The sequence below is a fragment of the Mucilaginibacter endophyticus genome (assembly GCF_003351025.1).
In the GTDB taxonomy this organism is placed as follows: Bacteria; Bacteroidota; Bacteroidia; order Sphingobacteriales; family Sphingobacteriaceae; genus Mucilaginibacter; species Mucilaginibacter endophyticus.
Genome location: NZ_QPCG01000003.1, coordinates 748,283 through 805,953, shown reverse-complemented (window position 1 = coordinate 805,953; position 57,671 = coordinate 748,283). Strand labels below are relative to the sequence as shown.

General features: G+C 43.3%; 31 protein-coding genes (1 of these 31 cut by a window edge). 27 read left to right on the top strand and 4 right to left on the bottom strand.

Translation table 11 applies throughout. The features are described 5' to 3' along the window. The 8 genes from DUL71_RS16590 to DUL71_RS16555 all read left to right on the top strand — a co-directional run. Nucleotides 1-2,426, top strand: the 3' portion of a protein-coding gene (locus tag DUL71_RS16590; protein WP_114939137.1) for an ABC transporter permease. The gene continues 112 nt to the left of window position 1, outside the view; only the last 2,426 of its 2,538 coding nucleotides appear in the window; the start codon falls outside the window, past its left edge; it ends in the stop codon at nucleotides 2,424-2,426. A 134-nt stretch (nucleotides 2,427-2,560) separates the two neighbouring features. Further along, entirely contained in the window at nucleotides 2,561-6,241 is a 3,681-nt protein-coding gene (locus DUL71_RS16585; protein WP_114939136.1) for an ABC transporter permease, read from the top strand. 542 nt (nucleotides 6,242-6,783) lie between these two features. After that, nucleotides 6,784-7,104, top strand: a complete 321-nt coding sequence (locus DUL71_RS16580) for a BlaI/MecI/CopY family transcriptional regulator (protein ID WP_425270979.1) — start codon at nucleotides 6,784-6,786, stop codon at nucleotides 7,102-7,104. Then, the gene (locus tag DUL71_RS16575; RefSeq protein ID WP_114939134.1) at nucleotides 7,101-9,302 is read left to right on the top strand and encodes a M56 family metallopeptidase; all 2,202 of its coding nucleotides are present in this window, start codon (nucleotides 7,101-7,103) and stop codon (nucleotides 9,300-9,302) included. Before DUL71_RS16580 ends, DUL71_RS16575 begins: the two co-directional genes overlap by 4 nt. A 136-nt stretch (nucleotides 9,303-9,438) precedes the next feature. Next, on the top strand, nucleotides 9,439-9,717 hold the full coding sequence (locus DUL71_RS16570; protein WP_114939133.1) for a 2Fe-2S iron-sulfur cluster-binding protein: 279 nt from the start codon (nucleotides 9,439-9,441) through the stop codon (nucleotides 9,715-9,717). Nucleotides 9,718-9,862: 145 nt separating this feature from the next. Next, the gene (locus tag DUL71_RS16565) at nucleotides 9,863-10,246 is read left to right on the top strand and encodes a BlaI/MecI/CopY family transcriptional regulator (protein ID WP_114939132.1); all 384 of its coding nucleotides are present in this window, start codon (nucleotides 9,863-9,865) and stop codon (nucleotides 10,244-10,246) included. 24 nt (nucleotides 10,247-10,270) lie between these two features. Continuing rightward, nucleotides 10,271-12,205, top strand: a complete 1,935-nt coding sequence (locus DUL71_RS16560) for a M56 family metallopeptidase (protein WP_114939131.1) — start codon at nucleotides 10,271-10,273, stop codon at nucleotides 12,203-12,205. Between the two features lie 107 nt (nucleotides 12,206-12,312). Then, entirely contained in the window at nucleotides 12,313-14,754 is a 2,442-nt protein-coding gene (locus DUL71_RS16555) for a TonB-dependent receptor (protein ID WP_114939130.1), read from the top strand. A 167-nt stretch (nucleotides 14,755-14,921) separates the two neighbouring features. On the opposite strand, the gene DUL71_RS16550 is transcribed toward DUL71_RS16555, so the two are convergent. Then, nucleotides 14,922-15,509 carry a sigma-70 family RNA polymerase sigma factor gene (locus DUL71_RS16550; protein WP_161964454.1) on the bottom strand — a complete coding sequence of 196 codons (588 nt, stop codon included), beginning with the start codon at nucleotides 15,507-15,509 and terminating at the stop codon, nucleotides 14,922-14,924. Nucleotides 15,510-15,660: 151 nt separating this feature from the next. On the opposite strand from DUL71_RS16550, the gene DUL71_RS16545 reads away from it, so the two are divergent. The 12 genes from DUL71_RS16545 to DUL71_RS16485 all read left to right on the top strand — a co-directional run bounded on the left by DUL71_RS16545 (nucleotide 15,661) and on the right by DUL71_RS16485 (nucleotide 37,943). Beyond that, nucleotides 15,661-16,821 (top strand): FecR family protein, encoded by a 1,161-nt coding sequence (locus tag DUL71_RS16545; protein WP_114939128.1) that lies wholly within the window; start codon nucleotides 15,661-15,663, stop codon nucleotides 16,819-16,821. Nucleotides 16,822-17,025: 204 nt separating this feature from the next. Then, nucleotides 17,026-20,316 carry a TonB-dependent receptor gene (locus tag DUL71_RS16540; protein WP_161964453.1) on the top strand — a complete coding sequence of 1,097 codons (3,291 nt, stop codon included), beginning with the start codon at nucleotides 17,026-17,028 and terminating at the stop codon, nucleotides 20,314-20,316. Nucleotides 20,317-20,343: 27 nt separating this feature from the next. Further along, the gene (locus DUL71_RS16535) at nucleotides 20,344-21,810 is read left to right on the top strand and encodes a RagB/SusD family nutrient uptake outer membrane protein (RefSeq protein WP_161964452.1); all 1,467 of its coding nucleotides are present in this window, start codon (nucleotides 20,344-20,346) and stop codon (nucleotides 21,808-21,810) included. Between the two features lie 399 nt (nucleotides 21,811-22,209). Beyond that, nucleotides 22,210-25,155: a discoidin domain-containing protein gene (locus tag DUL71_RS16525; RefSeq protein ID WP_114939124.1), complete on the top strand. Its 2,946-nt coding sequence runs from the start codon at nucleotides 22,210-22,212 to the stop codon at nucleotides 25,153-25,155. A 27-nt stretch (nucleotides 25,156-25,182) separates the two neighbouring features. Continuing rightward, the gene (locus tag DUL71_RS16520) at nucleotides 25,183-26,079 is read left to right on the top strand and encodes an AraC family transcriptional regulator (RefSeq protein WP_114939123.1); all 897 of its coding nucleotides are present in this window, start codon (nucleotides 25,183-25,185) and stop codon (nucleotides 26,077-26,079) included. Nucleotides 26,080-26,092: 13 nt separating this feature from the next. Further along, complete coding sequence (locus tag DUL71_RS16515) at nucleotides 26,093-27,676, top strand: glycoside hydrolase family 43 protein (protein ID WP_208645575.1); 1,584 nt, start codon at nucleotides 26,093-26,095, stop codon at nucleotides 27,674-27,676. 225 nt (nucleotides 27,677-27,901) lie between these two features. Next, nucleotides 27,902-28,492, top strand: coding sequence for an RNA polymerase sigma-70 factor (locus tag DUL71_RS16510; protein WP_114939122.1), 591 nt, complete (start codon nucleotides 27,902-27,904; stop codon nucleotides 28,490-28,492). A 134-nt stretch (nucleotides 28,493-28,626) separates the two neighbouring features. After that, nucleotides 28,627-29,781 carry a FecR family protein gene (locus DUL71_RS16505; protein ID WP_114939121.1) on the top strand — a complete coding sequence of 385 codons (1,155 nt, stop codon included), beginning with the start codon at nucleotides 28,627-28,629 and terminating at the stop codon, nucleotides 29,779-29,781. 189 nt (nucleotides 29,782-29,970) lie between these two features. Continuing rightward, a complete protein-coding gene (locus tag DUL71_RS16500) occupies nucleotides 29,971-33,486 on the top strand; it encodes a TonB-dependent receptor (RefSeq protein ID WP_244228778.1) in 3,516 nt (1,171 codons plus the stop codon). Then, on the top strand, nucleotides 33,473-35,416 hold the full coding sequence (locus DUL71_RS16495) for a RagB/SusD family nutrient uptake outer membrane protein (RefSeq protein ID WP_244228777.1): 1,944 nt from the start codon (nucleotides 33,473-33,475) through the stop codon (nucleotides 35,414-35,416). Before DUL71_RS16500 ends, DUL71_RS16495 begins: the two co-directional genes overlap by 14 nt. A gap of 46 nt (nucleotides 35,417-35,462) precedes the next feature. Beyond that, nucleotides 35,463-36,695, top strand: a complete 1,233-nt coding sequence (locus tag DUL71_RS16490) for a DUF4959 domain-containing protein (protein WP_114939120.1) — start codon at nucleotides 35,463-35,465, stop codon at nucleotides 36,693-36,695. A gap of 18 nt (nucleotides 36,696-36,713) precedes the next feature. Beyond that, entirely contained in the window at nucleotides 36,714-37,943 is a 1,230-nt protein-coding gene (locus DUL71_RS16485; RefSeq protein ID WP_114939119.1) for a DUF4998 domain-containing protein, read from the top strand. A gap of 138 nt (nucleotides 37,944-38,081) precedes the next feature. On the opposite strand, the gene DUL71_RS16480 is transcribed toward DUL71_RS16485, so the two are convergent. Beyond that, entirely contained in the window at nucleotides 38,082-40,853 is a 2,772-nt protein-coding gene (locus tag DUL71_RS16480) for a substrate-binding domain-containing protein (protein ID WP_114939118.1), read from the bottom strand. 327 nt (nucleotides 40,854-41,180) lie between these two features. On the opposite strand from DUL71_RS16480, the gene DUL71_RS16475 reads away from it, so the two are divergent. The 6 genes from DUL71_RS16475 to DUL71_RS16450 all read left to right on the top strand — a co-directional run bounded on the left by DUL71_RS16475 (nucleotide 41,181) and on the right by DUL71_RS16450 (nucleotide 51,508). Then, a complete protein-coding gene (locus DUL71_RS16475) occupies nucleotides 41,181-42,506 on the top strand; it encodes a sugar porter family MFS transporter (protein ID WP_114939117.1) in 1,326 nt (441 codons plus the stop codon). An 11-nt stretch (nucleotides 42,507-42,517) separates the two neighbouring features. Continuing rightward, a complete protein-coding gene (locus tag DUL71_RS16470) occupies nucleotides 42,518-43,417 on the top strand; it encodes a carbohydrate kinase family protein (protein ID WP_114939116.1) in 900 nt (299 codons plus the stop codon). 24 nt (nucleotides 43,418-43,441) lie between these two features. Beyond that, nucleotides 43,442-46,561 carry a SusC/RagA family TonB-linked outer membrane protein gene (locus tag DUL71_RS16465; protein ID WP_114939115.1) on the top strand — a complete coding sequence of 1,040 codons (3,120 nt, stop codon included), beginning with the start codon at nucleotides 43,442-43,444 and terminating at the stop codon, nucleotides 46,559-46,561. Nucleotides 46,562-46,572: 11 nt separating this feature from the next. Further along, the gene (locus tag DUL71_RS16460) at nucleotides 46,573-48,294 is read left to right on the top strand and encodes a RagB/SusD family nutrient uptake outer membrane protein (protein ID WP_114939114.1); all 1,722 of its coding nucleotides are present in this window, start codon (nucleotides 46,573-46,575) and stop codon (nucleotides 48,292-48,294) included. A gap of 69 nt (nucleotides 48,295-48,363) precedes the next feature. Then, complete coding sequence (locus DUL71_RS16455; RefSeq protein WP_114939113.1) at nucleotides 48,364-49,965, top strand: glycoside hydrolase family 172 protein; 1,602 nt, start codon at nucleotides 48,364-48,366, stop codon at nucleotides 49,963-49,965. Between the two features lie 19 nt (nucleotides 49,966-49,984). After that, a complete protein-coding gene (locus DUL71_RS16450) occupies nucleotides 49,985-51,508 on the top strand; it encodes a glycoside hydrolase family 32 protein (RefSeq protein ID WP_114939112.1) in 1,524 nt (507 codons plus the stop codon). Nucleotides 51,509-51,576: 68 nt separating this feature from the next. On the opposite strand, the gene DUL71_RS16445 is transcribed toward DUL71_RS16450, so the two are convergent. Next, nucleotides 51,577-52,143 (bottom strand): dihydrofolate reductase family protein, encoded by a 567-nt coding sequence (locus DUL71_RS16445; protein WP_114939213.1) that lies wholly within the window; start codon nucleotides 52,141-52,143, stop codon nucleotides 51,577-51,579. Nucleotides 52,144-52,424: 281 nt separating this feature from the next. Between DUL71_RS16445 and DUL71_RS16440 the strand changes: the two genes are divergently transcribed. Continuing rightward, nucleotides 52,425-53,090 (top strand): hypothetical protein, encoded by a 666-nt coding sequence (locus DUL71_RS16440; RefSeq protein WP_154402412.1) that lies wholly within the window; start codon nucleotides 52,425-52,427, stop codon nucleotides 53,088-53,090. A 6-nt stretch (nucleotides 53,091-53,096) separates the two neighbouring features. On the opposite strand, the gene DUL71_RS16435 is transcribed toward DUL71_RS16440, so the two are convergent. Then, entirely contained in the window at nucleotides 53,097-57,425 is a 4,329-nt protein-coding gene (locus tag DUL71_RS16435) for a cache domain-containing protein (protein ID WP_114939110.1), read from the bottom strand. Between the last annotated feature and the right edge of the window lie 246 nt (nucleotides 57,426-57,671).

Sequence of the window (57,671 nt, the reverse complement as noted above, 5' to 3'; positions counted from 1 at the left end):
CGTTGCGCAATTTTTGGATGCATCGTATCGTCACTTTGATTAACATGCTCGGCCTGTCGATAGGTGTCAGCGCTGCCTTGGCAATCTATATCATCGTAAGTTTCGATCTAAGTTTTGACAAATTTCATGCAGATAGCGACAGGATTTATCGGGTGGTAACAGATTTCTCATTCATGGATAAAGTGGTGGCAAGGCTTGGAAAAGTGAACGGCCCGCTCCCTGCGGCTATTAAAGCCGAAGTTACTGGTGTAAAAACTGCCGCTCCCTTTTTAGAGATGAAGGAAACCAATGTTTTGATCCCCAATCAAACATCGGTTCCTGCTAAATTCACTCATGAGAGTAATATTGTGATTGCCGATAGAGCATACTTTGAGCTGTTTAATTATAGTTGGCTGGCTGGTTCAGCACGCACTGCGCTTCAAAAACCATATGAGGTAGTACTTACTTCTGATCAGGCCAGGAAATATTTTCCAAATGTTCCTTACAACGAACTGCTGGGGAAAACTGTTATTTATGATAGTATTAAAACAACAGTTGCGGGCGTAGTTCAAACGCCTGTCCAAAATACGGATCTCTATTTTAAAGATTTCATCTCTTATGCCACGTGTCTCAGTAATACTGATATGAGGAATATGGCCCGGCTAACAGAGTGGCCGGGTGTAGCGTGGCAATTATTTATCAAGACTGATGAACATGCCAATGTCGCCGATATAGAAGCGCGTATTAATGGGGCCGTGAAAAAGTTTAGCAAGGATTTCAGGCCAGGAGATGAGCAGATTGAACATTTACAACCACTTAGGGACTTACATTTCGATCCCGTGTACGCCAATTTCGAAAAGGGGAGGCGCGCAAGTAGAGCAACGATATATAGCCTGCTTGTTGTTGCCGGATTTTTGTTATTGCTGGGATGTATCAATTTTATAAACCTTTCTACAGCGCAAGCTTCAAAACGAGCTAAGGAAATTGGCATTCGCAAAACAATGGGCAGCAGTAGGTGGCAGCTCATTACCCAGTTTTTAAGCGAAACTTGTATAATTACATTCTTTTCCATCTGTATAGCCATCATATTAACGCCATTCATTCTGAATTTCTTTTCAGATTTTATCCCTCCGGGCGTGTCTTTTAACTACCTGGATATTAAAGTCTGGTTGTTTTTATTCGCATTGCTTATTGTCGTAACCTTATCAGCAGGTTTGTATCCTGCAATTATTCTCTCTGGTTATCGACCTACGTCGGTATTGAGTGGTTTTTCTGACAAGGCGGGCGGGAATAGTCGTGGCATTTTGCTTCGAAGGTCGTTGTCCGTTATGCAATTTGTTATCGCGCAGTTTTTTATCATGGTAACCTTATTGGTTAATAAACAGGTTTTTTATGCACTACATAAGGATATGGGGTTCAGAAAGGCGGGAATCATCAATATAAGTACACCGCTTAACTTGAGGAACACCAATAAACAGCAGCTATTTAAAGATAAAATAAGCAACATACCTCAAATTGAGCTAATGAGCACAGGAAGTGAGCCACCGGCAGACGAAAATATAGGGACATGGGAGGTTACTTATAACGATGGGAAAAAGCAAGTTAAAACAACGGTGCAACAGCGAAATGGGGATGAAAACTATCTTAAAGTCTATAACATAAAACTTTTAGCCGGACGTAACCTACTCCCGGCCGATTCGATGACAGCAGTGCTGGTAAACGAAACCTATATACATGCCATTGGTTTTAGAAACCCAGCTGATGCTGTTGGAGCGTCTTTTGATTATGAAGGTAATAAGAGAATGATAGTTGGTGTAGTTGCCGATTTTCATCAAAAATCACTTCGTGACCCGGTTGCGCCGGTTTCTATACAAGCACCGCATTACCGTTTCAATGATCGTTTTTTCCATATCCTGTTAAAACCACAAGTTGCCGGGAGTAATGATTGGAGCGATGCAATCAGTAGTATGAAAAAGGCTTGGGCGGAAGTTTACCCGGATGTTGAATTTGATTATCATTTCTTTGACGAAGAAGTGGCCCGTTTTTACGAGAGTGACCGGCGTACTTCTAAACTTTTAAGCTGGGCAACTGGGTTTTCGATATTAATTAGTTGCCTTGGGTTACTTGGCTTTACCGTTTTTAATATTGGCAGACGCACAAAGGAAATTGGTATAAGGAAAGTATTGGGTGCATCGGTAGTACAATTAGTAGGTTTGTTGGTATCTGAAATAGCATGGATAATTATCTTGTCTTTTGTTTTAGTTATTCCTTTTGCCTGGGTTGCGATGAATAAATGGTTACAGAATTTTGCCGAACACACTACAATAAGTTGGTGGATATTTATTTTAAGTGGAATAGGGATGTTGTTTGCGGCGATATTAACATCCGGGTTTCAAACGGCCAAAGCCGCAATTGCAAACCCTACGAAGAGTTTAAGAAAAGACTGAATTTATCGCAATGTGTGGAAACACTTACAACTAAATGTTGCTAATTGCACCCACTTCGCGGCTTCAACAAAGTATTCTTGAATTTGTAACGGCATTTTGGTAGGTTTGAGAAAGCCACAAGCGCCTAAACTTATTTGATACCATTTACAATCCATATCACCTTTTATGACATCGCGTTTTTTGGTGCTGTATTTATCAGCCTGACATTATCGCTATTCCTATGGATCGCCCCTAAAGAACACCAGTCTGCGAACCGTTGGTTGGCTACGTTATTGACCGTTGTTGCTTTGTGGATGATCCGGATTCTGTCGGCCGATATTGATCTGGCAAAATACATTCCATTGTGGAGCAGTTTGCCATTGCGGTTTTCATTGGCAGTTGGCCCTTTGATCTATTTTTATGTGCGTCAGATAACTCAGCCAAAGTATATCTTCCGTCGCAAGGAGCTGCTGCACTTTATACCCGTACTGCCTGAAATAAGTTTTCAGGTATTTGCTGCAATACAAAATATAAATACAGGCGATGCTATTTACAGCAAATGTAACACCGCGTTGCAGCTACTCGCATTCCTGTCCGTTGCTATTTATTTGTATTTGTGCCATGCAGAGATTGACCGTTTTTACCAGAATAGAAAATTTAGCGGGGGCGACCGTTACCGGAACGAGTTGCTTTGGTTAGAACGCTCGGTCATCGGACTCGGCCTGCTATGGTTATTATGGATACCGTTTACCGCAGTTGATTATTTTTATTACCGCAATGGATTAAACATACAGCATTATTATCCCTTGTACCTTCTTTTGCTATCCATGATCATTTGGATTGCGGCAAAAAGCCATCTAAAAGCAGAATCTATTGAAAAGACCGATGTAGCTGTAAAAACATTATTACCGGCAGATCTGAAGCAAAAAGGCTCCTGGTTAAAAATGGAGATAAAAGAAAAAGGTTATTACCGTGATGCAGAATTAAGCTTGAACTCACTTGCAGAAAAGCTCGGTTTACATACGCATGAATTATCCAGGATCATTAATACAGTTTTCAAAAAAAGCTTCAACGATTTTATTAATGAATACCGTGTGCGTGAGGTTGCGCTAAAAATGCAGGATACCTCTTATGATCATATTACATTGCTTGGACTTGCCTACGAATCGGGCTTTAATTCACAAAGCAGCTTCCACCGTATTTTTAAGCAGTTTACAGGCAAAACCCCGCTGGAATATAAAAATCACCTTCAAAAGGTTCTCCCATCTTATAACTTGAGAGGTTTTACCCAACCTATGCCGCTAATATTGAACCATGTAAGCCCTCAGGGGTGGACGCATGAAACATTAACCGGCAGTCATATGATAAAAAACTATTTTAAAATTGCATTCCGCGGATTTTGGAGGCATAAGCTATTTACACTGATAAACATTATCGGTTTATCTATCGGTATAAGCGCTTTCCTTGCCATTTACTTTATTGTACATTACGATTTTACATTTGATAAGTTTCATAAGGACAGCGACCGGATTTACCGCGTTGTTATGAACATATCATTTCAGGGACATAAAAACTATTCAAGTGGCGTATTTGGCCCGCTGGCCGGGGCGATTAAAAGCCAAGCTACAGGAATAGAGGAGATTACGCCGCTATATGCACTGTCGTCTCATTTTGTCTATATCGACAAAGATAAAAATGCACAAAAGCGGTTTAAAGACGTGGACAAGATAGCACTTGTCGATCAGCAATATTTAAAAATTTTTAATTATGTATGGCTTGCCGGCTCATCGCAACACGCGCTTGATGCGCCCGGTCAGGTAGTATTAACATCCCAGCAAGCCAGGCTTTACTTCCCCTCGTTATCTTATAATGAAATGATTGGTAAAGTAGTTACCTATGATACCCTAAAGATAACCGTTAGCGGCATAGTTGAAACGTTTACCCAAAATAGCGACTTTACCTTTCATGATTTTATTTCCTTCGGCACCGCTAAAACTAATAAACAGTTAGCTGATGATCTGCAGATAAACAATTGGGGCAGGATCTCTTCTGCATCGGAGATTTTTATAAAGCTGGCGCCTGGCGTTCCTGCACCAGGGGTTATCAAACAGATCAATACCATTCTCAAAAAAAATAATCTGCTTCGTGGCGAACAAAAAATGCCTGCGCCCATTATAAACCTGGCCTTACAGCCATTGGACGATATCCATTTCAATCCCGACTACAATATTTTTAATTTCTCATCGCCAGCCAGCAAAACAACGCTTTACGGATTATTGGCCAGCGCTATCTTTTTGTTGTTGCTCGCATGTATCAATTATGTGAATTTAACTACGGCCCAGGCCGCACAAAGAGCAAAAGAAATCGGGATACTCAAAACATTGGGTAGTAGCCGGATACAATTAATAATTCAGTTTTTAGGCGAAACATTTTTTATGACATCCTTTGCAGTTTGCATATCGATTTTGCTTGCGCCAGTTATTCTAAAAATGTTTGCGGACGTTATATCCCCGGATATTCATGCAAATATTCTGCAGCCGGATATCATACTCTTCCTACTGATTTTAACTATTGTGATAAGTATTTTGTCGGGTTTTTATCCCGCAATGGTGTTATCAGGTTTCAAGCCGGTAACGGTGCTAAAAAACCAGGTTCGGGGTAATAGCAATAAAACACGGAACTCGCGGCTCCGTAAGTCGCTTACCGTTTCGCAGTTTGTTGTTGCCCAGTTTTTTATAATGGCTACAATTTTGGTAAATCAACAAATTTATTACGCATTACATAAAAATCTCGGGTTTAAAAAAGATGCCATCCTGATTATAAATACACCCTGGGAAACCAGTAAGGCCAGCACCAACCAGGTATTGCTGAACGAATTCAGATCGATGCCGCAGGTCGCCCTTGTGGGTTTAGGTAATGACCCACCTTCTGCTGATGCATTTAACAGGACGCGCATGACTTATGACGATGGAAAAAAGCAAATTACAACAGAAGAAATAGTAGTTAAGTCAGGTGATGAAAACTACATCAAAGTATACCAGATTAAGTTGCTTGCCGGCAGAAACATAACCGAAGCCGACACCGGGAAAGCCATCATTATTAACAATACCTACGCTAAATTATTAGGGTTTACTAACCCCCACGAAGCTGTCGGGAAGCAGTTGGATTGGTTTGGTGGCCGAAAAGTTAGTATTATCGGCGTAGTTGCTGATTTTAATCAACGGTCGCTGCATTCCACCATTTATCCGTCTATCATAACATCGGGCAGTCCAATCCCCCGGCCAATGATGACGTTACATGTTAGTTTGAAACCAGAAACCGCAGGCGGTAATGAGTGGAAAACCGCCATTACAAATATGGGAAAGGCATGGAAGAAGGCTTATCCCGATGATGATTTTGATTGCCATTTTTACGACGAAACGATAGCCTGGTTTTACGACAAAGAGCAACACACTTCAACGCTGCTCACCTGGGCTACAGGTATCTCGATATTAATCAGTTGCCTCGGACTGTTAGGACTTGCCGTTTACACCACCAACCAACGGACAAAGGAAATAGGCATACGCAAAGTATTCGGCGCCAGTGTCGCACAAATAGTTATTCTGCTGTCAACCGAACTGATATCGCTTATTTTACTGGCTTTTGTTATAGTAACGCCAGTTGCATGGTACGCCGTAAATAAATGGATGGAAAGCTTTGCTGACCATGTAGCTATTAGCTGGTGGGTATTCGTGATCAGCGGCGCAGGGATGCTGCTGACCGGATTATTCACCCTGAGTTTCCGAACCATTAGGGCCGGTATGGCAAATCCCGTGAAGAGTTTGCGCAACGAATAAATTGATATGGCAAGCAAATGCTTCTAAAAGCATTTGCTAAGGGTTCATTAAAAACATATTAATCTGTTTAAAGGAAGCATTTTCTCCGGGAAATGCTTTCAATTCTACTCTGTTAACAGTAATAGCCCACCGTTAAACATAATCGTGAAAATCATAGCGCATATCGACTCACCCCGACATCGCTGCGCTCGCCACCCCTCTCTCCGCAAGCGTAAAGAGGGGATTTTAATTTGTTTTTTCTTACCCTCTTTATCCGAAGGATAGAGAGGGTGATCCAGTGTAGCGTAGACCGGGTGAGTCAACTATATAGCCTGCCATCTTTCGGCATAGTCTAATGATGGGCTATTACCTTGTTAAGGATATATACTTAAGTAAAATTCCCGCCCAAACACCTCTTATGTTTTTTTAATTAAAAATAACTATGAAAATAGTTTTGAAACTATGAAAATAGTTGTAAGTTTGTTTAACTAAATTATTAGTTTGATATGGTGGCTAAAGAACTTACAAGAGCGGAAGAACAGGTAATGCAAATATTGTGGCAATTGAATGAGGCAATGGTAAAGGAAATAATTGAGCAAATGCCCGATCCTAAACCTGCATATAATACAGTGTCAACTGTTGTGCGGGTAATGGAAGGCAAAGGTTTCGTTAACCATAAAGCATATGGAAATACACATGTTTATTTTCCGCTCATCAGTGAAGCGCAATACAAGAAATTCACTTTCGATAAGATGATGAATAACTACTTCAGCAATTCTTATAAAAGCCTGGTTTCTTTTATCGCTAATGAAAAAAAGCTGGATATCAGGCAGCTGGATGAACTAAGTGACTTATTGGAAGACCTTAAAAACAAAAAGAAATGAACTGGCTACACTACCTTGCGGAAGCGAACATTTATCTCTCAATTTTTTACATGGTTCAATGGTTGTTAATGAGGGGAGATACGCATTACCAGTTAAAGCGATTTTATATACTGTTCGGCTGTGTAGTGGCATACATACTACCTGTTTTGCAAGTTGGTGCACTAAGGCCTGCTCAGGAACTTCCGGTTACTAATTATATGGTTTATACCATACCAACTGAACCCGCAAAAATTCAACAGCCGCCAGTCTCAGTTTCATTCAAGGAGATCGCGATTCCTGCCAAAACTGGGCACATAATCGAAGAACCATTCACTTTTGAAGATGGAATTTGGTACGCCTATTTGGGTGGCGTTGGCATCGCTCTGGTCTTATTCCTGTTAAAAATGTTTACGTTGTTCAGGTTGGCCCGGAACAAACCGTACTCAAAAAACAGAAAATATAAAATAGTTTATTTGCCTGGCAGCGATGAAGCTTTTTCTTTCTTTAACTATCTTTTTATCGGAACCACTGCATCAGCATCCCAAATAATCATCAGGCATGAACTGGTACATATCAGGCAAAAACATTCGGCCGATATTATGTTGCTGGAGTTTTTTAAAATAATTAATTGGTTCAACCCCTTTTTGTACCTGCTGCAAAGCAGCCTGCGAACTTTACATGAGTATATAGCCGATGAACAAACCGCGTCTGAAACAACAGATAGGTTTGCGTACGCTACTTTTTTGCTAAATAATGCCTACGGCACCGGCGGACCGTCAATTACGCAATCGTTTTTCACCAATAACCTATTAAAAAAGAGGCTCATTATGCTAAACAAACAACGTTCAGGTAAATTAGCAAGGCTGAAGTACCTGGTCACTATCCCGGTGTGTTTATTGTTATTATGCTCATCAACACTTGTTTTTAGTAAAAACTATGGCTGGTTTGATCTTCATCCGGCAAAGAAAAAGATGACCGGGAGATATAATTCCAATCATCTTAACCATGGTGAACAAAAATTGCTGAAAGTAACACAAAATGGCGTAACTACCATAACTAATCAGCTTACTGTGAACCAGGCAAATGGACAAGTGCTTTATACTGCCAACTCAATTACAGAAGAAGAGAAATTATCGCTATCTAAAAAACAGCACATGAAAGTAGAGGTTGTTGAAGATAGCATAGTATTTACAACAACTGATGGTAGGCTGATGCTCCCGGTAGTAGGCGTAGACGGATACTATCAGATGGATCACTTTTTACACAAGCATATTAACTTCAATGCATCAAAAGACGAAAGGGGAGGCTTGGTTGAAGTTGGATTTGGACTTGATAATAACCGCCATATAACCGACGCAAAAATTGTTAAAAGTGGCGGCGCTAAATTGGATGCACTTGCTTTGGATGGATTTAAGTCATATAAAGGAATTGTGAATGATGACCCGGGGCGTAACTATAAAATAGTCGTTTATTTTTTTACGCACGATTATTCAATTTTTCAAACAGACTCGTTGAGTAATGATCCTGAATTTGCCGGAGAACTGATTATAACAAACTATAAATATCCTATTAGTATAACTAGCAAAGGATATGAGTACGATGAAAGCCCCGCCGGGCCTGGATATATTGTAAACGGTAAACCGCAGGGGAGGGTGATCATTTATGACAAAGATGGCGAGGGGCAATGGTATTATCAGAACAAATGTACTGCTGATGATTTCAGCCTGCTAAAAAATAAATATGGCTATACTTTTCCTTCGGCATCAACTTCTGTTATTCAATTTATGCATCCGGAAAATGTAAAGAAGAGCAAGCTTGCCTATATTTATGATGCTACATCTTATTTAGCAACGCCCTATTCCGGGCAATTTTATAATCATGTGATTGATAGTGTCGTTTATCCGGAGCAAGCTAAAAAAGCACTTAAAGGCGGCGTGGTTATTTTAGGTTTTAACTTAAATGGCAGCGGGATGATCAGTGATATTAAAGTTGAACAGGGTGGGGGTAATGGCTTTGACGAAGCGGCCGTAAATGCCCTCCAATCTTATAAATTGCCGGTTGCCGATGAGGCAGGCAGGCACAGCATAGCCATAGTGTTTTGTGTAGCCGAGAAGAAATATCGCCCATCGCTCAATGGATACCTGATGGCCGGAAAGTATGTTGGCGAACTGGCGGTACCCGATATGAAGCCGATGTTCAAGTTTGGGCGGAGTAATTAAGCACCACAGCCTCAGGCACAAAAAGGAAACGTTAATTGCAAGCGTTTCCTTTTTTTTATGCCTGTAATTTTGGGGTGATAGCATGGTTATATTGATACTGTAAACGGCTCGATATTGTTCCCTATATTGCATAATCATGGCAAATAACACTATCATGCTGACACTTTATCACCTGGGCGAAAGTCAAATGATCCAGATTGCTCCCGGGCGATATCACAGCCTGATGTCGTTGATAGCGGATCAGCTGGCAATTCCGGGGTTTGGGTTATGTTGTGGGATGGGAAGTTGCGGTACCTGTGTGGTGCAAATTACCTCTGCCGGGTCAAACATTAAGAGAAGCGTTTTGGCCTGCGGCATATTGGTGAACGATGAACTGGCAAATATGATAGTTTTAATACCCGATAAAATTTATTGAAATGGGAATGCACTGCAATATTAAAACTACCTCAATGTGGTTGATCCTCAGGTTTCTTGTATCTTAAATTTAAAACCTACGAAAAAATTCCTAACTAATATTTGTTTCGTACGAAAAGTTTTCTACCTTTGTTTGGGAGATAGATATGAACGCACCAAACAAACCGATAGAACCTACTAAATCTGAGCTCGAAATACTGCAGGTATTATGGGAGAAAGGCCCATTAACTGTACGTTCGGTAAATGATGAGTTGTTGAAACAAAAGGATGTAAACTATACCACAACCTTAAAGCTCATGCAGATCATGGCCGATAAAGGAATCCTAAAACGCGATGAAAGCCAGATGAAGCACATTTACAGCGTAGTGGAGGAGGAGCAGCAAACCAAGGCACACCTGCTGGATAAGTTTGTGGATACCATGTATAAAGGCTCGGCCGGTAAATTGGTGATGCAGCTATTGGGGAACAAGAAAACTTCGCAGGAGGAATTGCAGGAGATCAAAGATCTGCTCAAAAAACTGGAAGAATAGTTAAATTCAATAAACCAAACCGTTATGGATGTTACCATTGTAAAAGCATTGCCCGATTACCTGGTTAAAGCACTTTGCAGTACGCTGATCCAATCCTTGTGGCAGGGCGTGTTACTTGCGGCGTTAGCAGGTATCATTATAGTTTGCACCCGCCGCTCAAGCCCGGCCAGCAGGTATAATCTATTAATGGCAGGGCTGGCGGTTTTTGCCTGCACTGTAGCATTCACTTTTGTATACGAGATAAACCACGCAAAGGCGGTTCAGACTGTGATAACCGGTCAGCAGATCACAATCCATTCAAATGTTGCTGCGCAGCCTCAGGCCAGTCCCAAAGTAAGCGATTATAAAGCAGTCTCCGGCTTTTTAAATGGGCATTCCAATAGCATTGTTTTTATCTGGTTTTTGGTGGTGATGGCGCGCACCCTGCAGTTGATGACTGGTTTACAGAGCCTTTATTACCTGCGTCGCCGTCAAATACTGGCTGTAAGTCAGGACTGGGAAAGCCGGGTAAAACAGCTGGCTTTACAATTAGGTATTAAACGCCTGGTGGGTATTGCCGAATCCGGAATGGCTAAAGTGCCTATGGTGATAGGCCACCTAAAGCCGCTGATCTTGATTCCGGCAGGGCTGATGACTGCCATGCCCCCGGCAGAGATCGAAGCTATACTGGTGCACGAGTTGGCGCATATTCGCCGCCGCGATTATATCATGAACCTGCTGGTAAGTATGATGGAGGTTGTTTTCTTTTTTAACCCTGCTGTACTTTGGATAGCATCGCTCATCCGTGCCGAACGTGAAAACTGCTGCGATGATATGGTGGTTAGCCACACCGGTAATAAAGTCAATTATATTAAAGCGCTGGTAGCTTGCCAGGAATACCAGTTGGCCACGCCGGCTTACGCGATGGCGCTTAGTGGTGGCAAAAATCAACTGATGGGTCGTGTAAAGCGGATGCTTTCTGATAATAATCAATCGTTAAACGTAATGGAGCGGTCAATGTTGGCTGTTGCCCTGGTTGCTACAATCCTGCTCACTACGGCTTTTTCACATAAAGAAAACATAGATCAGCTGGTTAATAAGATGGTGCATGCCGGTAAAACGGCGCTGGTACCTCACAAGCTAACCAAACAGCCGGCAAACCCTGCAAAGTCCAAAACCATTGAAAAAAATTTACACGCAGTTTCACAGGTGGCAAGGGATACGTCCTATAAAACAGAGCTGGATACCTCACGGTTCAGGATCTACCGCCCCGATGAGGTAGGCGACCACACCTCCCTAACATTACCTAATGGCGGTGTGCAAACCCGGTTGCTCAAGATGGATGGTGTATTATACCAGGTAAACACGCTGAACGGTCGCGTTACATCCATGCAGGTTAATGGCAAAACTATCCGGCCGAATGAATATGCGCCTTATTTGCTTGTTGTTGATAAGGAAATGCAACACAAGCCGGTAGTTGTACCAGTGGCACAAGCAGCACAGGCCGCGCAGGTAGCACGACAGCCTGACCCTATAACCCCAATAAATACCAATGGGGCGGCCAGCAGTACAAACGGTCAGGTGGGCTTAAAAAAACTGAATGGAAACCTTGGCAGTCTTAAATCAACATTGGGTGCCTATGATGCAAGCAGTAAAGCTTATAATGCCACCGCCGCAAATTATAGTGCTGTCAATCCTTATCCGGCCAATTATAAAGCTTATCATGATGATTCCAACCGGGCAAAGCTGACCGACGATCTCATCACCGAAGGTATTATTCGTAGCAGCGATGAACTGACTTCATTTAAATTAAGCGACACAGAGTTTATTGTTAACGGTAAGAGAATGCCCGACAATATTTACCAGAAATTTAAGAAAGCATACGTAAAGCAACCCGAAAAAGGCAAGCAGGGAAGCTGGAGCTGGATGTTCAACTATACTGAACAAACAGAATCAGACACCGGCGACCATTCGCAATAATCAACAAATTTAATATCAACTTAATTGATTGTGCCCAAAAGCATGAACAGGATAGCTATTGCCATAAACGAACAAATGATCGGCATTTAAACTTAACCATATACCTTATGATGAAAATAAAAATTGCGGCTTTTTTAGTCGCCTGGATAACTATTGTCCCAACTTTTGCATCGGCTCAAAATATCGCCGTTAACCTTAGCGGTAAAGTAACGGGCGCGGATAATAAGCCTTTGGATGGCGCGGCGATTTACCTGCTCAATGGCCGGGATTCGGCATTGGTTAAAACCGCGCTTGCCGATGCTTCAGGAGCTTACAGTTTTAAAGTAAAGCCAGGGGTTTATAAGTTATCGGTTACCATGATGGGGTATAAACGATATCAATCGGGCATATTGCAATTGGAACAGGATAAGGCAATGGAGCCAATTATTTTGCAGATGGCTGGTACAGCGCTTAAAGAGGTGAGTGTAAGCGCGCAAAGGCCTTTTGTGCAGCAAAAGATAGACCGGACAATCATCAGCCCGGAAGCATTGATCAGCAACAGCGGCAGCACCGCGCTTGAGGTATTGGAAAAAGCGCCCGGCGTTATCGTTGATCAAAATGCTGCTATAAGCTTACAAGGTAAGGGCGTGACCATTTTCATAGATGATAAGCCCACCTATCTGTCAGGACAAGACCTGGAAAATTATCTCAGATCGTTAACTGCTGCTGCTATCGACCAGATTGAGCTCATGCCTAATCCACCTGCAAAATATGATGCCTCCGGTAATGGCGGGGTGATTAACATCCGCACCAGGAAAAATAAGGTTAAAGGCTTTAATGGCAGCTTAAACCTCAATTATACGCAGGGGCGCTACGCTAAAACCAACAACAGTCTTAATTTTAATTACCGTAATAACCGGGTAAACATATTCGGTAATTTGAGCTACAATAAAGGCAACGGTTTCAGCGATCTGAATATCAACCGTCACTTTGAAAATGCACAGGGGGATATTACCTCTAACTTTCTCCAAAACTCCTTCATCAGACGTAAGAGCGATAATTATTTCGCTAAGATAGGCGTGGATTATTATATCTCGGATAAAAGCACATTCGGTATTAACCTTACCGGAATTTACAATCCATACAATACCAAAACCCCGGTAACCAGTCAGTTTTCAAATGCGGCTAATCAGCCCGACTCTACCATTATCGCCCATAACCAGGAACACGGTACCTTTAGAAATGGAGGTGCTAACCTAAACTACCGCCACCAGTTTGATAAAAACGGACATGAGTTTTCTGCAGATCTTGATTATCTCGATTACTACACCAACAATAACCAATTATTTAACAACAGCAGCTTTCTGCCCGATGGCACGCTTGTTGGCAACGAGATCCTGACAGGGATGCTGCCTGCGCATATCCACATCTATTCGGCCAAGACTGATTACGATCACCCGTTAAAAAATGGTCTGAAGCTTTCAACCGGTTTAAAGTCAAGCTATACCCATACCGATAACATTGCCGATTACTTTTATTCTACAGGGGGCAGCATGACTCCGGATTACGGGAAAACCAATCATTTTATCTACAAAGAAAATATCAACGCGGCTTATATCAATGCAACCAAGGATTATAAGCAACTGTCGGTACAGGCAGGCCTCCGTTTAGAAAATACCATATCAAACGGGCATCAATTAGGCAATGCGCAAAAGCCGGATTCGGCCTTTAAACGTAATTATACGAACCTGTTCCCCACTATTTATCTGCAATACAAGCTGGATACCGCCAACCGGAATCAATTGAGCCTGAACTATGGCCGCCGTATAGATCGTCCTTATTACCAGGATCTCAATCCATTTCTTTCACCGCTTGATAAGTTTACCTACTATACAGGTAACCCTTTTTTAAGGCCCACATTTACCGATAATTTTGAGTTGTCGCATACCTATAAAAGCAAGTTCACTACTACCTTAAGCTACAGCCGATCAAGGGATGATGTAGAAGAAACCATTGAAATTGTCGATGGCATTTACTACAGCCGTCCCGGTAACATTGGCACCTATACGGTCAAAACACTGTCTTTTGATGGCACATTTGATCCTGCCAAATGGTTTAACTTCCACATTAGCGGAAGGGTATCTCAAATCCATTCGGTAAGTAATTTTTATACCGGTTTGCTGGATAGCAAGGGCACTTATTTCTTCGTCAGGCCCATTCTTACCTTTAAATTGCCTGAGGATTGGACTGCCCAACTTGATGGCGGTTACCAAAGCAAGGTAACCAGCGCCCAGTTTGTAAGTGGCAGCAGGGGTAAGGTAAATGCGGCTGTATCCAAAAAACTTTCGCCTAAAACAACGCTTAAACTGGTGGTAAATGATATTTTTTACACATTTAAAAACACCGGCGTAATCAATAACTTAAATCAAACCCAGGCCAACTGGCGTAACCTGAATGACACCCGCACCGGGGTACTATCACTTAGCTACCGTTTTGGGAAAGCTATATCCGGCCAGCGGCAACATGACGCCAATGGGGCGGAAAGTGAGCAGAACAGGGTGAAAAATTAGTTTTTTTATGGCTAACAAGAGCTTTGAACCTGTTTGTAAGCGCGTTGTAATTCGTCCGGAATTTTCAATTATTTTATCAATTGGTTTGAAGCAGTCCCCCGTCTCTACTTAATGTGTTTGGGCGGATGCTTTCCCGGAGGCTTTATTGCGATTATCAATTCGTTTTCTCAGCGCAGGAAAAACGACAGGGCTATCATCACTATGGATGCTATATTTTTGAATGCCAGCCTTAGATGCCTCAATGCAATAGTGAGTTGATTTTCGACGGTTTTTTTGGAGATGCCTAAACGATCGGCGATGTCCTGGTTTGATAAATGTTCAATACGGCTTAAGTTGAAGATCTCGTGGCAGCGCTCGGGTAATTGATTAAGGTATTTATCCAGTTCGTTTTTTAACTCAAAGTCCTGCAACCGGGTCTCCCCCGTATTTAACTCCGACAAATTATCATTCTCTATCAGATCTGCCTTATATACCAGGGATAGCTTTGCGGTTTTAGAACGGCTGTATAACTGGTAGCGCATCGCCGTTAACAAAAAGTTAGAGAATTTATTTATTTCAAGTTCTTTGCGCCTGTTCCAGATACTCAGGAAAATATCGTGAACTATTTCAAGACTGCTTTCTTCGTCATTTAACTGACGAAAAGCGATTTTGTACATCCTTACCCAATAGCGATTAAAGAGTATATCAAACGCCACGCCGTCATCATTACGAATGTCGTTCCACAAATCAGAATCGCTCTTTAAGGCCTTAAACATACAATTGGTTTTATAAAAGTATAGAAAAGTAATTATATGTCTCCCAAACATTAAAAAAACAATAATTCTTTTACAATCCTATGGGTGTAGCCTCCCGAAATGTATACTATATAAGTACAGGCCTGTTACTAAAGCTATATACTAACCATATATGATCACCAAAGAAGAGTTTCTCATTCTGTATAAAAAGAATCTGGCGGGAGAATGTACGCCTGAAGAAAAACAGTTATTGGAATCATACCAGGATGATATTGTAATGCCTGATAGCAAATGGGAGGCTGATTTGGGCGAAAAAAAACGCCTTCATCGTATCCTTAAGGCAAAGCTGGACGAAAGCATACCCGAAAAATATTCTCCGGTTTCGTCTGGCCGCTATATATGGCTGAGGGCTGCCGCCGCGGTAGTAATTCTGTTCACAATCGGAATTTTGATCTGGCGGGCACAATTGCCTTCAGCTCCCAAACAATCCGATGCGATAGCTTTATCACCTCAAAAAATCCTGCCCGGTGGTAATAAGGCCTATTTAACAATGGCTAATGGTAAAGTAATTACACTTAACGGGCTTAAAAACGGAATGCTTGGTTCACAAACAGGCGTAAACATCAATAAAGTAAAGGACGGCGTACTGTCTTACAAAAAACAAGAGAATGGCGCAAAGGACGAAACCCGGGAACTGGCTTACAATACCATCAATATTCCGAGGGGTGGGCAATACCAACTGGAATTGTCAGATGGTACCAAAGTTTGGTTAAACTCGGCCTCTGTTTTAAAGTACCCGGCTGCTTTTACAGGTAACCAACGCAAAGTTGAACTTTCGGGCGAAGCTTATTTTGAGGTAGCAAAAGATCGTACCAAGCCTTTTGTTGTAAGCGTTGACGGCATGGCCGTACAGGTTTTGGGCACGCATTTTAACGTGATGGCTTACAGCGATGAAAAATTGATCAAAACCACATTGCTGGAAGGTTCGGTAAAATTAATCGGTAATAACAGGCAGGCGTTGTTAAAACCCGGCCAGCAGGGCGCATTTAATAACCAGCAGTCTGAGTTTAATGTGAACGATGTAGATGTTGATGATGCGGTGGCCTGGAAAAACGGCTTTTTCGCTTTCAATAATGAAGATATTCAAACTATTATGAAACGAATTTCAAGGTGGTATGATGTAGATGTCGTATTCCCTGAAAAATTCAGAAGAAAGAATTTTGGAGGAACCGTGTCAAGGTTTAAAGATGTTTCGGAGGTTTTAAATGCCCTGGAACTTACCGGCTCAGTTCATTTCAAAACAGAAGGAAGGAGGATAACAGTGATGCCATAATTACATTTATTCATCATGTTATCTTAAAAAACTAACCAGGGGAAGTCGAGCGCCCCCGGTCAGTATGCCAAACGGCTTTTGAGGTAACATAACCAATCGTTAGCAACAACCAATTATTCATTAACCTCAAATCAAATGTATAAAATTATTAATGCATTTCTATGCATGCGGCATTCCCGCGCACTTTTTAAACCGCTGCTGATCATGAAACTCATCATCATATTATTGACTGCCTCCATTTTACAGGTTAGCGCGGCTACCTATGCGCAGCAGATCAATATCAACGTTAAGGAGACATCGTTACAGCAGGTTTTTAAGAAATTAAGAAAACAAAGCGGCTACAATTTTTTGTATGACAGCGATATGCTCAACAATGCCCGCCCGGTAAGCTTAAACCTGAGCCACGCCAGTTTAGATGATGTACTTAAAGCATGTTTTGCGGGGCAACCACTAACTTATGTTATCAACCAAAATACGGTAATAGTAAGGCCTCGGCCCCAACCTGTTGCAGATGCAGTACAGGATGTTACCGTGAAAGGTACAGTGGTTGATGACAAGGGCCTGCCTTTACCTGGTGTTAGCGTTAAAATAAAAGGAACAAATACAGGCGCGGTAACCGATGTATCGGGCAATTACACCGTTAAGCTGCCTACAGGAAACGAAACGCTGGTGTTCACTTTTATCGGTTACGCTCCCCAGGAGATAGCTGTAGCCGGTCGTACACAATTGAATGTTACCCTAAAAGAAGCACAATCGGCATTAAATGAAGTAGTTGTGGTGGGTTACGGTACCCAGAAAAGAGCCGACGTAAACGGCGCGATTTCATCTGTGGGTGCAAGTAAATTAAAAGATCAGCCTGTAACCAACCTGCAGGGCGCTTTGGAGGGTAAAACATCAGGCGTACAAATTATCCAGAATTCAGGATCACCTGGTGCAACGGCACAAGTGCGTATCCGCGGGTTAACTTCTTTAAGTAATTCCGATCCGCTATATGTAGTTGATGGTATTCCGCTGGCCTCAAATGATATCAACATTATCGATCCAAGCAATATCGAGTCTATCGACATTCTGAAAGATGCTTCGGCGCAGGCTATTTATGGTTCGCGCGGTGCCAACGGTGTAGTATTGATCAAAACTAAAAGAGGTAAAAAAGATAACTCTGTTATTTCTTTTGATACATACCAGGGTATGTCGCAGGTGCGTAAAACGCTTGATATGTTAAGCGCTTCTGATTATGCTATGCTTAATAATGAAGCTTATAAAAACGCAGGCCAAAACCTGCAATTGCCAACCGATTTAACCGCATCATCACCAACTACCGACTGGCAGAAGGCCTTGTTCAGGACTGCTTATATGCAAAACTATAATGTGGCATTAAGCGGCGGAAGTCAAAATGTTACTTATCGTGTTAGCGGTGGTTATTTAAAACAGCAAGGCACTATTCTCGGTTCGGATTATAACCGGCTAAACCTGTCAAACAACCTGGTTTTCACGCCAAAATCAAACCTGGAATTTGGCGAAAGCTTTGCCCTGAATAAATCATTGACACATAATGTGCAAACCGACTATAATGGCAACTTAATTAACGATGCCTTTGCAGAAGACCCTACCATACCTGTTAAAAACGCCGATGGAAGTTATAGCGCCACTAAGTATTCGGATATTGTAAACCCGCTGGCTAAAGTTTATTATTTATATAACAACCGTGCGTATAACCAGTGGGGATTGTTAGGTAACACCTATTTGCAATACAAACCAATAAAGGGTTTAACCCTCAAATCATCATACAGTATCGACCTTAAGTTTACTGATAACAAACAGTTTACCCCAACTTATGATGTAGCCCCTAACTTCAGAAATCCCAATCCTTCGCTGTATCAGCAAAAAGACCAGACCAACCACTGGACCTGGGATAATACTGCTACCTATGACTTTACTTTGGGTAAAGATCACCATTTTGATGTACTGGCAGGCGTATCAGAAGAAAGGTTTACTTATAACAATGTGTACGGACAAAACCAGGGGCAGCCGGGTAATGATCCATTTCTGCAATACCTGGATGCGGGTATCAGCAACCCGGTAACCGGCGGCAGCCAGCAACAATGGGATCTGTTATCATATATCGGGCGTATCAACTACAATTTTCAGAATAAGTATTATTTAACGGCTACATTACGTCGTGACGGTTCATCTAAATTTGGTGCTAATAACCAGTTTGGCAACTTTCCGTCGGTGGCTTTGGGCTGGAACCTTACTAATGAGTCTTTCTTTCCTAAAAATAACGCGCTTAGCTATTTAAAGCTTCGCGGAAGCTGGGGTAAGCTGGGCAATCAATCGGTATTAGGTTATTATGATTACGCTGCCAATATCAATACCGGTTATTACGCCATTGGTTTGCCTGCAACAGCGCAACCAACTGCCGGCCCTAACGGCTTGCCAAACCCTGATATCCGTTGGGAGCAAACCAAACAGTGGAACGCAGGTTTTGATTACCAGTTATTCAACGGCAAGATCACCGGCTCTTTTGATTATTATGAAAAAACTGCCGAGGATATGTTGCTGGTGCTGAATATCCCGTCGGTATCCGGTTTTACCCAAAGCCCGCGCGAGAATGCCGGTTCAATGAAAAACTCAGGTTTTGAGTTTTCGGCAGATTACAATACCGAAATAACAAAAGATCTGCATTTTAATGCAGGGTTGCATTTTGCAACAGTAAAAAATAATGTATTAAGCCTTGAACAAACCGGCGAAAAGATCTACAGTGGTAACATCAAACCCGGCCAAACAGAGTTAACAGAAGTTGGGCATCCTATTGCTTCGTTTTATGGTTACGTGGCTGATGGTATTTTCCAAACCCCTGCAGATGTGGCTAACCACGCTAAGCAGGAAACCGGCACAGCTCCCGGCGATATCAGGTTTAAAGATCTTAATGGCGATGGCGTAGTTGATCAGAATGATCAAACCTTCCTGGGGTCTCCAATTCCTAAACTGACTTATGGCTTTAACTTTGGTGCAAGCTATAAAGGCTTTGACTTAAATCTGTCTTTCTCTGGCGTGTATGGAAATAAGCTGCTTGCCGCCTATAAATATTATACAGATGGTTTCTTTATTTCCAACTACAACATGGAGAAGGAAGCATTGGGCAGGTGGACCGGCCCCGGAACCAGCAACACGCTGCCACGCTTAACCGCAAGCGATCCAAATAATAACTCGCGTGTTTCAAGTTTCTACCTGCAAAGCGGTTCGTACCTGCGCTTGCAAAACCTCACTTTCGGTTACACACTTCCGCAAAAGTTTTTAGAACGGTCAAAGATCAAATCATTACGGTTTTACTTCTCTGCTCAAAACCTGCTGACTTTCACCAAGTATACGGGATATGATCCGGAGATAGGTCAGCAATACAGCGGTGCCGGCGGTAACCTGGATATGGGCATTGATAATGGTAACTATCCGCAAAGCAGAACGCTTTCGCTGGGTGCTAATCTATCTTTTTAACCGATGTACAATTTAAAAGTTATTATCATGAAATCTAAATATATGGTCCTTGGGGCAATGCTGTTAGTAGCCGGCTTTACAGGATGTAAGAAATTTTTGAACGAAACCCCAACCGCGCACCAGTCAACCTCAAGTTTTTATCAAACCAGTGATGATGCTGTAAGAGCAGTTACTGATGCTTACAGGATGTTAAAAGACCAGGCTTACGGAGGCTATTCTCCTTCATCATTTGGCGATATTATGTCAGATGATGCCAATAAAGGCGGCGGTGGCGCATCGGATCAGGGCTTGATTCAACAACTCAAGATCTTTACTGCAAAGGCCGATAACGGTTATGTTTACAACGCCTGGAGGGATAATTTTAAAGGTATATACCTTGCAAACCTTGTTTTACAAAAAGTACCGGCTATTTCAATGGATGATAAATTGAAGACCCAGGTGCTTGGCGAAGCACAGTTTTTACGCGGATATTTTTACCTGCAGTTGGTGAGATTATTCGGAAGGGTGCCTTTGGTTACAACACCATTGGAAAATGGTGACTTTAACGTAAAGCAATCTACAGCCGATCAAATCTTCGCGCAGATTGAAACCGATGCCAATGCAGCAATGGCAGCGTTGCCAAACAAAACAGATCAGGCTGCAAGCGACCGTGGCAGGGCAACCAAAGGCGCCGCCCAGGCATTGTTGCTGGAAACATATATGTGGGAAAAGAAATGGTCACAGGCGCAGCAACTGGGCGATCAGATCATCACTTCAGGTCAGTACACATTGGCTCCTGATGTAACCCAGATCTGGACCCTGGCCGGCGAATTTGGCCCGGAATCGATATTTGAAGTAAACAATGAAAACATTCCGGGTAAGGGAGTTGGTAACCTGTTGAATTTGTTTGATGCTCCAAGAAACACCTGGGGATATGGCTTTACCGTTCCGTCCGAATCGCTTGTAAAGGAGTTTGAAAGCGGCGATCCAAGGTTAAATGCTACCGCGATATTTAATAACGAGAAAATGCCCGACGGTACCATAGCTAATACATCAACCAGCGAAACAGGCTACTGGAACAGGAAATACTGGCTGGCCACCAACGAGATCCCGACCAACAATGGCGGTGGCGCCGGCGATGGCCCAACCAATGATCGTGTTTACGGCTTAGCGCAGGTAATGCTCTGGACTGCTGAAGCGGCTTTCCAAAACGGCAATGCAGCTCACGCTACCGACTTGGTTAACCAGATCAGGGCGAGGGCCAGAAAAAGTGGTGGGAATACAGATACCTCTATTTTGCCTGCTTACGGAACTGCAACCCTAGCTAATATTTATCATGAAATGCGTGTTGAAACTGCCCTGGGCGAACACCGCAGATTTTATGAATTGGTAAGGACCGGCCGTGCGGCTGCCTTGCTTCCTGGTTTCAAGGTAGGCATCAACGAACATGTGCCTATCCCGTTAACTGAAATCCAGTTAAGTGGTGGCGTGTTAACGCAAAATCCGGGGTATTAAATATAGCTTGGTGTGATGTGGTAAGCCTCATCACACCAAATTATACGTTTGTCATTTCGAACGAACCAAGGGATGGATTAAGCGTAGGAGGTGAGGAGAAATTTTCTAAAAGCTGACTTTCAATTATGGGTGTAGAAGATTTCTCCTCGCGCCCTGCGTTTCCCAGCGCGGCTCGTTCGAATTGACATCGTATGTAATTAGAAAGATTATTCATCGCGACTGAAATTATTTTCTTTTCATGTAGGGTAAGGCCCAATTCAATGTACATATAGGCGATAACTAACTAAATTATTGCTTAAAACATGCTTGTAACCAAAGGCCTTTAATGGAGGTGCCTGCTATAGATTTAACCATACTGGCTTTAGGCACGGAGTTCAACCTAAATTAATTAAAAACTTAATGATTAAACGCATCACACTATCACGACTTTTAATTGTCATTCTTACATGTTTTTATTCGGCCGCCGGGGCGCAAAGCAATGAGGTATCGCTCAATAGTTCAGCTGGTCAGCAATGGAAGGTAAAGCCCCAGGCCGACGTAACCGATGCATCGAAAATTAAAGATGCCGGTTATAATGCCGAAAGCTGGGTTACCGCCATTGTGCCCGGTACCACGTTTGCCTCATATGTTGCTGCCGGTTTAGAGAAAGACCCAAACTTTGGCGATAATATTTATAAGGTTGATAAAGCAAAATATGATCGCAGTTTTTGGTACCGTACCGAGTTTAGCATACCGGCAAATTATACTAAAAAAACAACCTGGCTCAATTTCAGGGGCGTTAACCGTAAAGCCGATATCTACCTTAACGGGACGCTGTTGGGTACGCTTGATGGTTTTATGCAGCGTGGCCATTTTGATATCAGCGCGTTAATAAATCGTAAAGGTAAAAATGTGCTTACCGCTTTGGTTTATATACCAAAACAACCATTGGCCAACGTGGGCAGCCCCAATTATGTATCAAGCGCCGGCTGGGACTGGATGCCGTATGTACCGGGTCTTAACTCGGGTATTACTGATAATGTTTACCTGAGCAATACGGGCGATGTAACTATTAAAGATCCATGGATCCGTGCTAACCTGCCCACAAATGCCCGCGCCGACCTGTCAATTGCTCTTGAGGTTAAAAATAATGCTTCAAGCTCACAGGCGGCTATCATCAAAGGCGTGATAACACCCGGTAATATTGAGTTCCAGAAAAAGGTTTATGTTGATGCCAATGGCACTACTGATGTTAAGCTAAACAAACGCGATTTTGAACAGCTGATGATCAACAGCCCTAAACTTTGGTGGCCAAATGGCTATGGTGAACCTAATCTGTATAACTGCAAGTTGAGTGTTAGTATAGGCGATGAAGTATCGGATGTACAGAATATCAAATTTGGTATTAAGCGGTATAGCTATGATACCATAGGCCATGTGCTGCATTTGGCTATCAATGGCACCAAGGTATTTATAAAGGGAGGCGACTGGGGCATGAGCGAATACCTGTTGCGTTGCCGTGGTGCAGAGTATGACTATAAGGTGAAGCTACACAAGGAGATGAACTTTAATATGATCCGTAATTGGATTGGTTCGACAACTGATGAAGAGTTTTATGAAGCCTGTGATAAATATGGCATCATGGTTTGGGACGATTTCTGGCTCAATGCCAATCCTAATCTCCCTGCTGATATTACTACATTTAATGCTAACGCGATTGAAAAAATTAAGCGTTTCAGGAACCACCCCTCAATTGCCGTTTGGTGTGCCGATAACGAGGGCTGGCCGGAGCAACCATTAAGCGCATGGCTTAAAGAAGATCTTTCAACTTTTGATGGCGGCGACCGCTGGTATCAACCCAATTCGCATGCCGAAAACCTTACCGGCAGTGGTCCGTGGGATGCCAAAGACCCGCGTTATTATTTTACGGCTTACCCAACCGGTTTAGGGGGCAACAAAGGCTGGGGTTTACGTACCGAACTGGGCACAGCCGTGTTTGTGAATTTTGAAAGCTTCAAAAAGTTTATGCCGAAAGAAAACTGGTGGCCGCGTAATGAGATGTGGGACCAGCACTTTTTTGGTCCGCGGGCATTTAACGCCGGGCCTGATACCTACGAAGCCAGCATCACCAATGGTTATGGCGCATCAAAAGGTATTGAGGATTTTTGCCGAAAAGCCCAGTTTGTAAGCCTGGAAAGTAATAAAGCCATGTATGAAGGCTGGCAGGATGCCATGGGCGAAGACGCATCGGGTATCATGACTTGGATGAGCCAGTCGGCATACCCATCAATGGTATGGCAAACTTATGATTATTACTATGATCTTACCGGCGCGTACTGGGGTGTAAAAAAGGCTTGTGAGCCGGTGCATATCCAATGGAACCCTGTAACCAATGCCATCAAAGTAATCAACACCACCCGTAAGGATGTTGATGGCTTAACCGCCAGTGCCGATGTTTACAATCTGGATGGCACGCTGGTAAAACAGTACAGCCAGTCAAAAATAATTGATGCTCCTGCCAATAGTTCGGGTGTTGCTTTTGATCTGAAATTTAACCAGTATAAGGCCGATCTTGCTAAAAACAAAAAAGTGGTGAGCTCATCATCAACCAATGGCGATGCAACTGCAATAAACGACGGTAATCCTGGTACGCGCTGGGCAAGCCGTTACAGCGATGGTGAGTGGGTTTATATCGATCTGGGTAAGGAAGAGGTGGTAAATGGTGTTGGCCTGAGCTGGGAAGATGCCTATGCAAAAGCTTTCAAAATCCAGGTATCAACCGATGCCAGCCACTGGCACGATGTTTATAGCACTGATGATGGCAGGCAGGGCGAGCAAAAGATCATGTTTCCGGAAGTGACCGCGCGTTATGTAAAAATGCAGGGCGTTGAACGTGCTACGTACTGGGGCTATTCGCTTTACAATTTTGAAGTTTACCAGGGCGATGTAGCAAGCGAAGGTCTTTCGGATGTGCACTTTATCAAGTTAAAACTTAGCGATAATACGGGCAAACCGGTGTCCGATAATTTTTACTGGAGAGGTAACAAACGTAAGGATTACACCGCGCTGAATACCTTGCCAAAGGTTGATTTGAAAACCGGTTATAAAACTGTTAAAGCTGATGGTAAATATTACATCACGGCCCAGGTAACTAATCCTGCATCATCAAAGGCTGTAGCTTTCGGCATCAGGGTGCAGGCAATAAGGGCATCTAACGGCGAACAAATTTTGCCGGCTATTATGAGCGATAATTATTTCACGTTGTTGAAAGGCGAAACCAAAACAGTTAAAATTGAATTTGATGCTGCCGCTTTGGGTAACGATGGTATAAAGCTGATAGCCGAACCTTATAACAATACCAAATAAACGGAATGCTGTTTAACCTGTTGAAGAATGGAAATTGCAGCGAAAGGAAAGAAGGTAAAGGGCCACACACTGGTGGTGTTGCCTGCGCATATCAAACAACAGGTTGCCGACAACCCCATGAACAGGAATATGTTATTAACCGCCGCCGGGTATTTCCCCCGGGCGGTTAATAACTCCCCTGGGCGAAGATCGGGCAGTAATGATTATACATTGATCTATTGCACGGAGGGCACCGGAACAATTAACCTTAAAGACAAAGAATATGAATTGCGGTCGAATGATTTTATAATCATTCCTCCCAAAACGCCATACCGGTATGAAAGTTCGGCTGCCGATCCCTGGAGTATATATTGGGTAAATTTTAAAGGGGAACTGGCGGCCGGACTTTATAACCGCTCACTTTTAAACGGGCGACAGAGGGTTCATTGGGTACCTTATGATGAAAATCGCATCAAAGTTTTTGATGAGATCTGCCGCATTTCCGAACAAGGATATGATCAGCGGGAGATAGAGAAAATGAATTTTTACTTATTGCATTTCATTACTTCGCTGGTTTATCATGAAGAAAAGGAACAAATTGAGCGCGATGCGGATGCCATCAGCAAATCCATCGTCTTCATGAGAAACAACATCGGTCAAAAATATGAGGTAAAAGAACTGGCTGCCCAGCAGGGTTTGCCGCCAGCCTATTATTCGGCGCGGTTTAAAAAGGAGACGGGCATGTCGCCCATAAAATATTTTAATAAGCTTAAGATCCAGAAGGCGGCCGGGTACCTGAGTTTTGACAATCGTAATATCAAAAGCATTTGCGCCGACCTGGGCTTTGACGATCAATATTATTTTTCGAGGTTATTTACCCAGATAAACGGCCTATCACCATCAAAATACAGGCAGAAGTTTCGTAAACATAACGATATTGCCTAACAGTATAAACCATATGATAAGAAACCTGCTAACAGGAATAGCTGTTTTATTTTTGATGCTGACCAGCGCTAATAATCAACTTCATGCACAACAAAGGCATCCCGGTGCCTGGGGCGATCAGTTCAACGGAACCTATAAAAATCCCATTATTAACGCCGACTACTCCGACCCAGATGTAATTAGGGTTGGAGGTAGTTTCTATATGATTTGTTCCGATTTTCATTTTATGGGGATGCCTGTACTGCAGTCAACTGATCTGGTGAACTGGAGAATTATAGGGCAAGTGTATAACAGGTTAGATCTTGACCCAAAGTACAACACTATGGAAAAATATGGCGCAGGTAGTTGGGCGCCATCGCTCCGTTATCATAACGGTAAGTTTTATGTTTATTTCTGTACACCTGATGAAGGCCTTTATATGAGCTCCACTACCAATCCGGCAGGCAAATGGAGCCCGCTCACAGAAGTAAAACGAACAGGCGGCTGGGAAGATCCATGTCCGTTTTGGGATACCGACGGGCAGGCTTACCTGGGGCATAGCCGTTTAGGGGCGGGCCCTATCATTATACATAAAATGAGTGCCGACGGAAAACACCTGCTTGATTCGGGTAAAACCGTTTATGAGGGCCCGGTTGCCGAGGGAACCAAGATTTATAAGCGAAACGGGTATTACTATATCATTATTCCTGAGGGAGGGGTAGGTACCGGCTATGAAACTGCATTACGCAGTAAAAGCATTTATGGTCCTTACGAACGGAAGATTGTTTTAGAGCAGGGGAAAACCAATATCAATGGCCCGCACCAAGGTGGAATAGTTGAACTGGATAATGGTGAGGCATGGTTTATCCATTTTCAGGATGCAGGCGCTATCGGCCGCGTTTGCCACCTTGAACCCGTAAAATGGCAAAACGACTGGCCGTTTATAGGTATTGATAACGACGGCAATGGTATCGGGGAACCGGTAAGTACGTATCCTAAACCGAAGGTTAACAAGTTTCCTGTCAAAACTGGTTTACAGACTTCTGATCAGTTTAATAAAACAACGCTGGGCCTGCAATGGCAATGGAACCATAATCCGGTAAATGATAAGTGGTCGCTGAAAGCTCATAAAGGATACTTAGCACTTACGGCTATGCAGGCCACTAATAATAAATACGCCAGGAACACCATAACCCAAAAGCTTATGGGCCGAAACGGAATGATAACCACGACATTAAATGCCGACCAGTTGACGCCGGGGCAAAAAGCCGGTTTGTGCTTGCTGGGCAATTACATTCATGAAATAGGTTTGATTAAAACAGATACCGGTTTAAATGTTTACGCAGATAATAATGGTAAGTTCCAACAGGGAATTACCATTGGGCAGAAGACAGTTTTTCTTCGCCTGGTTATCAATCTTGATCATACCACGGTAATGCAATATAGTTTGGACGGTAAAATATTTACCCAGTTAGGCGAGGCGTGCACGCTATCAAATTATAACTATTGGAAAGCGGTAAGGCCGGGGCTGTTTTCGTACAATACTAAACAACCTGGCGGTACGGCTTTATTTGATTGGTTTAGTTATTTACATGACGGACCGGAGGGCGGATTATAAAAACAAGGAATTACAAAGCTTAAGATCCTTAACCCGTGCAAGGGGAATTTTTTACAAACTGCTTGTACCGATAGCTTTTAACACTTAAACCATTGATTTATTGATAATGTTAAAATAGTTTTTTCATTGAAATTATATTGCATATTTGTAACCAGGTTTTGGAACAGTTCCCGCTGTTGACGATACCGGTAACCAATTAGAGCGAGAATCTCCGGAACGGGGCAAATGTCAAAGTACAGTACATATACAGATCAGGAATTAACAGGATTGCTGCAGGCAGATGATCATGATGCCTTTACCGAAATTTACCAGCGGTACTGGAAAAAGATGCTCGGCATTGCCTGGAACCACTGTAAAGATACTGCCGGTGCAAAAGACCTTGTACATGAGGTTTTTTTATCATTATGGGAGCGTCGTGGTACTGTTGAAATCCAAAGTGTCGCTGCCTTTTTAGCCACCGCGGTAAAGTTTAGCGTTTTCAAACATTACCAACAGGAAAAGCGCCGCGCCGACCTCGCTAAAGAAAACTACGAGTTTACGGATATAACCCATGACGAGCACAAGCTCGACGCGCTTTTTCTGCAGGAATATATCAATGGTATTGTTGAGGAAATGCCTGAAAAATGCCGCCTCGTATTCCGCTACAGCCGTGATATGGGTTTAAAAAACAACGAGATTGCCGAAAGGATAGAGATCAGCGAAAAAGGGGTAGAGGCTAACCTTACCCGTGCCCTGAAAATTATTCGCGGCGAGCTGAAAAACTATGGCTGGAGTATAGTTGTGGCTTTGCATACCATCATTTCGCTTTTAAAATAGCATTCCTTAAGATCGCTCATTATTGCGATTTCGCAGCCCTTTTAACTAATCCTGTTAATTCTCAAAAAAAATTAAAAATCCATATAGGGTTGGGTGCTTTTTAATGTACTCACATATATAAGCACCAAAACCAATTGGACCAGGAACGTATCTACATTTTAATTAAAAAGTATCGGGATAACACTGCTACGGCAACCGAGCGTGATGAACTGCTGAAATGGTACCGCGAAAACGCGTACCAGGATGCCGAATTCCCGGAAAGCGAAGAGGCGGTAGGCGAGGCCATGCTTGCACGCCTTAACCGCGAAACCAGGCCGGTTAAAACCAAAGTGCATTACTTTAAGTGGGTTGCGGCGGCATCAGTAGTGCTGATATTAGGCATTGCCGGTGTGTTTGTTTCTAAAATTACCGGTAACAAGGCAGCTACTCAGCAATTGGCTAAAAATGATATTCCGCCTGGTGGTAATAAGGCTATCCTTACCCTGGCCAACGGAAAAAAGATTTCTCTTACCGATGCCGGCAATGGGCAAATAGCCAATCAAAACGGAATAAAGGTAACCAAGGCAGCAAATGGTCAGTTGGTGTATACCATTATTGACCGTTCTGAAAACTTACCGGGTGCGGCCGGCAGTAACCAAATTAACACGTCTGATTTTAACACCATCGAAACGCCAAAAGGCGGCCAGTACCAGGTGGTTTTGCCCGATGGTTCAAAGGTTTGGCTTAATGCTTATACTTCGCTAAAATTTCCTGTAAGTTTTAATAGCCAGAAAGAGCGTCGCGTTGAACTAAGTGGTGAAGCTTATTTTGAAGTTACGCACAACAAGGAGCTGCCTTTCCGTGTGGTAACCAGCCGCCAAACAGTTGAAGTATTGGGTACTCACTTTAATGTTAACGCCTATACTGATGATGCAGTTACCAAAACAACTTTATTACAGGGATCGGTACGGGTTACTGCTGCCGACAGTAAAGTTATATTGATTCCCGGTCAGCAGGCCAGGCTAACCAACACCCTTGATGTAAGCGAGGCCAATACCACCGAAGCCATAGCCTGGAAAAACGGCTATTTCAATTTTGATGACGAAAAGCTGGAAAACATCATGCGCAGCGTATCGCGCTGGTACAATGTAGATGTAGTTTTTGAAGATCAAAGCCTGAAAAAAGAAACCTTTGGCGCCGTAACCACCCGCTTTGCCAATATCACAACCCTGCTAAAAATGATGGAGCAAACCGGCGATGCCAGGTTCAGTATTCAGGGCAATACCATAACCGTAAGCAAGAGAAAATAACCACCCCAATAAACCAATTTAAACTAAACAGAAGAGTATGAGAAAAACCAATACCTACCCATAGCTTATAGCAGATCAGTGGTTTATAAAAAGCAGAACAGAGGCACTTCCGATGCCCCTGCTCCAATCAGCTTTTTAAAGCCCGAATGTAATTGTCGTAACATTTCAACTTAAAACAGCCTTTAACAAATGTATAAAATTTTTACTACAAACATTTGTACGCCTTCGTGCTACCCTAAGAAATTTCTGCTCATCATGAAGATAACGACGTTTATACTCTTCCTGGCATTCATGCAGGCAAGTGCAGCGGTTTTTTCACAAAAAATCACTTATAAACAGAATGATGCAACGTTAAAACAGATATTCAATGAAATAAATAAACAAACCGGCTACAATCTGTTCTGGTCGGCAAAGAGCATAAAAAACGTACCTCCGCTGGATGTTAATTTTCAAAACACCCCGTTGGAAAAGGTGCTGAAGATCAGCCTCAAAAACTCAGCTTTAACTTATACCATCGATGGTAAATCGGTTATTATCAAGGAAGCCGCAGGAGCTAATAACAGTCAAACCGAAAACATAGCTGATATTACCGTAACCGGTACGGTGCGCGATGCAAAAGGCGTAACGCTCCCCGGAGTAAGCATTACCGTGGTGAATGACGCCAAGCGCGGTACGGTGTCCGATAATAATGGCAAGTTCATCCTCGATGTAAAAAGCGGCTCGGTGATCCGGGTGTCGTTTATTGGCTTTGTTACGCAAACCTTTACTGTAACTCCCGACAATAAACTGTTTAATGTTGTTTTGGTTGAGGATGTGAGGCAGGCCGAAGAGGTAGTAATTACGGCTTACGGTAAAAAGGAACGTAAGGAAGCCATTGTTGGTTCGGTTACTACCATTAAACCTGCCGAGCTGAAGATTCCTGCGAGCAATTTAACCACGGCGCTGGCCGGCCAGGCGGCGGGGATAATCGCCTTTCAGGGTACAGGACAACCGGGACAGGATAATGCCCAGTTCTTTATCAGGGGGGTAACAACCTTTGGCTATAAGGTTGACCCGCTGATCCTGATCGACAACATCGAGCTTACCACCAATGATCTTGCCCGTTTGCAGGTTGACGACATCGCCAGCTTTTCCATCTTGAAAGACGCGAGTGCCACCGCCCTATACGGTGCACGCGGTGCCAACGGTGTAATTTTAGTGGCTACTAAGCAAGGTAAGATAGGAAAACCGCAGATCAGTTTCCGCGCAGAAAACTCGGTATCGCAAAATACGCAATCGCTTAAAATTGCTGATCCTATCACTTATATGAAGCTTTACAATGAGGCTACTTTATCGCGCGATCCGTATCAGCCAACGCCATTTGATCCTGATAAGATCATCAACACACAAAATACTTTGGCTAAAGGCCCGGGCTATAATCCTTATGTATATCCTGCTGTGGACTGGTTGGGTTTGTTGTTGAAAAAACGCACATCAACCCAAAGGGGTAACCTGAGCGTTAGCGGCGGTACGCCGTTTGCCCGTTACTACGTTGCCGGTTCATACAATGTTGACCACGGTAACCTGGCGGAAGACGCTGCCAATAACAATAGTAACAACATTAAATTTACCAATTACCAGTTACGCTCAAACGTAAACCTTAATCTTACCAAAACTACCGAAGCTATTCTACGTTTTTCGGGTACTTTTAGCGATTATAATGGTCCGCTTACTACCGATGGTTCATTTAATTCCGACGTTTATAAAATTGCCTTGCACACCAGCCCGGTGTTGTTCCCGGCCTACTTCCCGGCCGATTCGGCAAACCGCGATACCAAACACATTTTGTTTGGTGCCCCTGCAGATCCGGGTGTGCCATATAACAACCCTTACGCTTTGTTGCTCAGGGGCCACAAAACTTCGTCCGAGTCGCGGGTACTGGCGCAGATTGAGTTAAACCAGGGTTTGAACTTTATTACCAATGGCCTTAATTTTCATGGTATTTTCAGCGCTAACAGGTATTCGTATTTTGATACCAATTTGGCTTATAAGCCTTTTTACTACAATGTGGGCAGTTATGACAAAACCAGTAACACCTACTCGTTAACCTGGTTAAACCAAAAGCCCGGTGATGCCATTGAATACCTGGAGTACTTTCCCGGAACGCCAACAATCAGCAACCAGGTTTACCTGCAGGGCAACTTTGATTATGCCCGGCAGTTTGGCGATCATAACGTTTCGGCAACAATGGTGTTAACCCGTCAGCAAACGGTTTATTCAAATGCCATCAATCCGGTAACTCACCAACCCGATTTGCAATATGCCTTACCGCACCGTAACCTTGGTTTGGCGGGACGTGCCGGTTATAACTATAAAAGCAAATACTTTTTGGAGTTTAACTTCGGCTACAACGGCTCTGAAAGGTTCTCTACCGAGCACCGTTACGGCTTTTTTCCAACCATTGGCGGCGGCTGGCTGGTATCCGGCGAAAAATTCTTTGAGCCGCTGCTTGATATCTTTACCAGGGTAAAAGTACGCGGCAGCTATGGTTTGGTGGGTAACGATGCCATAAGCGACAGGCGTTTCTTTTACGCGTCAAACGTAAACCTTAATGGCGGTGCTTATGCAGCCTTTGGTACAAATGCGGGCTATGCGCATAACGGTGCCACAATCCTTAACTACTCTGACCCTAATGTAACCTGGGAAACTTCAAAACAGGCAAACCTTGCGCTGGAAATGACCTTGTTCAAGAACCTGAATATAACGGCCGAATTTTATAATTATAACAGGTACAATATCCTGCAAAAACGCTCATACATTCCAAGTACTTCAGGGCTTGAGGCCGATATTTATGCCAACTTAGGAAAGGCAAATTCAAAAGGTATCGATCTTTCTTTTGATTACAAACAAAATATCAGCAGTTCATGGATAGTTTCTGGCCGTGGTAACTTTACGCTGGCAACCGATAAATATACTTATTACGAAGAGCCGAATTATCCCGAAGCTTATCGCCATTTTGTAGGTCAGCCAATTCGTATCGGATACGGCTACATTGCCGATAGGTTATTTGTTGACGATGCTGAAGCCGCCGCGTCGCCTACCCAGATCTTTTCAACTACCGGTAAAGCGCCAAGGGGCGGGGATATCAAATACCGCGACCTAAACGGCGATGGTATTATTGATAACCGGGATCAAACCTTTATTGGCTATCCGCAGGTTCCGGAAATTGTTTACGGTTATGGTGTATCCGCCCAATACAAAAACTTTGACCTTTCAGCATTTTTCCAGGGGCAGGCAAGGGTTTCATTTTTTGTTGACCCTAACCAGGTTAGCCCTTTTGTGCAAAGTACCGAGGATTACATTTATGGTAATACCCAGCTGCTGCAACAATTTGCAGATAGTCACTGGAGCGAGGAGCACCAGGACCTGTATGCCACTTACCCTCGTTTGGGAACAACCCGTAACATCATCGAAAACAATTTGCAGCCAAGTACCTGGTGGTTGCGCAACGGCGCGTTTATGCGGCTTAAATCGGCAGAGTTTGGGTATACCTTGCCAACGTCGGTTTCAAAGCGGCTTGGCCTGCGCAGTTTGAGGTTGTATGTTAACGGCCTTAACCTCATTACCTGGAGCTCATTTAAACTCTGGGATCCGGAGCTGGGCAGTTACGGGTTTAACTATCCTATCCAGAAGGTGTATAACATTGGTTTGAATGTTAATTTATAAGGAGATGAAGAGTATCATGAAATTTAACTATAAACATATTGGCTTATTACTTTTAATGGTATTAAGCGGCTCATGCAAAAAATACCTTGACGTTGTTCCGCCTGATGTGGGCACAATTGACTATGCTTTCAGGAGTAAAAACGAAGCTGAAAACTATCTTTTTACCTGTTATTCATCTGTTCAGCAATTGAATGACCTGAACAGGAGTGCCGGTTTTACCACTTCCGGCGAGATCATTTTTCCGCTTAACCTGGCCAATAATCCTTTGGATATTACCGGGTATACATTGATCACCGGCACTCAGAATGTTGGCGAACCGGGTTTAAACTTCTGGGATGGCAGGGCTAACGGCACAGCCATGTTTGTGGCCATAAGACGATGCAATACCATGCTCGAAAACATCAATAAACCGGCCGATTTAACTGCGGTTGAGAAAAAGCGATGGATTGCCGAAACTAAATTTCTGAAGGCTTATTACCATTACTACCTGATGCGGATGTATGGGCCGATCCCAATCATCGATGTCAACTTGCCTGTTGAGGCTTCAACCGCCGAGGTTAAAGTTAAGCGCCAGCCGGTTGATGATGTGGTTAACTATATTGTTGGTTTGCTTGATCAGGCTATTCCGGATCTGCCTCCAACTATTGACAATCCGGCTAAAGAACTGGGCAGGATAACCCAACCCGCTGCCGCCGCCATTAAAGCAGAGGTGTTGATGACAGCTGCAAGCCCTTTATTTAACGGCAATCCTGATTATGCCAATTTTAAAGATAAAAGCGGCAAAAACCTTTTCCCGACATCATTTGATGCTACCAAATGGCAAAAAGCAGCCGCTGCTTGTAAAACCGCCATCGATTATTGTGAGGCAGCTGGCTTGCATTTAAATACCAATTTTGTGCCTGCGCCAGGTGTTTCAAATTTGCCCGATTCATTAAAAAGGGTGTTAACCTGCCAAAACGCGCTAACGCAAAAATGGGATACTAATCCTGAGTTGATCTGGTCGCTGAGTAATATCTGGCACGGGCAGGAGTATTGCATACCCCGGTTAACCCAAAAGGCCAATCAAAACGATAACCAGAACCCGGCTTATTACGCGGTGCCTATTTCAACTACCGAGTTGTTTTATACCAATAAAGGTGTACCTATTGATGAAGATACAAACTGGGATTATGCAGATCGTAACCAATTGCGTACCGGCGATGCCGCGAACTTTTTCTACATAAAGCAGGGCTACCAAACCGTCAAAGCTCATTTTGATCGCGAGCCGCGCTTTTACGGCAGTATAGGTTTTGATGGCGGAATCTGGTTTGGTGATGGGATCCTGGACGCGAAAATTGCGCACTATGTACCTGCACGTGGTGTTACTTCGCTTGCCGGTCCTAAAACACTGCAAAAATCAAATATAACCGGTTACTGGCCTAAAAAGCTGGCCAACTACCTTACCGTATATGATGATGGCTTTAACTGGACAGATTTTTCAATGCCGGTTATGCGCATGGCGGGTTTATACTTGTTGTATGCCGAGGCATTGAATGAAGTAAATGGCCCTACTGCCGAGGCGATATCTTATGTGGATAGGATCAGGGCGCGTGCCGGTTTGGATGGTGTTGTTAATTCATGGGCAGCTTATTCAAAAAATCCGTCGAAACCAACAACTAAAGAGGGTTTAAGATCTATCATTCACCAGGAGCGCCGCATTGAGCTTTGTTTTGAAGGCCAGAGCGGCTGGGACCTTCGCCGTTGGAAGGAGTTACAGGGAGTATTAAGCACCCCGCTAACAGGCTGGAGTATTTACGAAGAACAAGCCATTAACTATTACCGTGCCCGCAACGTGGAGATCCCGGTATTTAACACCAGGGATTACCTGTGGCCTATCTGGAATAACTCCATTGTGGTGAACGACAATCTTGTTCAAAACCCCTACTGGTAGGATTTAACTGGTTTTTAATTGGATAAATAATTAACGAAGAGATATTATGAGCTATAATCATATAAAGCCTGTACACTTTTTATGTGTGCTGGCGCTTTTAACAACATGCTTATTTTCATGTTCAAAAAGCGATAACTATAAACTTCCTGAAAGTACCGATAAAACGAAGCCCGGCGTTGTAACCAACGTTAAAGTGCGCAATTTTAATGGCGGTGCTGTTTTAACCTATACTTTGCCATCGTCACAAAACCTGCTTTATATAGTTGCCGATTATAATATTAATGGCACCACCACAAGGCAAACCAAATCCAGCTATTTTTTGGATACAATTAGGGTGGATGGCTTTCAAAGCACTAAGGATTACACGGTTACCCTGCATGCGGTAACAAGAGCTAATGTAGAATCGGACCCGGTTACGGTTACCGTTCATCCGGATACTCCTTATTACCAGCTTATCCGGAAAAAACTTAACATAGCAGCCGATTTTGGCGGGATCCATTTATCAACGATTAATAAAGATAAAAGGCCAATAGGCATAAATGTGATCACTATTGATCCGGCCGATAATAAATTCAACATTAAAGACAGGCACTTTACCAGTACTGATACCATAAGCTACGCGGTAAGGGGATTTAGTACTACGCCTGCAAAATTTGGCGCCTTCGTAACCGATCAGTTCGGTAATGCATCTGATACTTTGTTGGTTACCCTAACGCCTTTATATGAAGAAATACTTGATAAAAGCAAGTTTTTCCAATACCTCACACCAAGCGATGCCTATATAGGCTATGGCGGTATCCTGCCATATTTATGGGATGGCTTTACCAAGGAAGTTGGCGGTGCCGCGCCTTGGCAAACTACGATTGGGCCGGTACAAAAACTGGTGCAGGGCACATTTGGCGTAGGCCGGAGCTATAAGCTGAGCCACTTTGTGATGTGGCCGAGAGGGTATGGTTATGCAAATCCTAAAGTATTCAGCATTTGGGGATCAAATAAAGATAACCCTGCCGATGCTGTTACGCCAGGTGGCAAACCAGCAGGTACCGTCAGCGGCGATTGGACAGTGTTAGGTACCTTCCGTTTCCCAGACCCACCGTCGGGCCTGCCGCAGGGGCAAACCAACTCCGCCGACCAGGCCTTTGTTGAAGCCGGTGTAAACTTTGATGTGCCGTTTAATAGCCCGCCGGCAAAATATCTGCGGGTTGTGGTAAGCGAAACCTGGTTTGGGTTAGACTATACCTACATTGAAGAAATGTCTTTTTACGGAATCCCTCAATAATTTTTAAGCGACAAACAAATGAAGATCAACATAAAAAATATAACATGGCTGCTGTTATTGCTGACCGTGTGGGGCTGCTCAAAAAAGAACGAAAATTATAAGGAGCTGATAAAGGGCGGCGAGATCTATTACCCCGGTGTAATTGCTAATGCCAATTACAGGGCAGGTAAACTGCGTACCCAACTGGTATGGAACCCAAGCCCCGATCCCAAAATTGTTAAATACAAGGTTTACTGGAACAACAAGCAGGATTCATTAATTGTAAATGCTACGAGCCATGACCCGCTTGATACGGTAAAAGTAATTGTATCAAACCTTACAGAGGGCACCTATAACTTCAGCATAAATTCTGTTGATAGTGATGGGCATATCTCTATTTCAAAAACCATTAACGGGGTTAGGGTTTACGGCGCTATTTACGCTGGTGGTATTTTTAATCGTGGCTATAACGCCGATAACCCATTTACGGTTGATATCACAACCGGTGTTGTTAAGTTGAATTTCAACCAGATTACGCTCGATTCGGTAACCGTAAACACTAAAACGGTGATCACCTACATTGATAATGCCGGTAAAACGCAAACCACACTGCTCAAACCTACCGATTCGATAGTGACCATTAATGACTTCAAGTTTGGTACCGATGTTACTTATCAGTCAAGCTACCTGCCTTTCAGAGGGGCTATTGATACTTTTACCGTTGCCGCTCCTACGCTTTTCCCAAGGGTTAGGCGTATCGGCGATATCACGTCATTGTATATCAAAAATGCAGGCTATCCTTTTCAACGGGGCGATAATGGCACTAACAAATGGGGCACGCCAAAGGATTGGCAGTACAACAGCAATGTGTTGAACCAGGATGGCGGCAAAGGCGGCGGCTGGTCATGGGATAATAACGGCTGTATCCATTTTGAATCAAAAGACTGGGGCGGCGATGGCGTAAATAATGGTAAGGTTTATCAAACCATTACCTTACCCGCAGGTAGTTACGCGCTCGATATTGAAACTGTCGGATATGGAGGTACCCTTACTGCCAACGAAATAGTAGCTGTTGGTAACAGTTTGCCGGATATCACTAATCTGGGTAGCCCGCTGGCTATTTATAAAGGCGATCAGAATAATATTGGCGGTACACATACGCTTAACTTCACCCTTTCGGCAACAACTACGGTTACTATTGGTTGGGTGGTTAATACACAGTCATATACGTACCTGCAGTTTAAGGGCGTTAAGCTGAGAAGTTTATGATCCGATTTATCAATTATTGCCTTGCGTTCTGCTTTTAAGTATACACACAGGGTACTATAAAAACGCAAAAGGCCGCACACTATGCGGCCTTTTGCGTTTTGCATCTGGCTCCTCTCACACTACCGAAAGTTTTAACAGTTATTTTGTTGTTTTATACTCTGATGGTGGGCAACCATATTTTGCCTTGAATGCCGTTGAGAAATAATTCGGGCTCGAAAAACCCACCTTGTAAGTAACCTCGGCAATGCTCAGGTTTTCGTTAATGAGTAAATAGCTTGCTTTTTTTAACCGGCGGTTCAGGATATATTCATTTACAGTACAGCCCAACAGTGCTTTTATTTTGCGGTATAGCTGGATCCTTGAAATGCCGATAAGTTTGCAAATATCCTCAACGCTGAAGTTTTCATTCGCGATGTTCTTTTCAACGATGCCCGCAAAATCATTAATGAATTTTTTATCCAGTGTTTTAGCCGCTGTCAGCTTTTCGGGGCCAGTTATATCGCTCGAATAATGATCCCTCAATATTTTCCGGTTTTTCAACAAGTTTTGTACACCGGCCAACAGGTAATCAAAATTGAATGGTTTGGATATATAAAGATCGGCGAGGGAGTGCATGCCCGAAATTTTTTGCTCGTCGCTGCTCTGCGCCGTAAGCAGTATAACCGGTATGTGCGAGGTGCGGAGATCGGTTTTTAAACGCTGTACAATTTCCTTGCCCGAATATCCCGGTAACACCACATCCGAAATAATAATATCGGGTACTTTTTCATAAGCCTGCGTGAATGCCTGGTTGCCATCGCCAGCAGTAAATACCTCAAAATGATCGCTGAACTTTTGATGCAGGTATTGAAGCAGATCGGGATTATCTTCAACAAGCAGAATTGATATTTCCTTTGGTTCAGTACTCAGGTCTATCTCCAGGTCGGTTTGCAGGTTGTCGATATCTGCCTGGTATGCTTTTGATTGCTCGTCCATATCCGGCCATATTTCCTTGCTTTCCGTTTTTTCGTTATTGTTCAAATGAGCATCGCCCAATGGCAGGGTTATTTTAAAGGTGGTGCCTTCCCATTTTTTTGTTACAACCTCGATGCTACCATGGTGCAGCAGGATAATTTCTTTTGACAGCGATAAACCGATACCCGATCCAACACGCGGTGCGTTGTCGGCCTGGTAAAACTGATCGAATATGAGCGCGGCGTCTTCTTCGGAAATACCGACGCCATTGTCCTGGATCTCTATATAAACAAAGTCCTTATCCCTGCGGATGTAGACTTTTACCGCTCCCTCGCCCGATATAAACTTAATAGCGTTTGAAAACAGGTTGAAGAAAACCTTATCAAGCATGTTCACATCAAACCATACAGGAATATTCTTTTCTGTAGGTACCAGGTAAAACTGGATCTTTAATTTTTTAGCATGGAACCTGAAGCTCTCAATAATATCACGTACATAGGCAACAATATTATTTTCTGATGCTTTGATCGTGTTTTTATCTACCTCGATTTTTCGGTAATCGATAAGCTGGTTAACCAGCTTCAATAGCCTGAACGCGTTTTGGTTAACCATTTTTAAGCCGTTACCTGCTACGTCGCTGAGCCTTTCATCTTTCAGCATATCATTAAGCGGGGAGAGCATCAGCGTTAACGGTGTACGGAACTCATGCGTAACGTTGGTGAAAAAATTGAGCCGGGCCTCGGTTGCAGCTTGTGCCCTGGCCGACATTTCGATCAGCTGATTACGCTGTAACTGGATCTCGTTATTTTTAGCTTCAAGGCTTTTATTGATCTTCCTGTTCTCCATGAGGGAGTAGAAAGCCAGGCCGCCCAAAACAATAGCCATCACCAGTAAAATAACAATGATGTTGAGCACCACCTGCTGGCTTTTATACACTAACTGTTGCTCTTTAAGCAGGCTCTGCTGCTGAATGATGTCATTTTGCTGGCTGTTTATTTTATTAACCTGCATTTTCATCAGCTGCACGTTGGTTGAGTCGATAACCAGCGACTGCAATATATTTTCGCGCAGGAAAGGTTCTTTGTTGAGTATTTTAAAGGCGGTTACAATGGCTTCTTTGCCGCTTGTAGGGTAAACTAAACTGGCGTTAATTAATTTATTATCAACCATCTCCATGCCGCCTCCAATGCCGGGTAGGGCATCAACACCAATTACAGTAACCGGCTTTACAGAGTTTATAGTGTTAAGCACAGTGCGTGATCCCAAAGCCATGTTATCATTATGGGCGAAGATGGCGTTTACATTGCTTAACTGATCTTTGATTTTTAATAGCTGCTTTTCGGCATTTGCCTTGAGCCAATCGCCGTAAATTTTAGTTTTTACGTGGATATTCGGGAACTGTTTAACACCGTCCATAAAACCGCGGTCTCTTTCAATGGCAGGCGATGAACCCGGTAACCCCATAACCTCAACCAGGTTAAGATTACCTTTGTGTGTAGTACCTAAATAATGACCAGCCAGTTTGCCCAGTTCATAATTATCGGCCCCTATATAAGCTGTATATAATGATGATGAAGTTTTTCTGTCGATAATAATTACCGGGATATTGTTTTGGTAAGCCTCGTCAACAATAGGGGTAAGGGGTTGTGCCTCGTTGGGTGATATGATGAGCAAGTCTATTTTATCCTGAAGCATTTTTGATACCTGGCTTACCTGCGTTTTGCTGTCGCCATGGGCATCTGCGTAAATGAAATTTACACCGGGATGCAATGACAGCTCGGTTTTCATTTCGTTGAGCATGGTTTTACGCCACAGGTCAAGACCGGTACATTGCGAAAAGCCAATGGTATAGGTTTGGTTTTTAGGCGCCTTGTTACAGCCCAGGTTGCTTACGGCTACCAGGAACAAACACAATAACAAGCCCGATAAATGAACAAGGCGGTTTTGCTGATACATGTTAACGAAATAAAGGTTTACACAGGTAATAATTGGTTGGAATGGCTTCCAGCATCAAAATTAGGGATAATGTATTCAACCCAACAAATGTTGTACTGACATTTTTACGAAAGGACAATGCCGCTTATGGTACAATAACGAAGAATTGATGATACAGAATTGGAAGTACCCGGTAATTTAACCCGATGTTTCTTAATAACTGATTGATTATTAGTTATTTAAATTAAATAACGATTTCAAACGTTTTTGATACTATTTCGCTATCGCTGCCAGGCGGTACGGCAATATTTTGCGGCCAGTTAAACCAATTATAATAAACAACTATTTATGAATAAACATTCCGTCCTGGCGTGGTCCATGGTCGTAGCCCTTGGCGGCTTCTTGTTTGGCTTTGATACGGCTGTAATTTCCGGGGCCGAAAAATCAATCCAGCAGTTCTGGCATCTTTCTGTTTTTGAGCATGGGCTTACCATTTCAATAGCCTTAATAGGCACCGTTATAGGCTCTTTACTGGGGGCGCGTCCCTCAGATATTTTCGGGCGGAAAAATACCTTATACTTTGTGGCCGCGGCTTACCTGATATCATCGCTGGGTACAGCATTGGCTGATAACTGGTATGTTTTTTTAGTTTTCAGGCTGTTGGGTGGCCTTGGTGTAGGCGTATCATCAGTAACCGCGCCTATTTACATTTCCGAAGTTTCGCCCGCCGACCGCCGTGGCCGTTTGGTTGGGCTGTTTCAATTCAATGTAGTATTGGGTATCCTCATCTCGTATTTATCTAATTACCTGCTCAGCCAGGGCGGTGATGCTTCATGGCGATGGATGTTGGGCGTACAGGCGCTTCCTTCATTATTATTTATCGTGCTGATCTATTTTATACCCGAAAGTCCGCGCTGGCTTATCCTTAAAAAAGGGGAAACTACCAGGGCTTTGGAGATTTTGCGCATCATTAACCCGCTTGATTGCGAGCAGGAACTTGCAGCCATCCAGGCCTCTAATCTGCATGACAGCGCTGCCGATACCAGTCTTTTTTCGGGCCAATACAAAACACCTGTTATCCTGGCGGTATTGTTTGCATTTTTTAACCAGGTTTCGGGCATCAATGCCATCATTTATTATGCGCCGCGCATTTTTGAAATGGCAGGCCTCGGTGCGCATTCATCATTGCTTTCAACCGTGGGGATAGGGATGGTGAATTTTATATTCACCTTGCTGGGCATCAATATTATTGATAAAGTTGGTCGGCGCACGCTGATGTTGGTTGGCTCATTCGGCCTTATCATATCCCTCTTTTTAGTAGCCATAACATTTTACTCCGGGCATTTCAATGGTTTCGCCATTCCCATGTATATGATGGTATTCATCGCTTTCTTCGCTTTTTCGCAAGGGGCCGTGATTTGGGTATTTATATCCGAGATTTTTCCTAACCAGGTTAGGGCCAAGGGACAAACGCTCGGCAGCTCAACCCATTGGATCATGGCTGCAATCATAGCGTTTTGTTTCCCTTACCTCGCCGAGTCGCTTGGCGGCGCTGTTACCTTCTCTTTTTTCTGTGTGATGATGGTATGTCAACTGGTTTTTGTGTGGCGGTTTATGCCCGAAACCAAAGGTCGCTCGCTGGAGCAGATTGAAACTAATATGGTTATGCACTAATCCCTGAAGCCATGAATGAAGTTCAAAACAATCATCACGCCATTTGCTACGGAGAAATACTTTGGGATGTACTACCTGATGGCCCGCAGCCCGGTGGCGCGCCGCTTAACGTGGCCTATCATTTAAATAAACTGGGTGTAAGCACCGGTATTATTAGTAAAGTAGGTGAGGATATCAACGGATATCAGCTTATAAAGCTACTGGAAAAGTGGGGGATAGGACAGGGCCTGCTTCAGCACGATAGTGAATATGACACCAGTGAGGTCCGGGTGATCCTGAATGAGGAGAATGATGCCTCGTACGAAATATTATACCCCGTTGCCTGGGACTTTATCAATAAAGATGATAAGACAGCCAATGAAGTTAATGAAGCCTCTTTCCTGGTGTACGGAAGTTTATCGTCCCGCAATAAAACCTCGCGTGATACCCTATCTGAGTTGCTGGAAACCGGGGCAACCAAGGTGCTGGATATTAACATGCGCGAACCTTATGTAAAAAAGGAGATCTTGAAAGAACTGCTGCACAAGGCCGACATCGTGAAATTCAACCTTTCGGAACTAAGGCGCTGCAATACACTTTTCGGGAGCCAATTTACCGGGGAACAGGATCAGATCACGTTTTTGCAGGAAACCTTTAACATACCGGAAATAGTTGTCACCAAAGGCGAAGCCGGTGCTTGCTATTATTCAAGATCGGGTTATTATTATGCCGCCTGCCCGCCGGTTAGGGTGGTAGACACCATTGGCAGCGGTGATGCTTTTTTAGCCGCATTCATTGCCGGTTTGCATCATGGTTTTACGCCACAGGAAGTCATCAATAACGCTGCCGCCATGGGCGCATTTGTAGCCACAAAGAAAGGAGGTTGCCCCGAATACCAGACCGCCGATTTCTTAAAATTCAAAAGCCAATAAATTTTTAACCAAAATAAATCTATAATGAGAAAACTATTACTAACCTGCTGTATCATGCTTATGATAGCAATAAGCAGCTACGCACAGGTCCGGACAATTTCCGGCACTGTGACCGACAAAGCCTCCGTTCCGCTGGAGGCAGTTACCGTAACGGTAGAAGGCGGCAAATCATCAACCCTAACGGATGCCAAGGGTAAATTCAGCGTTCAGGCTTCTGTAGGCCAAACCCTTAAATTCTCGTACGTAGGCAGCAAAGCCATAACTGTTGTTATTAAAAATACCGAGAATTTAAGCGTAGTGCTTGACCTTGGAGCCAATGATCTTAATGAGGTAGTGGTTACCGGCTATACCGCCGAGCGAAAGAAAGACCTCACCGGCGCTGTAACTGTAGTGAAAATGGCCGATATTCAGAATATCCCGGCAGGTAACCCGATAAAAGCCTTGCAGGGCAGGGTACCAGGCCTAACCGTTACCCAGGATGGTTCGCCAAACGGCTCGGTAACCGTAAGGATGCGCGGCCAAACTACGCTCAACATCAGCAGCGACCCTTTATATGTGATTGACGGAATCCCAACGCAGCGCGGCCTGCAGGAGATTAACCAGAACGACGTGGAGTCGATCCAGGTTTTGAAGGATGCATCGGCGGCAAGTATCTATGGTTCAAGGGCTGCCGCGGGCGTAGTTATTGTGACTACCAAAAAAGGCAAGAACGGAACCAAAAGGATCGATGTTGATGCTTCTACTTCAATTCAATATTACAATAGCAAGATCTCGGTTTTAAATACCGAGCAACATGGTCGTGCGTACTGGCAGGCTGTAGTGAATGACGATTTGTTTGGCCCTGCCGCTGCAAATCCTTATGATCCGTCAACAACCAACGGCGTGTATAAATACGACTGGAACAAGGACTATAAAAATCCGGTTTTAAATAAAGTAATTATCCCTGAGTTTGTAGATGCTGCCAAAACCATGCGGTCGGCAAATACGAGCTGGTTTGATGAAATTTCGCAGCCATCGGTTTTACAGCAGTACAATATAGCTGCATCTAATGGCGGGCCAAATGGTACCTCTTTCCTTTCTTTAGGTTATTTTGATAACCAGGGTATCATCAAAAAAACAAGGAGCCAAAAAGTAACGGCCCGTGCCAATGTTGATTATAACTTCTTTAACGGTCGTTTAAAGATTGGTGAAAACCTGAACGCTACCTACTTTAAAGACGCTATACTGCCAACCGGTGATATTACCAATCTTTCTATCATCGAAAACCCGATAATCCCGGTACACACCTTTAATGGTGGCTGGGGCGGCCCCGTTGCAGGCATGGATGACCGCCAGAACCCGGTAAGGCTTATTTATGATAACCAGCAAAACCACAACAATTTTGGCAGGATCCTGAGCAGCACCTATATCGATCTGAATATCTTGCCGGGTTTGAACTTTAAAACAAGTTTTGACGTGGATTATGCCGGTAGTTATTATAGAACCCTGCTGAAACCATACCAGTCGGGCTTTTTATCAAGCACCATTGCGCAGGTTAATACCGATTTTGACTACAGCGGTTCGCTCACCTGGCAAAATATATTAACCTATGATGTTACCCTGCACAACAAGCATAAGATCAATGCCTTGTTAGGTGCCGAAAGTATCAATAACCACAACCAGGGCTTTAACGCCAGTGCACAGGGTTTGGCAGTTGCCGATATTGATTACGCTTATCTTACCCAGGGTACTTCAAGCATCCTGGCAAATGGTAGCGGAAACGCTGATGCGCTGCAATCATATTTTGCTAAAGTAAACTATACCTACAACGATAAATACCTGTTGTCGGGTACCATCAGAAGGGACGGTTCAAGTAAGTTTGGCGCCAACAACAGGTATGCTTATTTCCCGGCGGCATCAGCAGGCTGGCGCATTAGCCAGGAGAAGTTTATGAAAGCTATACCTGCAATATCTGATTTAAAACTGCGCTACAGCTGGGGGCAAACCGGTAACCAGAGTATTCCTGCATATGCAACCTATTCTCTGTTCCAATCCATCTACGCTACAGACCTTACCTGGAACCCAAGCGCAGGCAGCGCCTATGACATTGACGGTCGTGGAACAGGCACCCTGCCATCGGGCTTTACGGCTACCCAAACCGGTAACCCTGATCTGAAATGGGAAACCACCACACAATCAAACTTTGGTATTGATTTCGGTTTGTTCGGCAGCGCCATCACCGGTTCATTAGATTACTATATCAAAAACACCAAGAACATTTTATTGAACCCACCATACTTAGGTGTTGTAGGTGAGGGTGGAAACGAGTGGATCAACGGCGCTTCACTTCAAAATAAGGGTATCGAAGCCATCATATCTTACAGCAAGCAAATCAATAATGACCTGTCGATAGCGTTAACCGGTAATATATCGCATAACGCACTCAAAATTACTTACCTGCCTAATAATGCTATTATTGGTTACCCCGGCAACGGCACAACCAACACCATCATTGGCCGTACGCCACATTCTTTTTATGGCTGGGTAGCCGAAGGCTTATTTACAACACAGGCCGAGGTTGATAATTCGCCTGAGCAGCCGGGCAAAGGTTTAGGACGTATCCGTTATGCCGATTTGGACGGCAACGGTGTAGTTGATAACAACGACCAGAAATACATCGGCACATCTGACCCTGATTTTGTTTACGGCTTAAATACTACTATCAACTATAAAAACTTCGATCTGTCGTTCTTCTTCCAGGGTGTGAAAGGCGGCGTGGTTTCTAACAGCTATAAAAGCTTAACAGATTTTACTTCGCTTGCACCGGGTGCCAACTGGGGTACCAGGGTACTTGACGCGTGGACACCACAAAACCCAACTTCAACTATTCCTGCTTTGTCAATGGCCGGCGCCAATAACGAAGGGCGTTCATCAACGTACTTCCTGGAGTCGGGCAGCTACCTTAAGCTCAGGAATGTACAATTGGGTTACGATCTCAAAAACGCGCTTAAGAAATTGAAGCTGTCACGAGCAAAAATTTATGTTCAGGCTTCAAACCTGCTTAGGTTCAAAAGCTCATCGTATACGGCGCCCGATCCGGAAAATCCCGGTAATGCTTACCCAATTCCGGTTGTTACCACCATCGGCATCAATTTATCATACTAATCATTACAACTATGAAAAAAATAAAATATATAACAGCGCTGGTACTGCTTTTGGCCTTTACCGCCTGTAAAAAAAGTCTGGATAAATTACCGCAGGGCGTTGTGTTTAACGAAACCCTGGAAACCCCGGCCAATGTTGATGCCATGGTAATAGCAGCATACTCGGCTTTGGGAAATGACCACTGGAGCGTACCTTATACCACCATGTGGGCTTATGGAAGTGTAAGGGGCGGAGATGCCTACAAAGGCGGCGGCGGTACCGGCGACCAAAGTGATGTTAACGCTTACGAGTTATTTTCGCTTAACCGGGTAGATATCGGGGAATCTGACGGTACCTGGTACAGGCTTTACATTGGCGTTGCCCGTTGTAATACCGCGCTTACCCTTATTAACGGCATGAGTACGGCAGAGTATCCTCAAAAGCAGCAACGCCTGGCCGAGGTAAGATTTTTACGTGCGCACTTCTATTTTCTGCTGAAGATTTTGTTTAACCGCATCCCTTATATTGACGAAAGTATCCCGAAAACCAAATACGATACTATCTCAAACCGCAGTTATTCAAGCGATGGCCTCTGGGCAAAAATTGCGAGCGATTTTAAATTTGCAGCCGATAACCTGCCTATAACACAAACGCAGGTTGGCAGGATCACCAAAGGCGCGGCTCAATCGTACCTGGCTAAAACATTGCTTTATCAGGCTTATAAACAGGACGACCAAAACAACGTAACCACTATTGATCAGGCTAAATTGCAGCAGGTAAACACCTATTGCGATAGTGTGATCAACTCCGGCAAATATGGTTTATCGGCTGATTTTGCTAATAATTTCCTTTCGCAGTATGAAAACGGGCCCGAATCTGTTTTTGCTATCCAGTTTTCAAAAAGTGATGGCAGTCCCGAAGGCCGTATTGACGCCGGTGTGGGTGTAAACTATCCAATGAATGTGGAATACGGCTGCTGTGGTTTTCACCAGCCAAGCAGTAACCTGATCAATGCTTTTAAAACCGATACTAAAGGATTGCCAATGATCACCACTTTTAATGATCATGACATTGTACCTTCGGCAGATTATAAAAATAATTCGTTTGATGTGAGGTTAGATCACACTGCTGCAATTCCCGGTCACCCGTATAAATACCAAACTAACCTGGTGTTTGCAGCCGCCTGGTGCCGCGACCCTGCAACTTATAATCAGTTTATGAGTTTAAAGGAAGTGGTGGCCTATACCGACCCTACATTTATGAAATACCCACCTTTTATGTCAAGCTCAAAAGACTGGCCGGTAATTCGTTATGCCGAAGTATTGCTGATGAAGGCCGAAGCGCTGATTGAGCTTGGCCGCGAGTCGGAAGCTTTGCCGCTGATCAATATGGTCAGGACGCGGGCCAAAAACAGCACCGGCCTACTGAAGCAAGCCGATGGCTCCGCAACATCAAATTACCTGATGGATACCTATAAACCCGGCGTAAACTGCACCTGGAATAATGATTTTGCCCGCCAGGCATTACGGTTTGAACGCAGACTGGAGTTTGCAATGGAAGGATACCATTTCTTTGACCTGGTACGCTGGGGTATTGCCGATAGCTTTATCAATGGTTATTTTGCTGTTGAGAAGACCCGCACACCGCATCTTTCTGGAGCGGCTTTCAAGAAAAATCGCGATGAATATCTCCCTATTCCCCAAAACCAAATAAATTATAGCAAAGGCCTGTATAAACAAAATACCGGATGGTAAATTGCAGGTAGTTTTAATTTACCGGGAACTGCTCCGAAACACCGGAGCGGTTCTCATTATTGATATCATATGATTAAATTAAAATATCTGGCGGTTTGCCTGTTGGCCTTTTTGGCCAATACAACCGGCTTTGCGCAGCAGGTTACGCTTACTTCATTGTTACAGGAACAGGTCGACTTTAGTGCTGTTGCCCGCTGGCCTCATCCTTATTATAAGGAGATACAGGCCAGCAGTTACGACCGTAAATCGGTATTGCCCGGGCGGGCTGGTTGGTTTGCCAATGACGACAGATCACAATACATCCGGACCGAAACAGTAAACGGACGCCGGGAACTGGTAATGATGGATGCCGATGGTCCGGGTGCTATTGTGCGTTTTTGGCTTACCACCTTTAAGCGTAATGGCAATATCAGGATCTATTTTGATAGGAGCAAAGAGCCTGCTATTACTGTTCCGGCTTATGATCTGATGAAAAGTGGCTTAAATCTGGGTGCGGCATTGTTGCAGGCGCATTCGAGTTATGAGCCTAAGGAAAAGGGCGGAAGTACGCTTTATTTGCCAATGCCCTACGCCAAACACTGCAAAATTACATTTGAAGATAACGACCCCGATAACCAGCCCCGCTATTATCAGGTAAATTACCGTAGTTACGTGGCAGGTACCAGCGTTAAAACTTTCAGCCTGCAACAGCTTGATCAAGCCCGCAAATTGGTGGATGATGTTAACGGGAAACTATTGCATCCGGATAATGCAGTTGCAGGTAAGCGAATCAATGCCAACCGTGAGATTGCCCCAGGTAAACAGGTTGTTATTGATTTACCCAAAGGATCGGCAGCTGTGCGCTACCTTGCAATAAACCTAAAAACATCTAACAATGAAGATTACGAACAGGTGCTCCGCTCAACCATATTGCAAATAAAGTTTGATGGCGAACAAACCGTATGGTGCCCCGTGGGTGATTTCGCCGGGAGCGGAGTAGGAGCAAAACCACTGCAAAGCTGGTACCGTACCATAGGCAAAGATAGCTTGCTGATTAGCCGCTGGGTGATGCCCTATCGTTCTGCAGCGCGAATTTCCTTGCTTAATACGGGGGATAAATCCGTGAGCGTTTCTGTACAGACCGTTACTTCTAAATGGGCATGGGACGCGCAATCCATGTATTTTCATGCTAACTGGAAAAGCGAAGAAAACGTTGTTATTAAACAAAACGAAGAAAATAAACCAATTGAATGGGATTTGAACGTCATCAATGGCAAAGGAGTTTTTGTTGGTGATGCTTTGGCGGTTTATAATCACATGCATAAGTGGTACGGCGAGGGTGATCAGAAACTATGGGTGGACGGTCAGCGTTTTCCTGCTGAATTTGGCACCGGTACCGAAGATTATTACAATACTTCATGGGCGCCTGTAGTGTTATATCAAACCCCGTTTGCTAACGCCCCGCGCGCGGATAACCCCGATTCATTTGGGCACAATACCTTTACACGCACCCGCAACCTGGATGCTGTTCCTTTTGAAAAGAATTTTCGTTACAGCCTGGAAATGATTGGCTGGGAAAATGGAACCGCCGATTTTGCGGCAACTACCTACTGGTACGGGTTCAAAAATGCCAAAAGCAAGGTAGCCGAAAAACAAAGCCAGCCAACACTATTACCAACAACTAAACAATAACCAAGATAAACTATAGTATATGAATAAAGCTAAATTATTATGCCTGGGATTAATCACGATGACAGGCAGTGCTTTTGCCCAGGAGAAGGGAGTGCCAACTCCGCAATGGCGACCGGCATATCACTTTACGCCACAAAACAACTGGACAAATGACCCTAACGGCCTGATATTTTTAAATGGCGAATTCAATTTATATTACCAGCACAACCCTTTTGAAAACAAATGGGGACACATGAGCTGGGGGCATGCCACCAGTAAGGACCTGATCAGCTGGAAACATTTGCCGGTTGCCATTCCGGAAGTGGTTACAAAAGACACAACTACTTGGATCTATTCAGGTTCGGCAGTATTGGATAAAAACAACACCAGTGGTTTTGGCGTAAACGGAAAACCGCCATTGGTAGCCATTTTTACTGCCGATCAGCCTAAACAGAAAAAGGAATCACAATTTATCGCCTATAGTAACGATGGTGGTTTAAGTTACAAGCAATATGCTAAAAACCCGGTCATCGATTTGAATATGCATGATTTTCGTGATCCCAACGTTTTCTGGCACGAGGAGTCAAAACAATGGGTAATGACCGTTTCAATGGTTGATGAACATATGGTTAGGTTTTATGGCTCAAAAAACCTGAAGGACTGGAATAAGCTAAGTGATTTTGGTCCGGCAGGGTTTACCAAAAATGGTTGGGAATGTCCGTCAATACTTCCGTTGGTAGTTGATGGTAATCCGGCTAATATCAAGTGGGTACTTTTTGTATCGCTGGGAGGCGAGCATGGTCCGCTGATCCAGTATTTTGTAGGCGATTTTGACGGCATAACTTTCAAGAATATTAACGATAACAGCAAAATTTTAAAAACGGATTATGGCGATGCTTTTTACGCCGCCATAGCCTGGCGTGATGCGCCGCAAAACAAAAAGATCCTGTTAGGCTGGCTGCAAAACGGAAGACAGGAAACTTACCCATGGAAAGGCCAGATGTCTATCCCGCATGACCTTTCTTTAAAAACCACAAGCGAAGGATTGGTACTTAATCAGCTGCCGTCAGTATTTGTAACCAAAGCTTTGCCTAAATATGTCAAAGGAAAGCCTGTTGAAAAAAGGAATGTTTCTATTGGCAATTCTGGTTTGAAACTTCCAGGCGATGGTAATGCATACTGGATAGATGCGGAGTTTGATATTAAAAACGCCAGAAAAGTTGGATTTAATGTGGTTGAAAAGGCTGGTGCCGACAAAAAGGTGGTAGTTGGCTATGATGCCGAAAAACAACAACTCTTTGTTGACTGCACCGGTTCGGAAAAGAATAACAAATCGCCCGAAAACCTGGTACAAACCGCTCCGATGAGTATAACCGGCGGAATTGTTAAGATCAAAGTATTGGTTGACAGGTCTTCGCTGGAAGTATTTGGCAACGACGGTGAGAAAGTGATTTCAACCATGATCTACCCGGATAAAGACGCGACAGGTTTATCGGCCTTTGCCGATGACGAGGCGGTTATTAAAAGCTTAAAATTGTGGAATTTGAATAACGATGTAAAGTAATACAGATCGTTTTTTATATGAAAAGCCGGTGCTTCCTGAAAAGGTACACCGGCTTTTCTTTTTTCAGTCTATACCGGCAGGTATTTATTAAGCACCTTCCCGTTATTGTATGCTGTTGAGCTTTCCAATTTCAGGATCTTTCTCTCCTTAAATATGGATAGTCCGCTTCCGATAGCAACCGGGCATGTGAAAATAAAATATTCGTCGATAAGGTTTAGGCTAATTAATGAGCTCACAAAATCGATGCCCCCGTAAACAAGGATGTCTTTGCCGGGTTGGTTTTTGAGTGCCTGTACAGCGGTAGCAAGGTCTCCGTTTTCAACCTCTACATTATCACCGTTTACTGCAGTTTCCGTACTGCTGAAAACAACTTTACGCATATTTACAATCAATTGCCCTAAAGTTCGCTGAGGGCCATCGGGTTGATTATCGGCTACATTTTTCCAGTGCTCCATGAATCCTGATTTGGCCAGCTTGCTACCCAGCAAAAGGGTATCGCTGCTGTCGGCCAGATCTACTATTTTTTGAAGACCGGCTTCATCTCCGCCAGAAAGAAATACCCAGTCGTTTTCGCCGTTTGGCCCGGCTGCAAAACCATCAATGCTTATCTGTATCTGTAATTTTAACTTTCTCATATAAATAGTTTTTAATAAATGATCGTTGTTTTGTTCATAACAAAGATCATTAAAGGGCATGTAACAAGGCGGGTGTAATCACGACCAACAAGAGGTGATTTGCGGCAAAAAATGCGAGGTGTTTAAAATGATGTTTCGAAAACTTCATATTTTTAATTCGCCCTGATTTTTCAATAACTTGCTTTCGGAAGCACTTAATCCCTGACCTTACATTTCCCATGCATCAAAATATCAGAGCGGACAAGCAATCAATAACAAACAGGTTTTGGTTACTCTTGCTATTGAGTTTATTTACTTCTTGTACAAGACCAAATGGAGATTGGAAAACGATTGAATTAGGCCGGTACCTACTGGATGTTCCGCAGGATTTTAACTTCAAACTTCAAAATGGCATCGACTCGCAGGGAGGTGAAATTACGAATGATACAATTAAGCTTTATACAGATTTTGGCTACTATACCGATACCTTATTTCAAACGCCCCAAGAGTATTTAAATAAACGCTGGTTTATTTTTGACGCGCAAACGCAGTTTGAGAAACCAGGCATTACCTATGATAGCAACACTTATCCTAAAATAGATGTTATTGCTATCAGGCCTTCAACCCTTCAGGATAGCGATAAGGTCGGCTTTTTTGGTGGTTCAGATTATATTGCCACATGTAAACATGAAAACCGGTTGTTTAACTGGCCTGTAAAATTGCCCCAGGATATAAAACGGCATATTGTTAAGATAGATACCTTTAATCATTTGTACAGGCGATTGGCTGTGCCGGTTAATGGGACAATGGGCGAAACCGCTGTCTATATGCGTGATAAAAGGAGTTATAATAATTCGATAGGTAATTATTACGGTGTCGTAATCGGCACAGATTCGCTTTCTGTAAAACAGCAAACCTTGGTATTAAAGATATTTAATACCCTCCGTCCCAAAACGGCGCATAATTAGGCTGTCTCAAGCGGTTTTCTGAGTATTACTATTGCTGCCAAGCATAGAAAGCACTTTTAAAACAGCAGGTATGCCGGCGCCAAGCGCAGTAATGTAAGTTAATATTTGACTATAAGCCTCCTGTTGCGATACGATCAGGAAGACCAGTATGCCTATTATCGATAGGTTTAAGGGTACTTTCAGGCTGCTCCAGTTGCCGGTATCTTTTACCTGGGCCTTGATACGCTCAACCTCGCTGTTACCAATAGCGGTCAGGATATAATTACGGAAGCCTTTATTAAACAGCATTAGGGTGCCCTGACTCCTGGTGATCAGACCTTTGTATATCAGCATGCTTAGGTTATAATCATCGTAAGGGTTAACCAGGCCATCTTCGGCCAGGTCGTAAAGCAAAAATTTCTCTTCCTTGGTGAGCGACTGCCAGATATAAGTATAAAAATAATGCGAGCTGATCTGCATTTTAAAGATCAGGGTATCGGTTGCAATGCCCACACCTTCGTCATTGAGCAATGGCAGGGTGTCCATCGCTTTTTCCTTCATATCATGGAGGTAATGAGTATAGCGCGTTTCTTCTGTTATGCTGTGCCTTAAATTCTTGATGTTTTTAGGCAAATGTAGTGCGGTGAACTTTGCTTTTAACTTTACCCGGCGCGAATAATGTAAGCGCCATGCTCTTTCAGATGCTTTGCTGCGTACCCTTGTAACAGCGTTTTTCTTTTTCTTCCGCAACCGGACACCTGTGCCCTGCAATGGCTGTATAATGATCCGGAAATGCCCTAACAATACATGCCAGCGTTCCAGTTCACTTTCGGATACATTGCCGTCGCGTTTAGATGAATCGGCACTTGCAGTGCCCGCGGTTTGCGCTTTATCAGCGTTGTTTTTTCTTTGCTCCTCGGTAAATGAATCAAGGAAAGTAAGCGGGTGTACCGTCGAAATGATCATGATCTTACTCTTACCCTGCAACATCAGCGACTCCAGAAAATTGAGCTTTATGCTGTTGGTCTGGGAGTCTTTAATGTTGTACTCGAAGTGGTTTATAATAACAAGTTTGTTGCTTTTTTTTAAGGCATCTGCTTTGCATTTTTTCCAATCTTCATCATCATTTTCTGTCGGAATCCTGATCATATCAGCTACGAATACATTATCGTCGGGCCTGGTGCCTTCGCTGTACAATAGGGGTTTACCGTGTTTGTCTTTAAATAACCTGCTTTTTATTTTGTTCTGTATGTTTTTTAGCTTTCCCGAGCCGGGAGGCCCAACTATTAACAACAGGGAGTTAAGCTTATCATCAAGCAGCAATTGTTCATCCATTTCCCGCCAGCCATCCTGCGAGGGGAGCCCTAAGGCGAATAATTTTCTTATCACATTATGGATCATGTAAAAGAAAGCGATAACTAACAGGCTAAGTAGAATTACCGGTATCAAATAATGTAAATCAAATATAGCCTCAAATGAGGGATGATAGCCAAGGGCAGCCGAACCAAGGCCAAGGAAGGAATTGTCGACCACTTTGTAAATTGTATTTGTTGATATGTCATTTGTGTTGGTAAGCTTGTTGAAAAAAGCATCGGAACCTACATTGGCATAAACCATGTTACTGCTTCTTATTTCGATATCTTTTACCTGCAGTTTAAAAGCATTCAATAATTGCACAGTCAGGAAGTCTTCTTTAAAATACCGCCCGTATTGTTTAACGCTGTCAATTAGCTTTTGATCCGAAACTATACCATAATTATTGATGAACGAACTATCAATGTATGCACCAACAGGGAGTTTGCCTTGCTCAATGGTATTCTTCGGCATTTTTTGAACCAGATCTTTAGCAAAGTGGAAGTGTTTATACCGGGTCTCTAAATTCTGTTCGTAATTAGAGGCATATATAAAAAAGAAGGCCACAGGGATGCCGCTGGTTATAACCAGGCGCGTAGTAGCCATAAAGGCAAAGCTGTGAGTATAGGTCCAGAAAGAGGTTTCTGTTTTTTTTAGCGATTTGATGGTTATAAACAATTGGGAAAAATGTTGCTGGGTTTTGCTCATTAACCAGTTGCTAAGCGGCTTGATATAAATGGCTGAGGTAACTATAAGCGCGAAGAAGATTAATCCTGCTTCATATAAAAAAAGCATATATAAGTGGTATGCCGTAAGTGTAGTAAGCGCGGCCCCGTCAACCAGCAGAATAAATGCAAGCAGCCATGCAATAGCATATAGCTTAAAATTCAGATTATAGCTTTGGTTTCGGCCGTAGTCTATGGCAAATAAAACGTTAGGGTAAATGCCTATGAACGTAATGGAAAACAGGATGAGATATAGGGATTTAAGGAATGAATTCTGATCGATACTTGCGAGCATGCATATAATAACAACTATATTAATTGCTATTATAAGATTGTATTGCCTGTGAAAACACCTTTTTGGCCCTATCCATGAGGTTTCAAAGAGCTGCTTCTTAAAAAACGAACGTTTGGCAGATACAAAAAATACTATGGCGAATTGTGTGATGAGAAACAATAACAGAAATATCAGCATCGCTATAGTAAAAGCATAGGCCTGCATATCCCGATTATCATTATACTCCTGGCTTTCAAAAATTACTACAAAATAAGGCAGACCTTTTACCGGCTTAATTTTAATATTGAGTTCGCGCCCATAATAGGTTGCCGTAAAGCCGGTGTCTGATTTTGCTTCCAGGCAACTTACCAGGCTGGTACTATCGGCAAATTCGCTTTTCAGGTTCTCGTTTAAATTTCTGTTGGTGATGCTATGGTACAATACCTTTCCATTGTTGTTAATAATGGCAAACTGATAGCCATCGGGCGTTGTAACATGGTCTAAGCTTTTCATCGTAAACGTCATAGCCGCCACAGCCGCCGGCTGACTTAGTTTTGACTTTGATTTTATAGCCAGTACAGATCTGAAGGTTTCGTTGGTGACAGAAAAAATTTGATCGAGATACAGCTCATGGCCATTAAAACTGTAGGTATTGTTACTCCTGATCCTTTTAAAATAGTCGCGCCAGCCCAAATTGCTACGGGGGGTAAACGCGCTATCGGTACTCCAATTAAGAAGTTCTTTGCCTGTTGAATCAATCCAAAAGGCTTCCTCCAAAGCTGTTGGCTTAGCAAAGGCGTTCAATTTATCTCTGTACGGTTTATAATTTGTATCCAGCGATGATAGGGTTCTGAACTTTAAATTTGATTTACCCAAATTGGCGATATCATCATTGGCAAACAGATGAGATTGCGAATCGAAATCTTTGAGCGTTTGATATGCATTTTCTAACTCGGTTGATAAGGCGTTTGAAATGCCATTGGCCAGTGATGTTGATGATGCCGATATTTTACCATGTGTATTGGCGAAAAGTATAAAATACATAAACACAAAAAACATGAGCGCCATCATCAGTATCGATACCAGTACAGAGGCGATACCATCAGAAGCGTTGAGTTTATCCTTATTGCCCGTGTGATACAGTTTTATCCAGGGTAATGATACGATAGCGCCTGTGGCGAATGTTAACAATAACAACACAACAACAAGCGGTAGCCGTTTCCGCTCCTGGTCGTAGCTTTTACCCGGCACCAGGCCCACAACAATCAATTGGTTTTTACCATCAAGGCTAACTGGTTGTGAAAAAGCTCTGTAATCTTTACCTCCAATACTCAGCTTACGAAGCCCCGGACTGCTTACCTTATTTTTAAAGGTCAACAGTGAATCTTTTGATTGATAACTTAAGCCCGAAGGGAAGGTTTCATAAATGATATTATCGTCGGTTTTGCCTTTGTCTGATGCGTCGCTTTCAAAAACAATGTAGTTGTCAAAAACGTCGGGTACCAGCAAGGGTTTAATAAAATGATCAAAATTATACCGGATACCCATGCGCATTTTTAACGTATCGGTTGGCCCGCTTATGGTTATTGTTTTGTTAAGGAAGATGGTTAACTGCTGCACTGCTACGTTTGTGCGGATATTAACAGCGCTATCAACCCATTTAACTTTAGCCCCTTGCAGTTGCTGTCTTATTTGAGCTCCGCTAAGGCGGCTTGACACAGGAAGCAGGGTGAAGTTGGTTTTAGGATAGTTGCTCAGATAATCCTGCAGTTGATCATCATTAGGGAACGTTTTCAGGAAGTTATTCAGCATCCAGGTGCTGTTTATAATTTTTGAGTGAATATTAATGTTGATATTTTGCAAACATCGAAATCGTCGCTCCTGCACAACCTTTTCGTTAGCCGGTATGTATATATAAAAGTAACTTACCCCTAACATGATTAATGTAAGGAAAGTGACAATGGCAACCACCTGGTTTTTACCTATGGCAGGAAATTTGAACATAATTTAGGCTTTAAGAAAATTTATTCGAACCAGAGTTAAACAAGTGTGTGTCAGTGAAAATAGGAGGCGTAAACAGTCAACAGGATATCAGTAGTTATAATACTATTTGATAATGAGTATTTTATAAAAGTAATTGGCGTTGATGGCTAATACAAGCGTGTTTTTACGTTTTTTTATAACGGTTTTTACGTTTCGGCTTGTTAATTAGTGAGTTATAGACGGTGTTGCATAATATTAAGGCATTAC

Coding starts and splice junctions, on each gene's coding strand:
- DUL71_RS16575 (WP_114939134.1), top strand. CDS start 7,101: ATGAACTGGCTACACTACCTTGCGGAAGCGAACATTTATCTCTCAATT.
- DUL71_RS16570 (WP_114939133.1), top strand. CDS start 9,439: ATGGCAAATAACACTATCATGCTGACACTTTATCACCTGGGCGAAAGT.
- DUL71_RS16565 (WP_114939132.1), top strand. CDS start 9,863: ATGAACGCACCAAACAAACCGATAGAACCTACTAAATCTGAGCTCGAA.
- DUL71_RS16560 (WP_114939131.1), top strand. CDS start 10,271: ATGGATGTTACCATTGTAAAAGCATTGCCCGATTACCTGGTTAAAGCA.
- DUL71_RS16555 (WP_114939130.1), top strand. CDS start 12,313: ATGATGAAAATAAAAATTGCGGCTTTTTTAGTCGCCTGGATAACTATT.
- DUL71_RS16550 (WP_161964454.1), bottom strand. CDS start 15,509: ATGTTTAAGGCCTTAAAGAGCGATTCTGATTTGTGGAACGACATTCGT.
- DUL71_RS16545 (WP_114939128.1), top strand. CDS start 15,661: ATGATCACCAAAGAAGAGTTTCTCATTCTGTATAAAAAGAATCTGGCG.
- DUL71_RS16540 (WP_161964453.1), top strand. CDS start 17,026: ATGAAACTCATCATCATATTATTGACTGCCTCCATTTTACAGGTTAGC.
- DUL71_RS16535 (WP_161964452.1), top strand. CDS start 20,344: ATGAAATCTAAATATATGGTCCTTGGGGCAATGCTGTTAGTAGCCGGC.
- DUL71_RS16525 (WP_114939124.1), top strand. CDS start 22,210: ATGATTAAACGCATCACACTATCACGACTTTTAATTGTCATTCTTACA.
- DUL71_RS16520 (WP_114939123.1), top strand. CDS start 25,183: ATGGAAATTGCAGCGAAAGGAAAGAAGGTAAAGGGCCACACACTGGTG.
- DUL71_RS16515 (WP_208645575.1), top strand. CDS start 26,093: ATGATAAGAAACCTGCTAACAGGAATAGCTGTTTTATTTTTGATGCTG.
- DUL71_RS16510 (WP_114939122.1), top strand. CDS start 27,902: ATGTCAAAGTACAGTACATATACAGATCAGGAATTAACAGGATTGCTG.
- DUL71_RS16500 (WP_244228778.1), top strand. CDS start 29,971: ATGTATAAAATTTTTACTACAAACATTTGTACGCCTTCGTGCTACCCT.
- DUL71_RS16495 (WP_244228777.1), top strand. CDS start 33,473: ATGTTAATTTATAAGGAGATGAAGAGTATCATGAAATTTAACTATAAA.
- DUL71_RS16490 (WP_114939120.1), top strand. CDS start 35,463: ATGAGCTATAATCATATAAAGCCTGTACACTTTTTATGTGTGCTGGCG.
- DUL71_RS16485 (WP_114939119.1), top strand. CDS start 36,714: ATGAAGATCAACATAAAAAATATAACATGGCTGCTGTTATTGCTGACC.
- DUL71_RS16480 (WP_114939118.1), bottom strand. CDS start 40,853: ATGTATCAGCAAAACCGCCTTGTTCATTTATCGGGCTTGTTATTGTGT.
- DUL71_RS16475 (WP_114939117.1), top strand. CDS start 41,181: ATGAATAAACATTCCGTCCTGGCGTGGTCCATGGTCGTAGCCCTTGGC.
- DUL71_RS16470 (WP_114939116.1), top strand. CDS start 42,518: ATGAATGAAGTTCAAAACAATCATCACGCCATTTGCTACGGAGAAATA.
- DUL71_RS16465 (WP_114939115.1), top strand. CDS start 43,442: ATGAGAAAACTATTACTAACCTGCTGTATCATGCTTATGATAGCAATA.
- DUL71_RS16460 (WP_114939114.1), top strand. CDS start 46,573: ATGAAAAAAATAAAATATATAACAGCGCTGGTACTGCTTTTGGCCTTT.
- DUL71_RS16455 (WP_114939113.1), top strand. CDS start 48,364: ATGATTAAATTAAAATATCTGGCGGTTTGCCTGTTGGCCTTTTTGGCC.
- DUL71_RS16450 (WP_114939112.1), top strand. CDS start 49,985: ATGAATAAAGCTAAATTATTATGCCTGGGATTAATCACGATGACAGGC.
- DUL71_RS16445 (WP_114939213.1), bottom strand. CDS start 52,143: ATGAGAAAGTTAAAATTACAGATACAGATAAGCATTGATGGTTTTGCA.
- DUL71_RS16435 (WP_114939110.1), bottom strand. CDS start 57,425: ATGTTCAAATTTCCTGCCATAGGTAAAAACCAGGTGGTTGCCATTGTC.